The organism is Allobosea sp. P1_A7, from assembly GCF_056406775.1.
Map to the genome: position 1 here is coordinate 57,672 of NZ_JBFTZN010000014.1, position 51,123 is coordinate 108,794.

48 protein-coding genes, 1 tRNA gene and 2 pseudogenes are annotated in these 51,123 nt (G+C 65.1%); 22 read left to right on the forward strand and 29 right to left on the reverse strand.

The features are described 5' to 3' along the window. Positions 1 to 203 precede the first annotated feature (203 nt). From AC1D34_RS03855 to AC1D34_RS03890, 8 genes are all read left to right on the forward strand, one after another. Entirely contained in the window at positions 204 to 707 is a 504-nt protein-coding gene (locus tag AC1D34_RS03855) for a Na+/H+ antiporter subunit E (protein WP_441490718.1), read from the forward strand. Beyond that, positions 700 to 990 (forward strand): monovalent cation/H+ antiporter complex subunit F, encoded by a 291-nt coding sequence (locus tag AC1D34_RS03860; protein ID WP_476823532.1) that lies wholly within the window; start codon positions 700 to 702, stop codon positions 988 to 990. The genes AC1D34_RS03855 and AC1D34_RS03860 overlap by 8 nt, the downstream gene beginning before the upstream one ends. Further along, positions 987 to 1,280, forward strand: coding sequence for a monovalent cation/H(+) antiporter subunit G (locus AC1D34_RS03865; protein ID WP_441490716.1), 294 nt, complete (start codon positions 987 to 989; stop codon positions 1,278 to 1,280). Before AC1D34_RS03860 ends, AC1D34_RS03865 begins: the two co-directional genes overlap by 4 nt. After that, the gene (locus AC1D34_RS03870; protein WP_441490715.1) at positions 1,277 to 2,209 is read left to right on the forward strand and encodes a hydrogenase subunit MbhD domain-containing protein; all 933 of its coding nucleotides are present in this window, start codon (positions 1,277 to 1,279) and stop codon (positions 2,207 to 2,209) included. The genes AC1D34_RS03865 and AC1D34_RS03870 overlap by 4 nt, the downstream gene beginning before the upstream one ends. After that, positions 2,206 to 2,556, forward strand: coding sequence for an NADH-quinone oxidoreductase subunit K (locus AC1D34_RS03875; RefSeq protein ID WP_476823533.1), 351 nt, complete (start codon positions 2,206 to 2,208; stop codon positions 2,554 to 2,556). The genes AC1D34_RS03870 and AC1D34_RS03875 overlap by 4 nt, the downstream gene beginning before the upstream one ends. Further along, positions 2,553 to 4,088 carry a complex I subunit 5 family protein gene (locus AC1D34_RS03880; RefSeq protein ID WP_476823534.1) on the forward strand — a complete coding sequence of 512 codons (1,536 nt, stop codon included), beginning with the start codon at positions 2,553 to 2,555 and terminating at the stop codon, positions 4,086 to 4,088. The genes AC1D34_RS03875 and AC1D34_RS03880 overlap by 4 nt, the downstream gene beginning before the upstream one ends. Further along, positions 4,085 to 5,713: a complex I subunit 5 family protein gene (locus tag AC1D34_RS03885; protein ID WP_476823535.1), complete on the forward strand. Its 1,629-nt coding sequence runs from the start codon at positions 4,085 to 4,087 to the stop codon at positions 5,711 to 5,713. Before AC1D34_RS03880 ends, AC1D34_RS03885 begins: the two co-directional genes overlap by 4 nt. A 183-nt stretch (positions 5,714 to 5,896) precedes the next feature. After that, positions 5,897 to 7,708, forward strand: a complete 1,812-nt coding sequence (locus AC1D34_RS03890; protein WP_476823536.1) for an SLC13 family permease — start codon at positions 5,897 to 5,899, stop codon at positions 7,706 to 7,708. A gap of 58 nt (positions 7,709 to 7,766) precedes the next feature. Here AC1D34_RS03890 and AC1D34_RS03895 read toward each other — a convergent pair whose 3' ends face one another. The 6 genes from AC1D34_RS03895 to AC1D34_RS03920 all read right to left on the reverse strand — a co-directional run bounded on the left by AC1D34_RS03895 (position 7,767) and on the right by AC1D34_RS03920 (position 14,078). Then, a complete protein-coding gene (locus tag AC1D34_RS03895; RefSeq protein WP_476823537.1) occupies positions 7,767 to 9,254 on the reverse strand; it encodes an alpha/beta hydrolase in 1,488 nt (495 codons plus the stop codon). 51 nt (positions 9,255 to 9,305) lie between these two features. After that, positions 9,306 to 9,863: an HdeD family acid-resistance protein gene (locus tag AC1D34_RS03900; RefSeq protein WP_441490709.1), complete on the reverse strand. Its 558-nt coding sequence runs from the start codon at positions 9,861 to 9,863 to the stop codon at positions 9,306 to 9,308. A gap of 259 nt (positions 9,864 to 10,122) precedes the next feature. Beyond that, a complete protein-coding gene (locus tag AC1D34_RS03905) occupies positions 10,123 to 10,938 on the reverse strand; it encodes an ABC transporter permease (RefSeq protein WP_441490708.1) in 816 nt (271 codons plus the stop codon). Further along, the gene (locus tag AC1D34_RS03910) at positions 10,935 to 11,765 is read right to left on the reverse strand and encodes an ABC transporter permease (RefSeq protein WP_441490707.1); all 831 of its coding nucleotides are present in this window, start codon (positions 11,763 to 11,765) and stop codon (positions 10,935 to 10,937) included. Before AC1D34_RS03910 ends, AC1D34_RS03905 begins: the two co-directional genes overlap by 4 nt. A 67-nt stretch (positions 11,766 to 11,832) precedes the next feature. Next, positions 11,833 to 12,963, reverse strand: coding sequence for an ABC transporter substrate-binding protein (locus tag AC1D34_RS03915; RefSeq protein ID WP_476767625.1), 1,131 nt, complete (start codon positions 12,961 to 12,963; stop codon positions 11,833 to 11,835). 14 nt (positions 12,964 to 12,977) lie between these two features. Then, positions 12,978 to 14,078 (reverse strand): ABC transporter ATP-binding protein, encoded by a 1,101-nt coding sequence (locus AC1D34_RS03920; RefSeq protein WP_476823538.1) that lies wholly within the window; start codon positions 14,076 to 14,078, stop codon positions 12,978 to 12,980. 135 nt (positions 14,079 to 14,213) lie between these two features. Between AC1D34_RS03920 and AC1D34_RS03925 the strand changes: the two genes are divergently transcribed. Then, on the forward strand, positions 14,214 to 14,735 hold the full coding sequence (locus AC1D34_RS03925; RefSeq protein ID WP_441490705.1) for a 2'-5' RNA ligase family protein: 522 nt from the start codon (positions 14,214 to 14,216) through the stop codon (positions 14,733 to 14,735). Between the two features lie 14 nt (positions 14,736 to 14,749). Here AC1D34_RS03925 and AC1D34_RS03930 read toward each other — a convergent pair whose 3' ends face one another. Further along, positions 14,750 to 16,120 (reverse strand): sensor histidine kinase, encoded by a 1,371-nt coding sequence (locus AC1D34_RS03930; RefSeq protein WP_441490704.1) that lies wholly within the window; start codon positions 16,118 to 16,120, stop codon positions 14,750 to 14,752. Next, positions 16,107 to 16,753: pseudogene (locus tag AC1D34_RS03935) on the reverse strand (response regulator transcription factor). The gene AC1D34_RS03930 and the pseudogene AC1D34_RS03935 overlap by 14 nt, the downstream one beginning before the upstream one ends. A 103-nt stretch (positions 16,754 to 16,856) precedes the next feature. On the opposite strand from AC1D34_RS03935, the gene AC1D34_RS03940 reads away from it, so the two are divergent. From AC1D34_RS03940 to AC1D34_RS03950, 3 genes are read left to right on the forward strand one after another with little or no spacing between them, the layout of a single operon-like run. Continuing rightward, positions 16,857 to 17,636: an ABC transporter ATP-binding protein gene (locus tag AC1D34_RS03940; RefSeq protein WP_441490703.1), complete on the forward strand. Its 780-nt coding sequence runs from the start codon at positions 16,857 to 16,859 to the stop codon at positions 17,634 to 17,636. Positions 17,637 to 17,652: 16 nt separating this feature from the next. Further along, the gene (locus tag AC1D34_RS03945) at positions 17,653 to 18,519 is read left to right on the forward strand and encodes an ABC transporter permease (protein ID WP_441504867.1); all 867 of its coding nucleotides are present in this window, start codon (positions 17,653 to 17,655) and stop codon (positions 18,517 to 18,519) included. Between the two features lie 49 nt (positions 18,520 to 18,568). Next, positions 18,569 to 19,588 (forward strand): ABC transporter substrate-binding protein, encoded by a 1,020-nt coding sequence (locus AC1D34_RS03950; RefSeq protein WP_441490701.1) that lies wholly within the window; start codon positions 18,569 to 18,571, stop codon positions 19,586 to 19,588. Between the two features lie 266 nt (positions 19,589 to 19,854). On the opposite strand, the gene AC1D34_RS03955 is transcribed toward AC1D34_RS03950, so the two are convergent. The 8 genes from AC1D34_RS03955 to AC1D34_RS03990 form a co-directional block, all read right to left on the reverse strand. Next, positions 19,855 to 20,640 (reverse strand): SDR family oxidoreductase, encoded by a 786-nt coding sequence (locus AC1D34_RS03955; RefSeq protein ID WP_441490700.1) that lies wholly within the window; start codon positions 20,638 to 20,640, stop codon positions 19,855 to 19,857. Further along, on the reverse strand, positions 20,640 to 21,572 hold the full coding sequence (locus AC1D34_RS03960) for a dihydrodipicolinate synthase family protein (protein WP_476823539.1): 933 nt from the start codon (positions 21,570 to 21,572) through the stop codon (positions 20,640 to 20,642). The genes AC1D34_RS03955 and AC1D34_RS03960 overlap by 1 nt, the downstream gene beginning before the upstream one ends. An 8-nt stretch (positions 21,573 to 21,580) precedes the next feature. Next, positions 21,581 to 23,005, reverse strand: coding sequence for an FAD-binding oxidoreductase (locus AC1D34_RS03965; RefSeq protein WP_441490698.1), 1,425 nt, complete (start codon positions 23,003 to 23,005; stop codon positions 21,581 to 21,583). Further along, the gene (locus tag AC1D34_RS03970) at positions 23,002 to 23,691 is read right to left on the reverse strand and encodes an aspartate/glutamate racemase family protein (RefSeq protein WP_441490697.1); all 690 of its coding nucleotides are present in this window, start codon (positions 23,689 to 23,691) and stop codon (positions 23,002 to 23,004) included. Before AC1D34_RS03970 ends, AC1D34_RS03965 begins: the two co-directional genes overlap by 4 nt. After that, positions 23,688 to 24,359, reverse strand: coding sequence for a flavin reductase family protein (locus AC1D34_RS03975; protein WP_441490696.1), 672 nt, complete (start codon positions 24,357 to 24,359; stop codon positions 23,688 to 23,690). Before AC1D34_RS03975 ends, AC1D34_RS03970 begins: the two co-directional genes overlap by 4 nt. 4 nt (positions 24,360 to 24,363) lie before the next feature. Continuing rightward, a complete protein-coding gene (locus AC1D34_RS03980; RefSeq protein ID WP_476823540.1) occupies positions 24,364 to 25,608 on the reverse strand; it encodes a hydantoinase/carbamoylase family amidase in 1,245 nt (414 codons plus the stop codon). An 11-nt stretch (positions 25,609 to 25,619) separates the two neighbouring features. After that, positions 25,620 to 26,969, reverse strand: a complete 1,350-nt coding sequence (locus AC1D34_RS03985; RefSeq protein WP_441490694.1) for a dihydroorotase — start codon at positions 26,967 to 26,969, stop codon at positions 25,620 to 25,622. A 150-nt stretch (positions 26,970 to 27,119) separates the two neighbouring features. Continuing rightward, a complete protein-coding gene (locus AC1D34_RS03990) occupies positions 27,120 to 28,208 on the reverse strand; it encodes a DUF917 domain-containing protein (RefSeq protein WP_441490693.1) in 1,089 nt (362 codons plus the stop codon). Positions 28,209 to 28,328: 120 nt separating this feature from the next. Between AC1D34_RS03990 and AC1D34_RS03995 the strand changes: the two genes are divergently transcribed. The 5 genes from AC1D34_RS03995 to AC1D34_RS04015 all read left to right on the forward strand — a co-directional run bounded on the left by AC1D34_RS03995 (position 28,329) and on the right by AC1D34_RS04015 (position 32,400). After that, positions 28,329 to 29,294 carry a LysR family transcriptional regulator gene (locus tag AC1D34_RS03995; protein WP_476823541.1) on the forward strand — a complete coding sequence of 322 codons (966 nt, stop codon included), beginning with the start codon at positions 28,329 to 28,331 and terminating at the stop codon, positions 29,292 to 29,294. Between the two features lie 108 nt (positions 29,295 to 29,402). After that, on the forward strand, positions 29,403 to 30,278 hold the full coding sequence (locus AC1D34_RS04000; protein WP_441504878.1) for a substrate-binding periplasmic protein: 876 nt from the start codon (positions 29,403 to 29,405) through the stop codon (positions 30,276 to 30,278). Beyond that, the gene (locus AC1D34_RS04005) at positions 30,275 to 31,042 is read left to right on the forward strand and encodes an amino acid ABC transporter ATP-binding protein (protein ID WP_441490689.1); all 768 of its coding nucleotides are present in this window, start codon (positions 30,275 to 30,277) and stop codon (positions 31,040 to 31,042) included. Before AC1D34_RS04000 ends, AC1D34_RS04005 begins: the two co-directional genes overlap by 4 nt. 9 nt (positions 31,043 to 31,051) lie before the next feature. Continuing rightward, on the forward strand, positions 31,052 to 31,726 hold the full coding sequence (locus tag AC1D34_RS04010) for an amino acid ABC transporter permease (RefSeq protein WP_441490688.1): 675 nt from the start codon (positions 31,052 to 31,054) through the stop codon (positions 31,724 to 31,726). Beyond that, positions 31,726 to 32,400 (forward strand): amino acid ABC transporter permease, encoded by a 675-nt coding sequence (locus AC1D34_RS04015; protein ID WP_441490687.1) that lies wholly within the window; start codon positions 31,726 to 31,728, stop codon positions 32,398 to 32,400. The genes AC1D34_RS04010 and AC1D34_RS04015 overlap by 1 nt, the downstream gene beginning before the upstream one ends. Before the next feature lie 89 nt (positions 32,401 to 32,489). On the opposite strand, the gene AC1D34_RS04020 is transcribed toward AC1D34_RS04015, so the two are convergent. After that, complete coding sequence (locus tag AC1D34_RS04020) at positions 32,490 to 33,410, reverse strand: NHL repeat-containing protein (protein WP_441490686.1); 921 nt, start codon at positions 33,408 to 33,410, stop codon at positions 32,490 to 32,492. Here AC1D34_RS04020 and hydA point away from each other — a divergent pair. Beyond that, a complete protein-coding gene (gene hydA / locus AC1D34_RS04025) occupies positions 33,410 to 34,852 on the forward strand; it encodes a dihydropyrimidinase (protein ID WP_441490685.1) in 1,443 nt (480 codons plus the stop codon). The two genes, AC1D34_RS04020 and hydA, sit on opposite strands and share 1 nt — an antisense overlap. A gap of 49 nt (positions 34,853 to 34,901) precedes the next feature. On the opposite strand, the gene AC1D34_RS04030 is transcribed toward hydA, so the two are convergent. The 3 genes from AC1D34_RS04030 to AC1D34_RS04040 all read right to left on the reverse strand — a co-directional run bounded on the left by AC1D34_RS04030 (position 34,902) and on the right by AC1D34_RS04040 (position 37,553). Further along, complete coding sequence (locus AC1D34_RS04030; RefSeq protein WP_476823542.1) at positions 34,902 to 36,338, reverse strand: patatin-like phospholipase family protein; 1,437 nt, start codon at positions 36,336 to 36,338, stop codon at positions 34,902 to 34,904. A 306-nt stretch (positions 36,339 to 36,644) separates the two neighbouring features. Then, positions 36,645 to 36,920 carry a YMGG-like glycine zipper-containing protein gene (locus AC1D34_RS04035; RefSeq protein WP_441490683.1) on the reverse strand — a complete coding sequence of 92 codons (276 nt, stop codon included), beginning with the start codon at positions 36,918 to 36,920 and terminating at the stop codon, positions 36,645 to 36,647. Between the two features lie 453 nt (positions 36,921 to 37,373). After that, positions 37,374 to 37,553, reverse strand: coding sequence for a hypothetical protein (locus tag AC1D34_RS04040; protein ID WP_441490682.1), 180 nt, complete (start codon positions 37,551 to 37,553; stop codon positions 37,374 to 37,376). Between the two features lie 214 nt (positions 37,554 to 37,767). Between AC1D34_RS04040 and AC1D34_RS04045 the strand changes: the two genes are divergently transcribed. Then, positions 37,768 to 38,460: a 3'-5' exonuclease gene (locus AC1D34_RS04045; protein WP_476823543.1), complete on the forward strand. Its 693-nt coding sequence runs from the start codon at positions 37,768 to 37,770 to the stop codon at positions 38,458 to 38,460. A gap of 366 nt (positions 38,461 to 38,826) precedes the next feature. Here AC1D34_RS04045 and AC1D34_RS04050 read toward each other — a convergent pair whose 3' ends face one another. Genes AC1D34_RS04050 through AC1D34_RS04080 form a run of 7 tightly spaced genes read right to left on the reverse strand, consistent with a single transcriptional unit; the run spans position 38,827 to position 45,728 of the window. Continuing rightward, the gene (locus tag AC1D34_RS04050; RefSeq protein ID WP_441490680.1) at positions 38,827 to 40,527 is read right to left on the reverse strand and encodes a GMC family oxidoreductase; all 1,701 of its coding nucleotides are present in this window, start codon (positions 40,525 to 40,527) and stop codon (positions 38,827 to 38,829) included. Between the two features lie 40 nt (positions 40,528 to 40,567). Further along, positions 40,568 to 40,999, reverse strand: coding sequence for a GlcG/HbpS family heme-binding protein (locus tag AC1D34_RS04055; protein ID WP_441490679.1), 432 nt, complete (start codon positions 40,997 to 40,999; stop codon positions 40,568 to 40,570). A gap of 3 nt (positions 41,000 to 41,002) precedes the next feature. After that, a complete protein-coding gene (locus tag AC1D34_RS04060) occupies positions 41,003 to 41,908 on the reverse strand; it encodes a carbohydrate ABC transporter permease (RefSeq protein ID WP_476823544.1) in 906 nt (301 codons plus the stop codon). Next, positions 41,908 to 42,771 carry a carbohydrate ABC transporter permease gene (locus AC1D34_RS04065; RefSeq protein WP_476823545.1) on the reverse strand — a complete coding sequence of 288 codons (864 nt, stop codon included), beginning with the start codon at positions 42,769 to 42,771 and terminating at the stop codon, positions 41,908 to 41,910. Before AC1D34_RS04065 ends, AC1D34_RS04060 begins: the two co-directional genes overlap by 1 nt. 54 nt (positions 42,772 to 42,825) lie before the next feature. Further along, on the reverse strand, positions 42,826 to 44,139 hold the full coding sequence (locus tag AC1D34_RS04070; protein ID WP_476823546.1) for an ABC transporter substrate-binding protein: 1,314 nt from the start codon (positions 44,137 to 44,139) through the stop codon (positions 42,826 to 42,828). A gap of 31 nt (positions 44,140 to 44,170) precedes the next feature. Continuing rightward, positions 44,171 to 44,920, reverse strand: a complete 750-nt coding sequence (locus tag AC1D34_RS04075; protein ID WP_441504887.1) for a GntR family transcriptional regulator — start codon at positions 44,918 to 44,920, stop codon at positions 44,171 to 44,173. After that, positions 44,898 to 45,728, reverse strand: coding sequence for a mandelate racemase/muconate lactonizing enzyme family protein (locus AC1D34_RS04080; protein WP_476823547.1), 831 nt, complete (start codon positions 45,726 to 45,728; stop codon positions 44,898 to 44,900). The genes AC1D34_RS04075 and AC1D34_RS04080 overlap by 23 nt, the downstream gene beginning before the upstream one ends. Before the next feature lie 35 nt (positions 45,729 to 45,763). On the opposite strand from AC1D34_RS04080, the gene AC1D34_RS04085 reads away from it, so the two are divergent. The 3 genes from AC1D34_RS04085 to AC1D34_RS04095 all read left to right on the forward strand — a co-directional run bounded on the left by AC1D34_RS04085 (position 45,764) and on the right by AC1D34_RS04095 (position 48,899). Continuing rightward, complete coding sequence (locus tag AC1D34_RS04085; RefSeq protein WP_476823548.1) at positions 45,764 to 46,090, forward strand: hypothetical protein; 327 nt, start codon at positions 45,764 to 45,766, stop codon at positions 46,088 to 46,090. A gap of 476 nt (positions 46,091 to 46,566) precedes the next feature. Next, a tRNA-Arg gene (locus AC1D34_RS04090) sits at positions 46,567 to 46,643 on the forward strand. A gap of 1,563 nt (positions 46,644 to 48,206) precedes the next feature. Continuing rightward, positions 48,207 to 48,899: a MarC family protein gene (locus AC1D34_RS04095; protein WP_441490657.1), complete on the forward strand. Its 693-nt coding sequence runs from the start codon at positions 48,207 to 48,209 to the stop codon at positions 48,897 to 48,899. A gap of 749 nt (positions 48,900 to 49,648) precedes the next feature. Here the strand turns inward: AC1D34_RS04095 and AC1D34_RS04100 are convergent. Both AC1D34_RS04100 and AC1D34_RS04105 read right to left on the reverse strand, forming a co-directional pair. Then, positions 49,649 to 50,923: a polysaccharide biosynthesis/export family protein gene (locus AC1D34_RS04100; RefSeq protein ID WP_476823549.1), complete on the reverse strand. Its 1,275-nt coding sequence runs from the start codon at positions 50,921 to 50,923 to the stop codon at positions 49,649 to 49,651. 1 nt (position 50,924) lies between these two features. Beyond that, positions 50,925 to 51,123: pseudogene (locus AC1D34_RS04105) on the reverse strand (hypothetical protein); the annotation flags it as partial.

A 51,123-nucleotide genomic window follows, 5' to 3' on the forward strand; every position in this document is an offset into this window, starting at 1 on the left:
GGCTGCTATGATATTGTATTACACGAGACACTGTCGCTTCGAAAAATAAAATCGCCATCTTCGATATTCGTCTTATCTAAGCTTCAGATCGAACAAAATACTTGCGCACGAGCACCGGCTCGAGGCCGCGACCGGCATGCGATCATCGGGCTGCCGGCCCCGTCCACCCCTGGCTCGCGCCAGCCGACCAAAGGGGCATGGTCATGACCACCGAAGCCGGCAGGGCGCCGCCCCTTGCCATGCTCACGCGCAGTCTCGGCTTTCTCGCGCTATGGCTGATCCTGATGGGCCCCGCCCTGAAGGATCTGCCCATCGGCCTGATCGCAGCAGCCGCAGCGACCTGGACGAGCACGGCGCTTTGGCCGGAAAGCGGAAAACTGTCCACGCGCGGCCTCTTGCGCTTCCTGATCCGCTTCATACCGCAATCAGCCGTGGCCGGCGTCGATGTCGCGCGCCGCGCCTTTGCCCCACAGCCGGCCCTGTCGCCAGGCTTTGTCACTTATCGCACCGTGCTGCCGCCCGGCATGGCCCGCAGCGCCTCATGTGCGGTCATGAGCCTCCAGCCCGGCAAGCTGCCCGTCGCGGCGGATGCGGATGGCACGCTTCATATCCATTGCCTCGATCTGCGCGAACCGGTGGCGGAACAGATCGCCGCTGATGAAGCAGCCTTCTGCGGCACTCTGGAGAATGGGGGCGATCATGGCTGACCTCTTCACGGGAGCGGCGCTCTTCGTCCTGACCGTCACGGCGCTTGGACTGTTCAAGGTGCTGCGCTCCGACATCGCCGTCGAACGCATGATGGCAGTTCAGTTGCTGGGCACGGGGGGCGCTGCCGCGGTGCTGCTGCTCGGCGCCGCTTCGCGCTCTGCCGCCATGACGGATGTCGCCTTGCTGCTGATGCTGCTGGCCGCCGTCTCCTGTGCTGYATTCACCTTCGGGCAGTCCGGCCTCGGCGCCGACGCATCCGAACAGGCGGAGGACGAGGCGTGACGTCCCTCGCCAATGCCTTCACGCTCATCGCCGTCGGCGGCGGCGCTCTTCTGTTTTTCGCCGGTACGCTCGGCCTGCTGCGCTTCCCCGACACGCTCAGCCGCCTTCACGCGTTGAGCAAAGCCGACAATCTGGGGCTCGGGTTGATCGTGCTTGGGCTCCTGCCGCAGGCCGAGAGTTTCGCGGGTGGCCTGAAGCTGGTCTGCGTCTGGCTGCTGGCCCAGATCTCGGCCGCAACGGCGAGCCAGTTGATCGCCGGGGTACTCTATCGGCGCAAGCCCCGCCCATGACCATGCTTCTCGATCTCGCGCTCGTCGCCTGGCTTCTCGCCCTGGCGATCCATGTCGCCAGGGCCAGGGATGATCAGGGCGCGATCATCGCCTTCATTGCCTTCGGTCTGCTGCTTGGACTCGGCTGGACGCGGCTCTCGGCGATCGACGTTGCCATGACGGAGGCCGCGATCGGCGGCGGTGTCACCGGCATGCTGCTGCTTCGGGCCGAAGCCCGGCTGCGCAAACGCTCATTCCAGCCCCGCCCCGCCAACAGAACCGCCAAGGCCGCCGCCGCCATAGCCTGCACGCTCGTAGCGGCTGGCCTCGCGCTCGCCGTGCTTTCCTTCCCCTCGCCCGCCCCGACACTCGCACCTGCCGCCGCCGCGGCGCTGGACGCGACCGGCCTCGGCAATCCCGTGACGGCCGTCCTGCTGGCTTACCGGGCGCTTGATACGCTGCTTGAGAAGGTCGTTCTGCTGCTCGCCCTCCTGGGGGTGTGGTCGCTGGCGCCCGATGAGCTCTGGGGTGGTGCACCAGAGCTGAGGCAAGCGCTTGCGCCGCCGCCCTTTGTCTACCTCGCCCGCGTCTTGCCGCCCTTTGGCGTGCTGATCGCCGTCTATATGTGCTGGGTGGGGGCCGACGCGCCGGGCGGGACGTTCCAGGCTGGCACCGTGCTTGCCGCGATGTGGCTGCTCGTCATGTTGGCAGGCCTGCGGCCCGCACCCGAAACGAGGCGGACGACGCTGCGGCTACTGCTGGTCGGGGGACCGGCCTTGTTCTTCGCGATCGGCTTCCTCGGCTTTGCGGTCGCTGGCGGCTTCCTCGCCTATCCGGAGGGCGCGGCCAAACCCATCATCGTCGGCATAGAGGCAGCGCTGACGATATCGATCGCCCTGACGCTCGGCCTGCTCGTGGCCGGCCCCGCCAGCAGGGCGCCGGCCCCATGAGCCTCGCATCCCTCGGCCCTGCCACATTGTTTGGCCTGTGCGGCGCGGCGCTGGCCGGTATCGGCCTGTTCATCGTGATCGCCCATGCCGGCCTCCTGCGCAGGATCGTCGGGTTCAACATTCTCGGCGCGGGCATCTTCCTGGTCTTTGGCGCGGCGGCACGGCGAGGAGCAGCCGCCGGATTTTCCGGCGACCCGGTTCCGCAGGCCATGGTGATTACCGGCATCGTCGTCGCATTCTCGGCAACCGCCCTTGCCGTCGCGCTGCTCCAACGGCTGTTCGATCTCACCGGCCGGGAAAGCCTGGACGCGCGAGCGGCCGGCGACAAGCAGCAGGCCGAGCCATGACCCCTCTCGCGCCCGCCTCCGTTCACCTTGCCACTCCCGGCGGCTATCTGCTGGTCCTTGCCGTGACCTTGCCCGTCCTCGGCGTGCTGGCCATGCTGATCCTCGCCCCGCGCCATGCCAGGCAGGTCGCGCTTGTCACCGTCGCCGCCGGTCTCGTCACCGCGATCGCTATCGTGGCCGAGTTGATCCGGACCGGCAGCGCGCTCACCTATGTCGTTGGCGGCTGGCAACCGCCGCTTGGAATCGCACTGCGCGCCGACGGGCTTTCCGCGACGATGATCGCGATGACGGCGGTGGTGCTCACGGCAACATGCCTGTTTGCGCGGGACCTCTATGCGCTGGCCCCGAAGACGCAGGACGGGAGGGCGCCGACGACCTTCTGGGGCTTGCTGCTGGCAACCTGGAGCGCGCTGAACGCGGTCTTCGTCGGCGAGGACCTGTTCAACCTCTATGTCGCCCTCGAGTTGCTGACATTCGCCGCAGTCCCGCTGGTCTGCCTCGATGGCCGCGCCGAGACCGTCGCCGCAGCGTTGCGCTACCTGATGTTCGCGCTGCTTGGGTCCCTGCTCTACCTGCTCGGCACGGGACTGCTCTATGGCAGTTACGGAACGCTCGATATCCAGATGCTGTCGCGCCTGAGTGAAGGCGGGCCGGCCCTCTCGGTGGCACTTGCCCTGATGATCGTAGGGCTTCTCGCCAAAGCAGCCCTGTTTCCGCTGCATCTCTGGTTGCCCCCGGCCCATGCCGGCGCGCCCGCAGCCGCGAGCGCGGTGCTCTCGGCTCTCGTCATCAAGGCGCCGGTCTTCCTGATCCTGCGTCTCGTGCTCGACATCGCCCCCCCGCAGGCAGCGATCCTGGCCGGTCAGATCCTGGCGGTTCTCGGCGCGTCCTCGATCCTGTTCTGCAGCGTCATGGCGCTTCGGCAGGCGCGGCTGAAGCTGATGATCGCCTATTCGACCGTGGCGCAGATCGGCTATCTCTTCATCGTCTTCCCGCTCGCAGCCGGAAATGAGGCGCAAGCTCCCTGGGAAACCATCGCCTGGACCGGAGGTGCCCTCCAGCTGGTTTCTCACGCGTTCGCCAAGGCCGCGATGTTCCTTGCGGCCGGCGTCATCGCCGAGGCCTTTGGCCATGACCGGATCGCCGATCTCGGCGGGTTCGGCCGCGWACTCCCGATCAGCGCGGCGGCCTTCGGCCTCGCCGGCCTGTCCCTGATGGGGATTCCACCGAGCGGAGGCTTCATTGCGAAGTGCCTCTTGCTGACGGCCGCGGTGCTGAACGGCCACCCATGGCTTGCCGCCACCATTCTGGCCGGAGGCCTGCTTGCAGCGGGCTATGTCTTTCGCGTCGTCGACCGCGCCCTGGCAACACCGGCCATCGCGCTCGTCGCACAGAAACCGATACCGCGGCGCCTCGAGCTCGTGGCCCTTGTTCTGGCGGTGGCGGCCGTGCTGCTTGGTTTCGTACCGCTCGAGCCCTTCGGCTTCCTGCGGCTGGGGCGCTCCGGTGTCATCGCAACGGTGGCGCCATGAACGCTTCCGGCCTGCTCCTTGCCTCTTCGTTGCTCCTCCCGCTCGCAATGGCGGCCTGCTGCATCTTCGGGCGCTTCCGGCCCCGTGCGCTGTCGCTGCTTGCTGTCGCGCCCCTGCCAGGCCTGCTCGCGGCGCTTCTGGTGCCGGACGGAACCTCGGTCTTCTTCCCGCCGCCATTCCGGATGTCGCTCCTCCTCGATCGGCCGGGTGCAATCCTGCTCGGCGGCGCCGCCCTGCTCTGGAGCGCAGCGGGCGCCTTCGCGTCCTCCTACATGGGCCGCGAGCCGGCCGCTGCCCGCTTCGCCGTCTGGTGGCTGCTGACGCTGACAGGCAGCCTCGGCCTCTTCATCGTGGGCGATATCGCGAATTTCTACCTGCTCTTCACGCTGGCGAGCCTCGCCGCCTATGGGCTGATCGTGCATGAGCAGACCGCACGCGCTCACAGAGCCGGCGTCGTCTATGTCGTGCTGGCACTGCTCGCAGAGGCGTTTCTGCTGCTGGCCTTCGTGATGCTCGCGGCCGGCCACCCCGACGCCAATCCTGCGATCCGGGACGTGGTCGCATCCCTGCCAACATCCCCGATGCGCGACAGCATCGTTGCCCTGCTCATCCTCGGCTTTGCCTTGAAGATGGGCCTCGTGCCGTTGCATGTCTGGCTGCCGCTCGCCCACCCCGCCGCGCCGATGCCCGCTTCCGCCGTGCTCAGCGGGGTGGTCGTCAAGGCGGGCGTGATCGGCTTGATCCGCTTTTTGCCCTTCGAGGCCGGCCTGCCATTCTGGGGCAACGTGCTGATCGCGGCCGGCATCGTCACCGCGTATTTCGGCGTCATCGTCGGTGTGACCCAGACCCGCGCCAAGACCATCCTGGCCTATTCCACGGTCAGCCAGATGGGTCTGCTCGCCGTCCTTCTCGGTGTCGGGCTCGAGAATGCCGATACCGGGGCGACGAGCCTCGTTGCCTACTACGCGGTGCATCATACGCTGGTGAAGGGGGCCCTCTTCCTGGCGGTCGGCATTCTGGCTGCGACCGGGCAGGCACGGTTGCGGCCTGTCCTGCTGCTCACCGGCCTCCTGGCGCTCAGTCTCGGCGGCATGCCCCTGACCAGTGGCGCGCTTGCCAAACTCGCGACCAAGCCGATGCTGGGCTATGGCTATGTCAGCCACGCCATGGCGCTGGCCGGCGCCGGCAGTACGCTGTTGATGCTGCATTTCCTCTCGGTCGTGGCGCGCGACGCACGGGAGAACTTCCCGTCCTCCGCTCCTCCCGGACAGTTCCTCCCCTGGCTCATCGTCGCGGCCGCCTCGCTGGTGATCCCATGGTCGCTCTATCCCGCAATTGCGGGCGAAGGCATCGCCAGCCTGCTGCAGCCCGACGCGCTCTGGAAGGTGGTCTGGCCCATGCTGCTGGGCGCGCTTGCCATGCTGCTGGTTCGTCGCATCACGGCATTGCCTGGCTCCATCCCCGAGGGTGACATCGTCGTGCTGGCAGAGGCCGGTACCTCCGTCATTCAGCGCCTCGCTGCCGGCATCGAGCAGGTGGACGCCGTGCTGCGCCGCTGGTCGGTGGCCGGGCTGTCGCTCATCATCGTTGCCGTTCTGCTGGGAGCACTGATGTTTCGAGCCTGAACGCGAGCGGGTCTGTGCTCTCTGGCTCTCTGGCTCTCTGGCGCCCCGGCCATGGTCGGATACAGTGCCCGCATTCGCCCTTCTGCAGCGGAGCACATGACCCGGCTTCGGTGAACGACCAGGACAGCGGAGGCCTCGTGCCGTGGCCGCTTTGACACGCATCATCACAGGACTGGACCAGACTTGAGCCCGATCGAGAGTACCGCCGTCGTCACCGTGATCACGATTGCCCTGTTCGCCTGGAACAGGCTGCCGGTCATCGTCGTGGCCATTGGAGCAGCGCTCTCGCTCTGGGCGACCGGTGCCGTCACGCTCGAACAGGCTCTCGCCGGATTTGGCGATCGCGCGGTGCTGTTCATCGCCAGTCTCTTCATCGTCAGTGCCGCGCTCGAGAAGACGGGCGTGACCGCCTGGGCCGGACAGCTCCTGATCGCCAAGGCGGGCGAGAACAGGCGGACCCGCCTGCTGATCATCATCATGACGGCCGTCGGCTGCCTGAGTGCCCTGATCAGCGGCGGCGGCGCGGTGGCAGCCCTGATGCCGGTCGTGGTGATGGCCGCGATCCGGCTGCGGCAATCCCCGTCGCAGCTCCTGATGCCGCTGGCCTTTGCGGCCCATGCCGGCTCGAACCTGCTGCTCACCGGTGCCCCGAAGAACATCCTGGTCTCGGAAGCGCTGGAAGATGCCGGGTTGCAGGGCTTCGCCTTTGCCGAGTTCGCTCTCGTCGGCATTCCCCTGCTCGCCGGCACGATGGCGATCATCCTGCTGCTCGGGAAGCGCCTGTTGCCCGAGCAGAGCAGCGCGCGCTTGCCCGCCGACTTCAGCYGCCACGCCCAGACGCTGGTCGAGCACTACGGACTGAGCGACGGCGTCTTCCGGCTGCGCGTGCGCGCCACCTCGTCCTATATCGGGAGTGCGCCCGCAGCCCTGGACTTCGCCGGCGATCAGCGTCTCACCTTGATGGCCGTTCAGGCCGGAAATTCCGGCACGCCATTGCGCGCGCCGGCGATCTCGGAGGGCGACTACCTGCTGGTGAAGGGCGATGCGGCAGCCGTCGCCGATCTCGCAGCGGAGAAGCACCTCGCCTTGCGCGAGGACGGAGGTGACGACGAGGCCGGGCCGAGCCTGTTCAACCGCCGCTCCGGCCTCGCGGAAGTCGTCATCCCGCCGCGCTCGGCCCTGATCGGGCGCGCGATGTTCCCGGGCATGATCACCGATAGCGGCGATCTCGTGGTGCTCGCGGTGCAGCGGGCGGGCGTCGATCTCGAATCCGGCGATGCTCTCCAGGCTGGCGATACGATCCTGCTGGAAGGCAGCTGGAAAGCACTCGACCTGCAGCTCACGGACCCCGACATCCTGGTCGTCAACTCGCCCGATCTCGTCAGGCGCCAGGCGGTGCCGATGGGCGCCGGAGCCGGCGTCGCCGTCGCAGTGCTGGCCTGCCTCGTCGTGCTGCTCGCCACGGGCATCGTCCCGCCGGCGGTGGCCGGGCTCGTCTCGGCCTGCCTGCTGATCCTCACAGGCATCGTCACGGTCGAGCAATCCTATCGCGCCATCAACTGGACGACGGTGATCCTCGTCGGGGCGATGATGCCGCTCTCCACCGCCATGGTGCAATCGGGCGCGGCACAGCTCGTGGCCAATTACCTCGTTGCGCTCACCGGCGATGCCGGACCGGTCGTCTTTCTCGCGGGCCTTTTCGTGCTGACCGCAAGCCTCGGCCAGATCATGAGCAATACGGCCACCACGATGCTGGTCATCCCCATTGCCATGGCGGCGGCCACCGGCATGGGGGTTTCGCCCCGCCCGATCCTGATGAGCCTGTGTATCGCGGGTGCAGCGTCCTTCATGACGCCGATCGCGACCTCGACGAACATGATGGTGATGGGCCCCGGCGGCTACAGCTTCAACAGCTACTGGAAGCTCGGGACGCCGCTGATGATCTGGTTCTTCATCATGGCGGTGTTCTACGTACCGCTGATCTGGCGGTTCTGAACTCTCCGGCGGTCCGGACTCGAACCGCCGCCTGGCGCGGAACCGGCTCCGCCGCCGCCTATCGCGTGGCGGGCACGGCAGGAGATGCGGACGCCGCGCCACGCAGCGGTTCGTCGATCCGGTCGATCAGATAGGGAAAGAACGGGTTCGACGACATGCGCAGCAGCGAATCCAGATTCACGATCAGGGTGCCGCGCTCACCGCGGGCGGCGACCGCCCCGAGCTTGATGCCGAAATCCTCCGCCGGATCGGGCTTGAGGCCGTAGAGGCCATCGGTGACTGGGAATGGCAGGGCGACATGCGACAGTGAAAACACGTCGAAGGGATAGGACAGCCCGAGGTCTCGCACGGTCTCGGCCGATGCGCCGGCCTCGGTCACCCGTTCGACGACATCGCTGGAATCCTCGCTGGCATTGGTGATGATCGACACCCGGAAATTCCGCGGCGGTGCCGGCAGCATGCGGCTTAACAGCGTGTCGGAGGCCGAACTCAGCAGCGGCCCGAACTTGGTCGAACGGTTCAGGTCGAACAGGACGAGCTCGCTGCCATTCGCCGGCAGATGGGCATAGAGCGAGGTGATGATCGCCCGCGTGCTCACGGTGAAATCCATCACCGACTGGAAGCTGATGAGCGGCGCCAGGTCCTTCAACCGGTTTTCCCGCGCCAGCCGCAGGATCTTCTGCTGCAGGGCGCTGGTCAGCAGATGCGACTGGCGCGCGCCGTTGACCGGGAAGGAATTGTACTTGAACGGGTTGAACTCGGGCAGGACGCTGAGCCAGGCCGCCTTGGCGAAAGCCGGCAGGATGGCCGGCAGGCCGGCAAGCCCGGCGAAGCGTGCGAAGGCCGTGATCCCGATCATCGGCGAGATCAGGACAAGGCGGTCCGGCCGCGCCAGTTCCTTGTTCTCGAGCGCTTCGAGCGCATACATCAGCGCAAGTGCGCCGCCATTCGAGAACCCGACGATATGCAGTGGCGCGGCGGGCTCGACCCGCTTTCTCGCCTCCCTGACCGCGAGGCGCGTCGCAGCCAACCAATCCTCCCATTCGATCTCGGTCAGCCCGGCCGGCACTGTGCCGTGTCCTGGCAGACGGATCGCGATGGCGACGAAACCACGGTCACGATATTGCCGTGCGACGTGGCGCAGGCTGTAGGGCGAATCCGTCAGCCCGTGCAGGAACACGGCCACGCCGACCGGCTTGCCCTCCGGCTCCATGACATAGGAGCGGTTCCAATCCTGCTTGAAATGCTCGGGATGAATCGCGCTGCCGTCGAAATAGCGATTGACCGGAACACGCTCCTCAGGGGCGAGCTTTTGCGTGACCTCCGCCCGCACGCCCGCGAAAGCTGCCGCCTCCGCCTTGAGATAGTCGTCCCAGCTGCCGCGATCGAGCTCCTTGATCGAGAGTTCATGCGGCACATAAGTGTGCCAGGGTTCAAGCGGCGCGCCGCGCTGGGTGTCGTAGATGCGCAGTCCGAGCAGGGACAGCGCGACGATCGCGAGGACGGCGCCCCCGCGTTTCAGCGTCTTGCCGATGAAACCGCGCATACCTGGAACCTTCGAGAATCTGCTCTGCCGATGATACGCCGGACCGGGAGGTCAGGCAGCAGCCTTCCGGGCGGCGAGCGCGATCGCGATATAAGCCCAGCCGGCGAAGAGCAGCGAGACGCCCACCAGCGTGCCGGGCGCATAGATGCCGCCATAGGGGAGCCGCATCGCCAGCGCGACGCCAACGACGATCGTGATGATGCTGGACAGGAACATCCAGCCCACGCCGCTCTGCGCCCGCATCTTGATGGCAAGCCCGAGCTGGGCGAGGCCTTCCGCGATCAGCACGAGCGCGATCACCAGGGTGATGGCAATCGCCCCCTTCATCGGGTTGAAATACACCAGAATGCCGCCCAACAGCTCGATCATCCCGACCAGCAACTGCCAGACGAAGCCGCTCCACTCCTTGACCATGAAGGACTGGACCACCTTGAATGCGCCAGCGACAGCCAGGATCAGGCCAAGGAACAAGGTCACCGCCATGGTCGAGATGGCAGGGCTTGCAATCGCGATGATCCCGCAAATGACCAGGGCGATCCCGAGTGCGATGATCTTGCCCGACATCAGCCGAACGAGGCTGTGATCGGACCTGCTTGAATTCTGGGCCATGAGTTGCGCAATCCGTCGCTGTAGAAGCAAGCGATGGCATTGCCGCCGAGGCCGCCCGCCGCACCGGCAGACAGTCGCAATCGGGCAATGCCGTCATGAGCAGTTATGCCGCGCCTGGTCTCGGGACGGATCAGCAGGGAATCCCAAAGCTAGTCAGGGAATCCCGTTTTCGTGGATTTGGGCGGGCAGCGGCCCCGGGAGTGCTGACGCAGTGATGCGACAGACGCCCCGGACCGCGATCGGGCGCGGACCGGAGGCCTCACGCACCGACCTTCGCCAGGACGTCGGCTCGGAGGAAGCGCTCGATGAACAGCATGAACAGCACGGACGGGACGAGCAGGATCAAAGCCGTGATCGACGCGACCTGGTAGTTGCCGCCCATCGCCGCGTTGTAGAGCAGCAGCGGCAATGTCGTGACCTGCGGCACACCGACGAAGAAGGTGCCGGTGAATTCGTCGAGCGATTCCAGGAACACGAAGATGCCGCTGGCGATGATGCCAGGTGCAGCCAGCGGCAATGTCACGGTGGCGAAGGTGCGCAGGGGTGACGCGCCGATATTGCGGGCCGCCAGCTCCAGGTCCTTGTCGACTGCGGCAAAGGCCGCCGCCGCGATCCAGACGGAATAGACAAGACCGTGAGCGGCGTGGACGAGGACCACGGCAAAGACCGTGCCGTTGATGCCGATCTGGTAGAAGACGCGTGCGACGTTGATGTAGATCGCGACGGACGGGAATGCCTGCGGCAGCAGGAACATCACCATAAACAGCGCCCGCACCGGCAGCTTCAGCCGCGCCAGCGCATAGCCGGCCGGGATCGAGAGCGCGAGCGCGACAATGACCGTCAGCACCGCGATCCATACGCTGGTACCGAGCGAGGCCATGGCGTCGCCGGTCGGGCGAAAGACCTGCTCCCAATAGCGGGTGCCATAGGTCACCGGCAGCTTGTAGGGCGTGTACCAGCGCTCGGCGACGGACCACAGCGCAAGGTTCGCAAGCGGACCGATGAGGACGAAGGCGAAAGCGGTGAGAAGGGCGGCAGCCAGCGCCGCCTTCGCCGTGGAGGCGAGCCGGATCATGGTGCGGCCTCCTTCGACATGCCGCGTTTCAGGTAGAGGATCGCGGCACCGGCACTGATCAGATAGGTGATGACGCCGAGCGCATTGGCAGTGGCGTAGTCGCCGTAGGCGTTGATGCGGAAGGCCATGTCGACAGTCAGCATGGTCGGCTGCGAACCCGACACCATCATCGGCACGGAGAGCACCGAGAGCATCGTCACGAAGGACAGGACCAGCGCGACGAGGAGCGTCGGCATCACCTGCGGCAGCGCCAGTTCCACCAGCACCCGCAGGCGCGAAGCGCCGAGATTGCGGCCRGCTTCGAGCGTCGCCCGGTCGATCGACGCCAATGCGCCGGCCAGCAGCAGGGCCACGAACGGCGTCTGTTTCCACACGAAGGTCGCGATGATGCCGCGCCAGTCGAGAAAGCTGGTCGCGCTCAATGGGTCCATCAGGCCAAGCGAGACGAAGGTGTTGTTCATCAGCCCGTTCTTGGCGAGGAAGGTCCGCATGCACTGCGCCGCGACGATGAAGGGGATGAAGAGCGGCCAGCGATAGAGCGCCTTCAGCGTGCCCACGACCCATCTGTTTTCGCCGAGCGTCAGCGTTCCCGCGATGGCGATCGCAGCCAGTGCCGTCAGCAGGCAGGAGGACAGCACGATGATCACCGTGAAGACGATATCGCCGGAGTAAAGCTCAAACGCCTTGGCGAACCATTCCAGCGTCAGGGAGCCGTCCGGGCGCGTGAAGGCCGAGACCAGCGAAAAGCCGAGCGGATAGAGAAACAGAGCCGCGACGAGGAGCAGGCCCGGCGCAATCAGGATCAGCGCCAGCTGGCGTTGGGACATGGGCAGATATGCCGATCGAGAGGAAAGGTGGCCCGACTTGCGTCGGGCCAGGAGGTGGTGGAACGTCTCAGTTCGCGACCTTCTTCTCGTAGCCTTCGAGAATGTCGTTGAAATAGGGCGCGATCGGGAACGCCTTGGCGTTCTTGGACAGGTCGGTCGGAGTGATGTCGGTGAAGAGCTTGTTCCAGGCCGCCTGATCGAGCTTGCCTTCAAGGTTCTTGGCGTCGATGCCCGGATACCAGTTGAACTTCTTCACGATGCCGTCCGCCTGCACCTGCGGGCTGGTCGCGAGCGCGATGAACTCCTCGGCGAGCTTCCGGTGCGCGGTCTTCTCCGGCACGGCGTAGTACATCGGCTGGCCCGGCATGCCGGGGGCCGCGAGCTTCAGCTTCATGTTCGGCGGCAGCTTGCCGTCAGCCTGCCAGGAATAGAACATGTCGACCCAGACCGGCCCGATGGCGATCTCGCCGCGGTTCAGCATGTCGAGCGTGCCGGCATTGCCGGGGGTGATCACGACGCTCTTGTTGAAGTCCTTCAGATCGGCAAGCGCGCCATCCCAGGTTGCCTTCACCGCCGGATCGTACGGTCCCTTGATCAGCTTGTCGGCGTCGCCGCCGAAGGCGTAGACCCAGCCCGCCACGAAGGCGACGCCGGACATGCCGCCCTTGATGCCGTTATAGCCGAACTGCTTGGGGTTCTTCTTGGCCCAGTCCTTCAGCTCCGCATAGGTCGCCGGAGGCGATTTCAGCATGTCGGCATTATAGGCGAGCGCAGTCTGCGACTGGAACATCGGGATCACGAAGCCGGAAACATCGGCGCCGAGCGAGTTCTTCGCGGTCTCGCTGGAGACGAGCTTCGCGGTCTCGACCTTGTCGGTATATTTGGCGAGGAGACCTTCCTTCACCATCGTGCCGGCGGCCTTCTGGTGGATGACGACAACATCGAAATCCGAAGCGCCGGCGCTCTTCTGGGCGTCGAGCTTCTCGAAGATCTTCTGCGATCCGGAGTCGCCGGCGCCGGTTCCGACGGAGACAACCTTCACGCCGGGATGCGACTTCTCAAACATCGGCCCGAGATAGTCCTTGACGTAGTCGACCATGTTCTGGTCGCCGGCGGTGGCGACGTTCAGGGTCTGAGCGGACAGCGGCGTCGCCACCATCAGCGCTGCAATCGAGCAGGCAACTGTAAGAATGCGCATGAGCTGACTCCCTGTCAGGCGGCGATCCCGGCCTCGGATGCCGGGAAGATGTGGAGGCGCTGCAGCGGAATGCGCAGGCCGACTTTCGTTCCGAGTTCGTGACGGGCAGCGTCGTCGACCGTGATCTGGCGGCCGGCGGCTTCGACCCGGTAGCGGTAGACTCCGCCGGGATAGGCGCGAGCCGCAATGCGTCCGGGCACCAGCAGGTCGTCGGAGGCTGGGGCGTCGGCCGCATCGAGGCGCGCGACATCGTCGCGGAAATAGGCGACGGCATCTCCGACAGGCAAAGCATCGAACGCCTCGGCCGCGATCTGGGCCGTGGCGTCCCCTGCCCTCAGCGAGGCGCCGCGCTCGGAGCGCTCGACATGAAGGGGAAGGACATTCTCCGCCCCCATGAAATTGGCGACGAAGGCGGTCGCCGGGCGATCATAGACCTCTTCCGGCGTGCCGACCTGCGCAATCCGCCCCGCCTGCATGATGACGAGCCGGTCGGCCATGGTCATGGCCTCCTCGCGGTCATGCGTGACATGGACGGCGGTCAGGCCAAGACGCTGCTGGATCGCGCGGATCTCATGGCGCATCGTCATGCGGATCTTGGCGTCGAGATTGGAGAGCGGCTCGTCGAGCAGCAGGATGCCCGGATCGATCGCCAGCGCCCTGCCAAGCGCAACGCGCTGACGCTGCCCGCCCGAGAGCGCCGTGACCTTGCGGCCCTCATATCCGGTCAGGCCGAGGAACTCGAGCATGGACGCGACCTTGGCGGCGATCTCGGCCTTGGACGCACCACGCAGCTTCAGCCCGTAGCCGATATTCTGCAGCACCGTCATATGCGGCCAAAGCGCATAGGACTGGAACACCATCGCCATCCCGCGCTTCTCCGGCGGGAGTGACGCGACATCATTGCCGCCGACGATGATCGAACCGGATTGCACCGGCACGAAGCCGCTGAGCGAGCGCAGCAGGGTGGTCTTGCCGCAGCCGGACGAACCGAGCAGCGCCGTGAAGCTGCCGGGCGTGAAATCGAGGCTGACGCCGTGCAGCACCTGCGTGCCGCCATAGGCGACATGCAGGTCACGCACGCTGATGGCCGCGCCGCTGCGCGCCCTGTCCGGCACTCCCACTTGCAAACGCTTTCTCCCTTGTCGCGACCTTTTTTCCAGCTCTATGGAATATCTCTTCCATTTTCTGGACCGCTTGGAATAAACATAACGAACACTCGCGCCGATGTGCAACAGGTTTATGAAGGCTTGATGTCACCCCAAATTCATTCGATCTGGCTGATGCCGAGCGCCGAGGACGGCGCATTCCTCTCCAGCCTGGTTGCGGATCTCTCGGGCCGCTTTGGCACGCCGCTGTTCACGCCACATCTGACGGTCAAGGGTGACACGGATCTGCCCATGGCCGCGCTCGCAGGCGGGATCGCGGAGGCCGCAGCCGCAGTCCCGGCCTTCCGGGAGGCGGTCGCCGCGATCGAAACCAGCGACGCCTATTTCCGGTCATTCTACGCGCGTTTTCGCATCAGCGCGCCGCTGGCGCAGCTCAAGCAGCGACTGGACAGCGACATGGCAGACAGCTTCATGCCGCATGTCTCGTTGCTCTATGGCCCCGTCGCGCCCGCCCCGAAGGCCTCGGCCGCGGCCGAGTTTCAGCGCATGCTGGCCGGGAGAGCCATCGTCTTTGACCGGCTCTGCGTGGTTCGGTCAGGCCAGGACATCCCCATTTCCGAATGGGCGGTGATCGAGACGGTCGAGCTTGGCAAGAACGGAACCTAGACGAGCCCATCGGCTCAGTTCGGCCGGAAAAACGACATCCGGACAAGCGTCAGGCCGCTGCCTCTCGCGAAGGTGAGTTCGCCGTCATGGGCGCGTGCGACTTCCGCGGCGATCGATAGGCCGAGCCCGGAGCCTCTGGAGTGCCCGCCCTTCTCGAAGGGCCTGGTCATTGTTTCCGCCAGCTCGATCGGGAAGCCGTCGCCATCGTCACCAACCTCGATCCAGGCGCTTCCCGTGTCCGCCGAGACCGTCACGGACAGCCTCGTATGCGCTCCATGGACGAGTGCGTTGTCGATGAGGTTGGCAAGCGCCTCGCGCAGACTCACCGCGTCGCCGTCGATCACCGGAGCCGAAGGCGCCGGCGTGAAGGAAATATCGACCTCGCGCGGCAACGAGAGCGGCACGGCCTTGGCGAGAACCGATTTTGCCAATTCGTTGAGATCGACGGGCGCGGCGCGTGCCGCGTCGGCGCGGTGGATGACCATGGCGTGGTCGAGCAATTGACTGGTCAGACGCGCCAACTCGGTGGTGCGCTCACGAACGCGGGCGATATGTTCGGCGCGGCGTTTCAAGGGGCTCGCGCTCGACAGGATCTCGACCTGGGCGTCGAGTGCGGCGAGCGGCGTGCGAATCTGATGGGCCGCGTCGGCAATGAATCGTTGCATCACGGCCATGCGATCGGAAAGCCTGCGCATGAAATCGTCGATGGCGTGGACGAGGTTGCGGATCTCGACAGGCGGCTCTGTCTGGATCGGGCGCAGATCGTCGGGGCGCCGTCCTGCGATTTCCAGCTCGATCCGCGTCAACGGCTTCAGGGCGAGGCGCACCGCAAAGCCTGTCGCCAGCAAGGCGAGCACGCTCATCGCAGCGATGACACCCAGTGCCTTGAGAGTGAGATCGCGCGCAAGCGCCGTGCGAGCATCGGTCGTCTGGGCCACCACGATGGTTGCCCAGCCGCCGAGCATGGCATCGTCGATCTGGCGGGCGACCGTCGCAATGCGCACGCCCTGTCCCTGAAAGGAGCCGTCCTCGAGCACGACGCCGCTGCGCGCGGCTGCCGGTTCCGCCCCCGAGGCGAGATCCTCATAGCCTGCAACCACCACCCCGCGCGGATCGACCACCTTGTAGAAGACCAGATCATAGGCGGCGAGTGTCGCGATCGCGGCGACGGGGGGATCAAGCGCGACGACCCCGCCCTGGACATAGACATTCTCCGCGATCTGGATCGTGCCGCCGCTGAGCAGCCGATCATAGGCCTGCTGTGCCGCGATCGTCGCCGAGTGCCAGGCGGCGACGCCGAGCACGACCGCGCCGAGCCCCAGCACCGCCGACAGAACGACGATGATGCGGACCCGCAGCGAGAGGAGCAGGTCATGTCGTTGCAAGCTGATAGCCCAGGCCGCGCATGGTTCTGATCTCGATGGGGGCATCTGCGAGCTTGCGCCGCAAGCGCGCCACGAACTGCTCGACGGCGTTCGGACTCGGTTCCTGATCGAAGTTGAAGAGCTGCTCGATCAGTTCCTCCTTGGGCACGATCCTGTCCGGCCTGGCCGCCAGGATCTCGAGCACCGTCAGCTCGCGGCGCGTCAGGTTGAGCGTCCTGTCGCCGATGCTCGCGACCCGGCCCGCTCGATCGATCACGAGCTGTCCGAAAGCCCGGCGCTGCGCCGCAAGAGGGCGCGAGCACGTGCTTCAAGTTCGCGGTAGTCGAATGGCTTGGTCAGGTAATCGTCCGCGCCGAGATCGAGCGCGCTGATCCGCTCGTCGACAGCCGAACGCGCGGTGATGACCAGGACCGGTGTCTTCAGCCGTCTCGCGCGCAGGCTCTTGAGCAGCGTGAGCCCGTCCTCGCCCGGCAAGGTCAGATCAAGAATCACGAGATCATAGGCCTGGACCTGAAGCAGCTCGGCAGCTGTGCGCCCGTTCGATTCCCAATCGACGGCGTGACCGATCTTCTCGAACCGCATCACGACGGCCTCGGCGATATCGGCGGTGTCTTCGACGACGRGAACGCGCACGGCCAAAACATCCTTCGTCGGAGTCAGGTCGGAGTCAGGTTCGCAGGTTACTAGCATGGCAAGCGCCGCAAGTGCGCAGGGAAACGAAAGCAAGGGAGGGCCGATGCACGCCCCATTCACCACCAGCGCCGCCGCGCCGCTTCTCTCCGTCGAGGGCGTCACGCTGCAATACAAGACGCCGGATGTGGTCGTCACGGCGACGCGCCGCGTCTCCTTCGACGTCTATCCGTCCGATCGTTTCGTCCTGCTTGGCCCCTCCGGCTGTGGCAAGTCGACCCTGCTCAAGGCGATCGGCGGCTATCTGAGCCCGGTCGAGGGGCGCATCCGCCTCAAGGGACACGAGATCACCGGGCCAGGACCGGACCGGATGATGGTCTTTCAGGAATTCGACCAGCTTCTGCCCTGGAAGACGGTGCGCGAGAATGTCGTTTTCGCCCTGACCTCGAGCGGCCGCGCCGGAGCGCCGGAGGCCGAAGAGCGTGCGAAATCCTATATCGACAAGGTCGGCCTGACGAAATTCACCGACAGCTATCCGCACATGCTTTCCGGCGGCATGAAGCAGCGCGTCGCGATCGCGCGCGGCATGGCAATGGAGCCCGACGTCCTGCTGATGGATGAGCCCTTCGCCGCGCTGGACGCGCTGACGCGCCGCAAGATGCAGGACGAGTTGCTGCGGCTCTGGGACGACACCCATTTCACCGTGCTGTTTGTGACGCACTCGATCGAGGAGGCGATCCGTATCGGCACCCGCATCCTGCTGCTGTCGCCCCATCCGGGCGAGGTCAAGGCCGAGCTCAACAGCGTGCCCCCCGAGGAGATGGGCACCGGCACGCAGGCCGCGCTCGAAACCCGCATCAACGACATGCTCTTCGCGGCGCATTGAGACGGAGTCGACAGACATGACCGACCTCCTGACCTTCCGCCCGGAAATCATCCGCGACGTCAATTCGAGCGATGCGCCGGTCGTGGCCAAGTCGCTGAGCCTCATCGAACGGACCTACCGCCTCGGCTTCGTGCGCAAGGGGCTGATCCTCGCGGTGCTCGCCATTGCCTGGGAGGCCTATGGCCGCTGGCTTGGTAACCCGCTGCTGTTCCCGACCTTCGGCGAGACGGTCGATGCCTTCGTCAGCAATATCGCGAGCGGCGTCATTCCGCAGCGCATGCTGGTCTCGCTGCAGACCCTGATCATCGGCTACGGCATCGGCATCGCGCTCGCCGCGCTCCTGACGACCTTGGCCATCGGCTCGCGCATCGGGGCGGACCTGCTCGAGACATTGACCTCGATGTTCAATCCCTTGCCGGCGATCGCACTCTTGCCGCTGGCATTGATCTGGTTCGGCCTCGGCTCGGGCAGCGTGATCTTCGTGCTCGTGCATTCAGTGCTCTGGGCAATCGCTCTGAACACCCATGCCGGCTTTCGGTCGGTCTCGAATACGTTGCGCATGGTCGGTCAGAACTACGGCTTGCGTGGGTTGAAGCTCGTTCGCCTCATCCTGATCCCCGCCGCCTTCCCGGCCATCCTCACCGGCCTCAAGGTCGGGTGGGCCTTTGCCTGGCGGACGCTRATCGCTGCGGAACTCGTCTTCGGCGTATCGTCCGGCTCGGGTGGCCTCGGCTGGTTCATCTATGAGAACCGCAATCAACTCGAGACGGCCAATGTCTTCGCCGGCCTCTTCACCGTGATCCTGATCGGCCTCTTCGTCGAGAACGTCATCTTCGCCACGATCGAGCGCAGGACGATCCGCCGCTGGGGCATGCAGCACTGAAACATCCAGTCACCAAGGCCGAATGGCCGCATCAAAGGGAGGACGACAGATGAAACACACAAACTGGTTCAAGGGGGCGCTTGCCGCAGCCGTGATCGGGACTGCCTTCTGCGCCGGTGCGGCGCGGGCCGAGGTCAGCGAGGTCCGCGTCTCCAAGGGCTTCGGCATCCTCTACCTGCCGCTGATCGTGATGCAGGACCAGCAGTTCCTCGAGAAGCGCGCGAAGGCGGCCGGACTTGGCGACGTCAAGGTGACGTGGCTGATGCTTGATGGCGGCAATGTCATCAACGACGCGATGATGGCCGGCACGCTCGACTTTGCGGGAACCGGCGCACCCGGCTTCGTCACGCTCTGGGCAAAGGCCAAGGGGATTCCCAATGTCGAGGTCGTCGGCGTCTCCGGCATGAGCTCGACCTCGCTCTGGTTGAACGCCAACAAGCCCGAGCTGAAGTCGCTCAAGGATTTCACGGGCAGCGACAAGATCGCGCTGCCCGGCATCAAGACTTCACTTGCGGCCGTCGTTCTGCAGATGATCGCGGCCAAGGAGTTCGGCCCCGAGAACTACGCCAAGATGGACCCGATGACGGTGAGCTTGCCGCATCCCGAGGCGCTGGCCGCGCTCATCGGCGGCAAGACCGAGATCAAGGCACATTTCACCTCGCCGCCCTTCCAGTACATCGAAGCCAAGGCACCGGGCGTGCACCGCGTCCTGAACTCGGTCGATTATCTCGGCAACATCACGCTCGACGTCACCTTTGCGCCGAAGAAATTCGTGGATGCCAACCCAAAGATGACGCAGGCCTTCATCGAAGCGATGGATGACGCCAACGCGCTGATCGCCAAAGACCAGAAGCTCGCGGCCGAGATCTACGCCAAGAGTTCCAAGGTGAAGGTCGACGCCGCCGAGATCCAGGCGATGATCGAAGATCCCGACGCCCGTTTCTCGACGACTCCGAGCGGCGTGATGCAGTTCGCCGAATTCATGCACCGTGCAGGTACGATCAAGATCAAGCCGGCCAAGTGGAGCGACATGTTCGTCCCGCAGTTGACGGGTCGCTCCGGCAGCTAGCCCCCAATGGCTCATCGCCGGCGGCATAATGCCGGGCGATGAGCCCGGAATATCGCGATCTGAGCGCCGGCAATGCTACGGGCCCGCTGCGATCGCGGGCAGGACGAGGATCCCACCAGGCGGGCAGGCTCTGATTGCTCCGCCGAGGCACTCGCTACCGGGCCGGCCGGCGTGCCATTCTGCCGCGAACCAATTGGCGCGCGGTTGATCGGCTCACGCAGATCATACCAACGCGCCCAGGCCCCATCCACCGGGGGACGCAGCCGTCAGATCCCTCGGATCAGGCCGCCATCAACCCGAATCTTGGCGCCCGTGACATAGGACGCCCGCTCGCTGGCAAGGAACGCAACGACATCGGCGAATTCCTGTGGCTTGCCGTAGCGGCCGGCCGGAATCGTCGCGATCGAGGCCTTCGTGATCGCGTCTTTCGTCGCGCCGGCCCGCGTCGCAGCTGCGTCGTCGAGTTGATCGACGCGCTCGGTGTGGATGCGACCGGGCAGCACGACATTCACCGTCACCCCCTGCCCCGCAACCTCGGAGGCCAGCGTCTTCGACCAGCCGACGACTGCGGCACGCACGCCATTGGAGAGCGCGAGACGCGGAATCGGCTGCTCGACGCCGGAGGAGACGATGGTGACGATCCGGCCCCAACCCCGCTCGGTCATGCCAGGCAGCAGACGCTGCGCGACATGAAACAGGTTGGCCGCCATGGCCTCGAAATGCATCAGCCAGTCCAGGCGCTTCGCGTCGCGGGCCTCGCCCGGCGGAGGCCCGCCGGAATTGCCGATCAGGATGTCGACGCCGCCCTCGGCAATCAGCTTGTCGGCCAGCGCATCGATCGAGGCGATATCCGCAAGGTCGAGCGTGGCGGCGACCACGCGGCCGCGCTGCTCAGCCGGCAGCTCGCCGATCCAGGCGGCGAGCGCGTCTTGATTGCGCGCCGCCGCGATCACCGTCGCACCTTCGGCGGCGAGCGTGCGTGCGATCGTCGCGCCGAGGCCGCGGCTGGCGCCGAGCACCAATGCGCGCTTTCCGTTGAGGCCCAGATCCATCAGTTGATCTCCTTGAGGCGCCGCGCCTGACGGGCGACGAGACGTTCGATGTCGGCGATGTCGGCCGCCGAAAGGGCTGACCCGGGGCTGCGTACCATGCCCGACGCGATCGCGCCGCGCTTGGCGAGCAGATATTTGCGAATGGCGAGCCCGTGACCAGGCTGCTGCTCATAGCGCGCCAGCGGCAGATAGGCGTCGAACAGGTCATGGGCGCGTTCGACGTCCCCGGCGGCATGGGCCTTCCAGACATCGACCATCATCTCGGGATAGGCAAATCCGGTCATGGCGCCATCGGCCCCGCGCGACAGTTCCTCGGGCAGGAACATCGCGCCGTTCCCGACCAGGATCGATATGCGCCGCCCGCCGTTCTTGTCGCTGGCCGCACGCAGGGCCGAGATCTTGGCAAGCCCCGGCCAGTCCTCGTGCTTCAGCATCACGCAGCTCGGCTGCGCCGCGACGATGCGCAGGATCACCGAGGAGGCGATCTGGACATTGGTGACCAGTGGGAAATCCTGCAGCACGAAGGGGGTCTTCGGTCCGAGCGTCTTTGCGACCATGTCGTAATAGGAGACGATCTGGTCGTCCGTCCGCAAACTTGCGGGCGGCGCCACCATCACGCCCGCGGCTCCGTCAGCCATGACGCTGTCGCTCAGCTCCCGCATCGCGGCAAAGCCCGGCGCCGAGACGCCGACCACGACCGGAACACGCCCMTGCACCCGCGCCAGGACCCGCCGCACGAATATCCGCGATTCCTCTGCCGTCAGTTTCGGCGCCTCGCCCATCATGCCGAGCACGGTCAGGCCGGTGGCGCCCTTCTCGAGGTAGAAATCGACCATGCGGTCGGTGCTCGGCAGGTCGAGCGCGCCGTCCTCCGTGAACGGAGTGACCGCGATTACATAGACGCCCTTCGCGCCTTCATCCAACAACGCCATGATGATCCTCAGTTCTCGACGGGGTCGGGCAGCAACTTGCCCGGATTGAGCAGATTGTGGGGGTCGAACAGGGTCTTGAGCGAGCGCATCAGGTCCAGCTCGATCGGCGCCTTGCAGCGCGGCATCTCCGCGACCCGAAGCTGACCGATGCCATGCTCGGCGCTGATCGATCCGCGGCGCTTGCACGTCTCGTCATGAACGATGCGGGTGAGTTCCGGTGCGAGGGCGGCGAAGTCCGCATCGCTCTGTCCCATACGCGGCAGCAGATTGTAGTGCAGGTTGCCGTCGCCGAGATGGCCGAACACGATGGGGCGCACCCCGGGAGCAGCAGCGATGACAGCCGCATCGGTGGCTGCGACGAAATCGGCCATGGCCGCGACCGGCACCGAGACATCGTGCTTGGCAGCCTTGCCTTCGCGCACCAGCGCTTCCGAGACGCCTTCGCGGATGCGCCAGAACGCCTTGGCCTGCACACCATCCTGGGCGATGGCGGCGTCGAGAACGATCTCCGTCTCGACGGCTTCTGCCAGCGCGCCTTCGAGCCGCTCGGTCAGCGCCAACTCGTCATCCGCATCGGACAATTCGATCAGCACCGCCGCAGGCGGAACGGCGCCAAGCGGCAACCGCGCCTCGGCGCTGTGCTTCAGGATGAGCGAGAGGCAATCGCCGGTCATGAATTCGAAGGCGGTCAGGCGATCGCCACAGCGCGCACGCACCGAAGACAGCAAGGACAGGGCAGCGTTCGCGTCGCGCAAGGCGACGAAAGCGGTCGCGCGCGCCAAGGGTTGAGGAAACAGTTTCAGGACCGCGCCGGTGATGACGCCCAGCGTCCCTTCCGATCCGATGAACAGATCCCGCAAGGCGTAACCGGTATTATCCTTGCGCAGCGCGGTGAGGCCATCCCAGATCCTTCCGTCCGGCAGAACGACCTCGAGCCCGAGCGTCAGTTCACGCATGGTGCCGTAGCGCAGCACGGCGACGCCGCCGGCATTGGCCGCAAGATTCCCGCCGATCGTGCAGCTCCCCTCGGCTCCAAGGCTGAGCGGGAAGAAGCGTCCAGCCGCTTTCGCGGCCTCCTGGACCTTGGCGAGCACTGTGCCGGCATCGACCGTCATCGTGTTGCCGATCGGATCGACCGCGCGGATGCGGTTCATGCGCGTCAGCGACACGACGATGGCGCGCCCCGACATATCCGGCGTCGCGCCGCCCGACATGCTGGTGTTGCCGCCCTGGGGCACGACCGGAATCCTCCGCGCCGTGCAAAGCGCCATCACGGCCGCGACCTCCTCGGTCGAGCCGGGCCGGACGATGGCGGCAGCAGCCCCCCTGTATTTTCCGAGCCAATCCGTCAGGAACGGCGCCTGCGCTTCGGCATCGACAAGCACATGCCTCTCACCGACGATGTCGGCGAGGCGCGCAACTAGATCCGTCACGCGGCATGTCCCCGAAGCGGGCGGCCGCCCCAGCCGAGCCGGGCGCGGCCGATCGCCATGGTCACCGCAGCCTGCGTCGGCTCGACCACGGGTACGCCGAGCGCCTGCTCGAGCGGGTCCCGGAAACGCGCCATGCCGGCGCAGCCCATCACCAGCACATCGGCGTGATGGGTATCGCGCAAGGTGCGCCCGACATCGGTCATCCGTCCCATGGTCCGCGCGTCATCGGCAAGCTCGGCGACCGTCAGGCCGATCGAAAGATCGCCGGCCAGGCGGTCCGTCACACCCATCGCGCCGAAATAGCGCAAGTGACGCGGGATCGAGGCCGGCAGAATGGCGATCACGCCGAAGCGCTGGCCCAGCGTCAAAGCGGTCAGGACCCCGCACTCGGCAATGCCCAGCACCGGCTTCTCGCTCTGCTCGCGCAGCGCGTACATGCCCGGGTCGGAGAAGCAGGCGATCACGAAGGCCGAAGCCTCGTTCTCCAGCGCGGCGGCCCGCCTCAGCATGGGCTGTATCAGGCCGTCGATATCGCGCTGGGACTGGATGCCAGCAGGCCCCTCGGCCAGGGTCAGGCACTCGATCGGCGGACCATCGACCGAGCGCAGCGGCGCCACCGCGGTATCGATGCCGGCGGTCACTGCCCCGTTCGAATTGGGGTTGATGACAAAGATCGTGCCGCTCACGGGGCCTCTCCTTCGGGCTTCGCACGCAGCGCGCTCTGTTGCGCGCGCCAGGTGTCGAGCGTCTGGCGCGGCGCCTGGAAGCGGTCGCGCATCGTGACATACCAGTCGGAACCATGCAGGCGGCCGACCAGGTCGAGCTTGTCGATGTCGACATGCAGCCGCTCATCGACCGCGCCATCCCGAATATGGATGTGCTGGATTTCGCCGACGACGAGGTTGCGATGGCGTGTGCCCAGCGACAGCGACACCGTCTCGCGGCATTCGAGCTGGACCGGTGACGCTGCGAGGCGTGGCGCGGCGACCTTGCGGCCGGGCGCTGTTTCAAGCCCGGCGGCTGCGATCTCGTCGACATCGCCGGGAAAATCGATCGCGCAGACCTGCATCGCGTCGACGAGCGCCCGGTCGACGAGGTTGACGACGAAACTCCCCGTCGCGCGGATGTTGCGCATCGTATCCTTCAGCGGGGCATCCCCCAGATCGCGGCCTTCGATGCCAAGCACGACGAGCGGCGGTGCGTGGCTGAAGACGTTGAAGAAGCTGAAGGGCGCAGCATTGGCGTGCCCCTGCGCATTCACGGTGGTGACGAGCGCGATCGGCCGCGGCAACACGGTGTTGACGAGCAGCTTGTAGAGATCGCGCTCGGCCAGATCGGTGACGGACCACTCCATCGCGTCAACCCAGGGTCGCGTCGAGCAGGCGCACCGTTTCACCGAGGACGCGTGCGCCATCCCCGGCCTGTTGTGGCTCGATCGACTCTTCCGGGGCGTGGCTGCGGCCATCGAGACAGGGCACGAAGATCATGCCGATCGGACCGGTGCGGGCGACGAACACGCCATCATGCCCGGCACCACTCGGCAGGTCCCGCGTCGACAGACCGAGCGAGGCCGCGGCAGCGGCGATCGCCGAGCGCACGGCCGGCGCGCAGGCCGTCGGCGGCACATGGCTGATCGGTTCCGACCGCACAGTGAGACGCAGCGCCGCCAGTGCCGGCTTCAGATCGCTGACCAGTTCCTCGCCGAACGCCTTGACCGCCGCCTCGTCGCCCGAACGCACCTCGAGCGTCAGAACCGCCTCACCAGGCACGGCATTGGCGGCATTGGGGCTGATCTCGATGCGACCAAAGGTGGCGACCAGGGGTTGGGGATCGTTCGATCGCGCGCCGGCACGTTCGTAAGCGGCCTCGATCAGCTTGGCCGCGCCGACGAGCGCATCGGCGCGCAAGGGCATCGGCGTCGCACCCGCGTGGTCGGCCCGCCCGGACACGATGATGCGCTCGCGCCGAATGCCGACGATGTCTGTAACGACACCGATCGCCGTGCCCTCGCTCTCCAGCACGCGCCCCTGCTCGATATGCACCTCGACATAGGCCGCGACGCTCTCGGCGGTACGCCGCACCGAGGCGATCTCGTCGGGCCGGCCGCCGACGAAGCCGATACCCTCGCGCAGCGTCATGCCGTCGGGGCGCGTCATCGCCAGCATCTCGTCGGAGAGCGCACCGGCAAGCGCACGGCTGCCGATGCAGGAGAGGCCGAACTCGCTCGGCTCCTCGGCCAGGAAATCGTAAACCTCGAGCGAATGCCGCAGCCGGTCGCCGCGCTCGATGAAGCTTTGCGCGACTTCCAGTCCCGCCAGCACGCCGAGAAGCCCGTCATAGCGTCCGCCCGAGKGCACCGTGTCGGAATGCGAGCCGATGATGATCGGCTTCAACGAGGGATCGGCGCCCGCAAGGCGGCCGACGAGATTGCCGCCTGCGTCGATCGTCGTCTCCAGACCGGCAGCGCGGAACTCGGCCGCCAGCCATTTGCGTCCTTCGAGGAAGCGCGGCGTAAAGGAGCGCCGCGTCCAGGGACGATCGGGATCGGTGATCTTGGACAGCGCCTCGATACGCCGCCACAAACGCTCTGCGTCGATCGACATCGTTCGCCGCTTTACGCCGCAGGCCGCAGGAAGCGGCCGTCGCCCGCTTCGTTGCAGATCTTCGCGCCATCCCAGGCAAGAGCGCCACGGACATAGGTCGCAGCCACCCGCACGCGGAATTCGCGGCCCTCGAACGAGCTCCACTTCACCGCCGCAAGGCTCTTGCTCGGATCATGGATGAAGCGGCCGGGCTCGAGCACGACGATGTCGGCATCCGAGCCTGGCGCGAGACGGCCCTTGTCGGCGAGCAGGAACGCCTTCGCCGGGCCTTCGCAAAGCTGCTTCACCGCCATGGTCGGGGAGATGCCGCGCTCCTCGCAGCCGGTCCACAGCGCCGGCAGCAGGGTCTCGATGCCGGGACCGCCGGAGGTGTTCTTGAAGATGTTGGGGTCGCCCTTCTTCTCCAGCCCCCAGGAGACGTGGTCGGAGGAGATGAAGTCGCAATGACCGGCGGCGAGGTGGCTCCAGAGCAGCTCGCTCTCCGCCTTCGGCCGGATCGGCGGGTAGTGCTTGATCTTGGCACCGAAGCGAGGCGCGTGCTCCTCGGCGTTGAGCATGAAGTACTGCACGCAGCTCTCGACCGTCGCCCTGTAGCCGGCGCGCTTGTAGAGGTTGCAGATCTCGAAGCCGCGCGAGGTCGAGACATGGACGGCATGGGCGCGGGCGCCGGTCTCGGCGCCGATCTCGTAGATCCGCGCCGTGGCGAGGTTCTCAACCAGCGGGGTATGGGCGCGCAGGAAGGCGTCGGAGCCGGTATCGCCGGCCTCGATCAGGCGCGCGATGTTCCGGCGCGTCATCTCCTGGTCCTGGTTGTGGACACCGCAAAGGAGCCCCGTCGGCTCGATCAGCTTGAACGCCTCGTAGAGCGTGTCGTCGCCGATGCGCGGGAAGCGCGTCGGGTTCGCCTCGAAGGTCGAGAACTTGAAGGCGCAGGCGCCGGCATCGACGAGGCCCGGAATGGCATGCAGGCCGTTTTCGATGGTGATCGTGGCATAGAGCGCGACATCGACATGTGCGTCGCGTTCGACGATCGCGACCTTCTCGTTGAAAAGCCTGGCGTTGGTGACCGGCTCGGGCTCGTCATAGGGCATGTCGACCATGACGGTGACGCCACCGGCGGCGGCCGCGCGCGAGCACATGCCGATGCCCTCGTGGTTGGCCTGGCTCCCGGAATGGACCTGGCCGTCGATCACGCCCGGGATGATCCACTGACCGCGGAAATCCTGCGTCTCGCGCGCCGAAGGCGGTGTACCCGCACCGACAGCGCCGACCTTGCCACCAGTGACGGCGACATAGCCATCCTCGATGATCTGGTCGGACAGAACGACATTGCCGCGAAGAACGAGATCGAAATCACTCATGGTCAGATGCCCGGTTGATGCTGTCTGGCCCGCAGGCCATGCGTGTCACGATAGCTGCTCGGCCTCAGAGCCAAACATACCAATTTCGCCGTCGCCCATAATCGGTCGTTATCGCGACAGCGGAAGCAGTGCATGTGCGCGTCAGGCGGATCACCCGAGCGCATAGCCCGTGAAATCCATCCCGAGCGCCTTCTCTACGATCGGGTAGACACTCGGATCCGTCACGCTGGAGCTCAGCGGGATGCGATCCTTGGCAATGCGCAGGATCGAGAGCTCCATGCCCTCAGTGACATGGCCGACGCTGATGGGCCGGCCATCCGAACCGAGCGTGGTGATGACATCGGGATAGCTCGCCAGGCGCGCGCCATCGAGATCGGTCACCGCCATGTACTCATTCATGACATGGAGAATCCGTGCCGCGGCGCCGGAGCCGACCTGGATGGTTCCGATATCAAAGGCTTCGCTGGTGTACTGCACCGCCTTGCGGACAACAGTCCCACGCCCGATAATCGATCCACCGGCCTGGTCGCAGATTGCGTCGATGACCGCGGGCCCGCCCTTGGGCGTGGCGGCCAGGATGCGCTCCCCGAGCGCCAGCGCCATGGAAATACCGCCGAGCGCCGCGTGCTTGCGCACATAGGACGCCGGAACCGGGTTTCGGCAGGACGCGATGAACCCGCCCGACATGTCCGAGGCCGTGCGCAGGATCGGCGAGACCTTCCCCGTCGCGCCGCGCGTCACGAGCTCGATATAGGAATTCTTGGCGCGATTGCCGCCGACAGCCGTCTGGATCGTCGCCTCGGGGCTGTTGGCAAGGCCGATCGACCCCATGTCGCCGGTGGGATGGGCGCGGATATCACCAACGGCATCGATCACCTTCACGCCGAGGAGGGCGCTCGGGAGCCAGGCATTGAGCGTGCTCGACATGCCGTTCTGGCCGATGATCAGGCCATAGACTGGCTTGCCCAGCGCATCCTGCAGCAGCTGGACGGCCCGGACGTAGTCGACGCCCTGCATCTCCCAGTCCGTCGTGCCGGCAGGAGCGCCGATTGCAGCCGCGGTCGCGATGATCGCGTCGTCCGGCGCCTCTTCGATCGAGACCAACTCCGGCCGGCCGGCCATCACCGCTGCAGTCCCCAGCATGCGCCCGTGCTCGGCCCAGCCACCGCCGCCCGCAGCAAAGATCGAGCCGCCTGCAATAGCCGCCTCGACATCCCCAATCGTCAGAAAACGTCCCATCGGTCAGCCTCGAATCAATCTGGCATGCCGGCATCCCGCCGAGCCCGGACGAACTTAGATGGCGGCACGTCCAAGCAAACAWGCTAATTCGGCTGGAGGTCATAACTGAATGTTATTCGCATGCGATTGAACCTGCGGCAGCTGGAAGTTTTCCGCGCGATCATGATCACCGGATCGATCAGCGGCGCGGCGCGCCTGCTCTCGGTCTCGCAGCCAGCCATCAGCCGGCTCCTGGCCTATACGGAGGACCGGCTGGAGTTGCGCCTGTTCGAGCGCGTCCGCGGTCGGATCCAGCCGACGCCGGAAGCGCGGCGCCTCTTCACCGAGGTCGACCAGGTCCACCAGGGCGTGCTGCGCGTCAACGAACTCGCCGAGGAACTGCGCGAGCGCGGGACCGGCACGGTCCGCATCGTCGCCAGCCCGAGCGTCGGCCAGACCATGGTTCCCGACGCGATCGCGCGGCTGCGCGGGCGCTTTTCCGATCTGCGCGTGGAGTTCGAGATCCTGACGCTGCTCGAAGTGATCGCCAAGATCACCAGTGCGCGGGCCGATCTCGGTGTTTCCGTGCTGCCGGTGGACGAGCCGACCATTCAATCGGAGGTGGTCACGGAGGGGCGCCTGATGGCGATCATGCCGCGCGACCACCCGCTGACCCGATTGCGCGTCGTCCGGCCAGCCGATATCGCCCCCTATCCGCTGATCGGTTTCGGGCCGCAGACGCCCTACGGAGACATTGTCCAAAGGGCACTGGCTTGCGGCCCCGAGCCCCTTCGCATCAGCACCGTCGTTCGCTTCACCCCCGTCGCCTGCGCGATGGTCAGAGCCGGAGCGGGGGTTGCCGTTGTCGACGAATTCGTCCTGCGCGGCCGGACATGGCCCGAACTGGTCTCACGTCCGCTCGCGCCCAAGACGCGTGTGCGCGCGCATCTGCTGACACTTCGCTACGAACCCCTGTCACGCACGGCACGCGCCTTCGTCGACATCCTGCGCGATCTTGTCCCGCCTCCGCCTGGCGGACATGGCGAGGAGGCCGACGCCGGGGACTTAACACAAGGTTATGGCAACCCGACAACAAGTGATTGGTAAGGCATGAATTCGCACTGTTAGAGTTTTGCCTCTGGGCGGCCGGATCGTTGCAAGCGACAGGCGCGGCGATCGCGGCCCCCGGGGACAACATCTAACGGGAGCAGGATGATGAGGTTTTTGTCGGTCAAAGCGGCGCGCACGGCCGTTCAGGGATTCGCCGTGGCGGCGCTCCTTGTCACCCCTGTGCTGGCCCAGGACGCCGATCATCCAGCCAATGAGAAGCTGAAAGTGGCTTGCGACCTCGGCTTTGCCCCATTCTGCTTCAAGACGGCGGCCGGCGAGACCACCGGGTTCACCTATGACATGTCGCTGGCGCTGGCGCAGAAGCTGGGCCGCCCGGGCGTCGACGTAACCGACTCGAACTTCTCGGCGATCTTCGCCGGCCTCTTCTCCAAGCGCTATGAGATGATCCCGGCGCCGACCAACATCACGCCGGAGCGCGCCCAGCAGATGCTGTTCAGCGAGCCCTACATGCCGACCGGCCTCGGCTTCCTCGTCAAGAAAGGCGGCAAGATCGCCAATCTCGAGGAGCTGAAGGGCAAGGCGCTGACCGTGAACAATGGTAGCATTTCCGACAAGTGGCTGACCGACAACGAAGCCAAGTACGGCTATACGATCCAGCGCTACAACAAGAATGCCGACGCGGTGCAGGCCGTGATGATCGGCCGTGCCTTCGCCAACGTCGCCGATGCACCGGTCTCGCGCTATGTTTCGACGCAGACGCCCGCTGCCGAGGTTGCGTTCGTGCTCGACAGCGGTCGCAATTTCGGCATCGCCTTCCGCAAGGAGGACGCAGCGTTTCGCGCCAAGGTCGAGGAAGCCCTCGAATGCATCAAGACGGACGGAACGCTCGCCAAGATCCATGAGAAATGGTTCGGCGTGAAGCCGGACGCCTCGTCCTCCTCGGCGAAGATCTATCCGGGCATCGGTGCCCCGGACTTCGAGGGCTATGACGCGACCGAGCACAAGGCCGTCTGTAAGTGAGGTCGGCGACCGCAATCACGCCTGCATCCGCAGACCCGATCGTCGCCATAGACGGTCTGCGGAAGAGCTTCGGCAATGTCGAGGTCCTGCGCGGCGTCGATCTCAGGGTCGCCAAGGGCGAGGCCGTCGTGATCGTCGGCTCGTCCGGCTCGGGCAAGAGCACCTGCCTGCGCTGCATCAACCGGCTGGAGGAACCGACGGCAGGGACCATCCGCGTCGGCGGCGAGGAAGTGACCGGCGCCAAGGTCGATCTCAACCTGCTGCGCCGGCGCATCGGCATGGTCTTCCAGGGCATCAACCTCTATCCGCACAAGACCGCCCTGGGAAACGTGACCCTGGCACTGCGCAAGGTGGCAGGCCTCGGAAAGGCCGAGGCCGAGCAGAAGGCGCGCCAGCATCTCGAACTGGTCGGGCTCGCGCACAAGGCCGACTCCTATCCGGCGCAACTATCGGGCGGTCAGCAGCAGCGCGTCGGCATTGCCCGCGCCATGGCGCTGGAGCCTCAGGTGATGCTTTTCGACGAGCCGACCTCGGCGCTGGACCCTGAGCTCGTGGGCGAGGTCCTGAACGTCATGGTCCGCACCAAGGAGATGGGCATGACCATGATCGTCGTGACGCATGAGATGCATTTCGCGCGCGACGTGGCCGACCGCGTCGTGTTCATGGATCATGGTGCCGTGCTGGCGGAAGGCACCCCGGAAGACATTCTGGTCTCGCCGCAACACCAGCGCATCCGCGACTTCGTCACGCGCTCCAGGGCCTGACAGCACGTCATGGACCAGATCGTCCGCTATTTCTTCGACTTCTCGCTGATGTCCGCCTATTGGCCGGATATCCTGCGCGGCTTCCTCATCACCATCGAAATGTCGATCCTGACGGTGCTGATCGGCGTGCCGCTCGGCCTCGCCATCGCGATCCTGCGGCTTTACGGCTTCAGGCCGCTGAACGCGCTGATCATCCTCTATATCGATTTCTTTCGCTCGATCCCGCAGCTCGTGCTGATCATGCTGGCCTATTTCGCGCTGCCCTCCTTCGGGTTGATGCTGGGGCCGTTCACCGCCACCGTCCTGGCGCTGGCGATCGTGCTCTCGGCCTTCTCCGAAGAGATCTTCTGGGCCGGCATCAATGCGGTTGCCAAGGGCCAATGGGAAGCCGGGCGCTCGACGGGCCTCGGCTTCAACCAGACGCTGGTCCATATCATCCTGCCGCAGGTCGTGCGGATCTCGATCCCGCCCCTGACCAACCGCGCGATCGGTATCAGCAAGGGCACGACGCTCGGCTCGGTCGTCGCGGTCCCCGAACTGCTCAATGTGACATCGAGCATTCAGTCGAACGTCGCCAATCCGACAGCCCTCACCGTTGGCGCGCTGCTGTTCCTCGCCCTGTTCCTGCCATTCGTGCGCTTCACGCGCTGGCTCGAACGCGCTTACGCTCATCCGAGGTCGTGATGGACGAACTCGTCACGACATTTCTCAATATCGACGTCCTCCGGGAAGTCTGGCCACTGCTCCTGCAGGGCTTCTGGATGACGCTGGCGCTTGCGGCGGTCGCCGTGCCGCTATCCGTCGCCTGTGGTGTCGCCATCGCGATGGCGCAGGATTCGCCCAGCAGGCTGCTGCGGATGCTGCTGGTCGCCTATGTCGACGTCATGCGGGCGATCCCGCCGCTGGTGCTGCTGATCTTCATTTTCTTCGGCCTGCCCTTCCTCGGGCTGAAGCTGAACGAGTTCACCGCCGCCGTGCTCGCACTGACCCTCAACGGGTCCAGCTACTTTGCCGAGATCTTCCGTGCCGGCATCGAGTCCGTGCCGAAGGGTCAGCGCGAAGCGGCGCGCTCCACCGGGCTGACCTGGCGCCAGAGCATGACCTATGTCGTGGTGCCGCAAGGCGCCCGCAATGTGCTGCCCGACCTGATCAGCAACACGGTCGAGCTGGTCAAACAGACCTCGATCGCCTCAGCCGTCGCCCTGCAGGAACTGCTGCGTTCCGCGCAGCTCGCCCAGGGCCTTCTGTACAACCCGACGCCGCTGGTTGCGGTCGCGATCGTCTATTTCCTGATGTTCTGGCCGTTCGTCCGGATGGTGTCGCGCCTGCAGCACAGGGCCGTCGCGCAGGCCGGATGAGTGCCGGCCCGCGTCCGGACCAGCGGCGAGGTCATCCGTGTTCGCATCGGCTGTCCCGAACACCGCAATCCAACGTTCGGGCCGATGCCTTAGACCGGGAACAGCCGCGTCAGGCGGTTGGGGCTGGTCTCCGCAAGGAGTATGTCGCCGTTCGGCGCGAGCCACATGCCATGCGCACCGTTCAGCACAGGACGACAGCGGCCGAGCAGGCTCCCATCAGGGGCGAGCAGGCTGAGCGTGGGAATCGAATCGCAGACATGGATGCGATCGGCGGCATCGGCGACGACATCCTGCGGCCGCAGAAACCCATCCCAGATGGCGAGCAGATCGCCGGTGGCTGTGAAGGCCTGCACGCGGCTGTTCTCGCGATCGGCGACGATCACGCGGCCATCGCTGAGAACGCAGATGCCATGTGGCGTCAGGAACGCGCCCGGCGCCGTGCCGACGGAGCCCCAGCTCGACAGATGCCGCCCGGCGCGGTCGAAACGATGCACGAGCGCGTGGCCATAGCCATCCGCCACATAGAATCCTCCGTCCGGGGCAAAGGCGATATCGCTGGGATGACTGAACGGCGCGCCCGGCTGATGCGTCTCGCCGATCTGGCTCCGCACCGCGCCATCCCGGTCGCAGAACAGGATGCGGTGAGCATCACGATCGACAATGGCGATCACGCCATCGGGGCCTGCCGCAATCTTGTGCGCATCGACGCAGAGACCTTCGCCCCAGCTCGCGATCCGGCATCCCTCACGGTCGAGAACCACGACGCAGGGGCCGGGAGCGTCGACCGCGACGTCGGAGCGCAGCAGCACATAGGCGCGACCTTCGGCATCGTTCGTGACGTCGGTGATCTTTCCCGACGTTTGGGACAAATCGCCCCAAGGCCGCTCGACGCCAAAGCTCCGCTCGCCCAACCGGACGCGCAATTCCGTCTTCATCATCCCCTCGAGACTGCGGCGCAGCCGCGCCGGCTTGTGAATGGCGAGCCAGCCGCCAGAACCGGAGAACTGCAATGAGCGATTTCGATCTCGTCATTCGTGGCGGAACGACGGTGACCGCGTCCGACATCTCTGTTTGCGATGTCGGCGTCAAGGATGGGTTGATTGCCGCGATCGGCGCCGGTCTGCCTCGAGGCGACACCGATATCGATGCGAAGGGATTGCTGGTCCTTCCGGGCGGGGTCGACACGCATGTGCATCTCGACCAGCCCTTCTCGTCCGGCGCCGACATCGCCGAYGATTTTGCGAGCGGGACAGCGTCAGCTGCGGCGGGCGGCACGACAACGATCGTCTGCCACGCGCCTCAGACGCGCGGCGGGTCGCTTGCCGAGGCGGTTGCGGCCTATGGCGCGAAAGCGAAGCAGGCGCGCATCGATCACGGTTTTCACCTGCTGATCAACGACCCGACGCCCGAGGTGATCGAGCGAGAACTRCCGGCGCTGGTTGCAGCGGGGCATCGCTCCGTGAAGGTCTTCATGACCTATGAGAGCAATCGCCTCGCCGATGCGCAGATCCTGCAGACGCTCGCGGCGGCGCGACGTGCCGGAGCACTCGTCTGCGTGCATGCCGAACATCACGAACTGATCGGCTGGCTGACGCAGGCGCTGCTGGCGGCAGGGCTGAGCGCACCAAAGCATCTTGCCTGGGCGAAACCCATGGTGGTCGAACGCGAAGCGACCCACCGCATTCTGGCGCTGGCGGAGGCGCTCGACACCCCGGTCCAGGTCTTCCACGTCTCGGGCGCACAGTCCGGGGAGGAGGTGGCGCGGGCCCAGGCCCGCGGCCAGAAGGCCTGGGCGGAGACCTGCACGCAGTATCTCGTGCTCGGCGAATCCGACATGGACCGGCCGGGCTTCGAAGGCGCCAAGTTCATGATCTCGCCGGCGCTGCGGCCGCCATCCGATCGCGAGGCGCTCTGGCAGCTCATCCGAGACGGCGTCATCGATATCGTCTCGTCCGATCACTCGCCGCTGCGTTTCGACGATCCGCGCGGCAAGAAGCAGCACGGCGAAACGGCCCCCTTCAACAAGATCCCGAACGGCGTTCCCGGCCTCGCAGCGCGCTTGCCGATTCTCTATTCCGAGGGGGTCGCCAAGGGGCGCATCGATCTGCGCACGTTCGTCTCGCTCGTTGCGACCAATCCGGCGCGCCGTTTCGGGCTTGCCCCGCGCAAGGGTTCCATCGCGATCGGCGCCGATGCCGATATCGTCGTCTTCGATCCGACCAAGCGCATGCGCCTGACCAACGCGCTGCAGCACCATGGCAGCGACTACACGCCCTATGAGGGGCTCGAGGTGCTCGGCTACCCCACTGCGACCTACCAGCGCGGCCAGTTGATCTTCGACGGCACCAATGTGCTTGCGCAGCCCGGAGCCGGACAGCTGATTGCGCGATCGGCCTATGCGGAAATCGCTCCCACCGGACGTTTCCCGACGCCGTTCAATCCATTTGGTTAGGCCGGGTTCTGGCAGACGCGCCGTTGTCTGAACGACAGGGGCCTCGCGATCAATTTCCCCCGCTGACGCCCGCAGCGCGGCGGACATCGTCGACCGCCTGCTTCACGGCCGCGCTCCGGTGAACAACCGTCCTTCCGGCCTCGATGAGCAGCTCGACCTGCTCGCGCGGCAGCGAGAGCCGCGTTTCGACGCGGTTCAGGTGGGACGCGACGTTCTGTTCCAGATCAGCGAATTCAAGGTGTTCGACCTTGAAATCCACCTTACGGCAGTCCCAGCCGTCAGCGCTGCCCCGGATCCGGCGCACGGTTTCCAACGGCAACCCGCAACGATAGCGGACCACCCGCTCCTTCCACCTTTCGACGGCAAAGTTCAAAGCGTCGAGACCATGGCGAGACGATGAGGTCATGCCGGTATCGATTGCCGCTTCGACCAGCGGCGCCAGCCAGGGGCCATTCATCGAAGCCCCCCAATCATCCGTTTGCCCGCGGCCAGCATCGGCAACGATGAACAGGAAATGGCGCAGCTTGACGGCCTGCTCCGCCGATAATGGTCCGTGCGGTGTCTTTGACGCGCTTCTTTCGAGGACGAAACCCGTTATGCCCAGATTGTCCGTCAGCCCGCCATCCATCAGCCGCACAAACTTGATGCCGTCTTCGGCATGATAGGAGTGCAATGCGTTGGCGTAGGCCGTCAGTCGCGTGGATGGGTTGGAGCCACTCAGCGCCTCCTTCAACCAGGCGGGGCGGCTATAGCCGCAATCCTGTTTGGTGGCAGCCAGCACGACGGGCGCAAAGACGACAGGCACGGCGGCGGAGGCTGCCACCGCATCCGAAATCTTCAGCTTGTCGAGATCACTGCAGAGCGCCGCAAAGGTATCGTAGCTAAATAGAAAAGGCGTCCGATTGTAGATATCCGAAGCGCTGATCCAGACGGACGGTGCGTTCGCCCATTTGAAACGGGTAAAATCTGCCCCATCGAACAGATTATCGTTCAACCAGCGTGCAAAGGTATTTCGGTCATTGACGCCGCCAGCCACTGCCCGGGACAGGCTGAAGGGTGACGCCAGCGATGTTTCCATGCTCGCTTCTGCGTGCTGGAACAAGAAGCGATCATCGAAATCACGGTAGTCGTCGCGGCCACGATAGCCGAAATAGGCCGCGGTAATGGCGCCGCCGGAGACCCCGGAAATCATCCGGACATTATCGACCATCGTACGTCGATAAGGCTTCTCGTCGACGACGATATCGTCAAGCGCACGCAGGACGCCGTAGGAAAAGGCTGAAGCGCGAACGCCACCTCCCGAGAAGGCGAGGCCAACGACCATCGAGCCGTCATCCCCGCGATCGGGGACGAATTCCGGCGACGGTGGCGGCGTCTTCTCCGCGTGACTATTGACGGGCCCGACATCCGCAGCCGAGCAGGCGCAGAGGATGAGCGTGGCCATCAGCCAGATGGCCTTCACGCCCTTCTCAGCAAGCAGCCTCATTCGCTCTCCGGCACCGTCGCACGATGGCTGGTTACGTAACTGACATTCCGGCACATAGCCGATTCGGTCCAACCGCTCGATCAAATTGCAACCGGCAATCAGGTCCTGGCTCGGAATCCCGCCATTGACTGCTTCGGCATCCGACGCAGTTTCGTTCACTCATGAAGGCYGGACCGTCGCCGGTGCGACGGGCCGCCCCGATAGGGTTGCGGTCTTGGCCCGACCACCCCATCGGAGCGGCCGTGTACAAGACCAGATGCTGCCAGGCGGCCGGCCCTTTGGCCCGCAGCTGCGCTCAGGCGCGCCTTATGGGCAGGGCCCCGTGAAACGGCGACCGCTCCTGTCCTGGAAGATGCAGTTGTTCGGGGTTGTCGCCCGGCCGACGACCGCACCGGTCACGCCACCAGCGAGGGCACCGATCGCGGCCCCCCGTCCGCCGCCCGCGATCCCACCAATGAGCGCACCGCCGCCAGCGCCAATTGCAGCGCCGCCAAGCGTGCGCTGCGACTGAGACTCAGGGTTGCAGCCTGCGAGGAAGAGGCCGAGGCCGATAAAGCCGGCGAATGTGATCGAACGGATCATTATGGGGCTCCTTGTTCAAGAGTGCGCGCGAATGCGAACGCATCAATCTAGGCCAAGCAGCCGAACCTGCCATCGCCCTGCGTCCCAATCTATGTGCATGGCGTTTCTTGCCGCTCTGAACCGAAGGCTGAAAACCGCCGCTTGGCACGCGCCCTCCGCGAGCCCGTTGCCCGCACTGGAGTGACGATCGATTGGCCACGGATCATCGAAACGGACCAATCGGTCGGCGGCGCTTCGGGGCGCGGCCGGCCGATAGGCGGATGCATCCGTCGTGAAGTGGGCATGGCCCCATCCGGCAAGCTGCCCCTGATGATCGCAACGAGACGCCGGTCCGCCACGGCTGCCAGCCCCGGAATATTAACTTCGACTTAATCGGCCCGCCCAACAGGATTTGAACCAGTGCCGTCTCCAGTTCGGCCTTCGATCAAACGCCTGTTGCCGAGCGTCCGGCAATCAGCGATCCACCATCCACGGATTGCGCCCGTAGCTCAGCTGGATAGAGCGTTGCCCTCCGAAGCTGGATTTGAGTTTGCCGAGCGCGAGATAAATCCCTTTAATTTCCAAAAGCTTCGCCTCAAAAATCCGACGCGAGTCGTGATCCCAATGAGCCACCAGAGACACCGTCTTCGTCATCGACGGAGCACTTCTAAAGCGATGATTGCTGCCGATGCCCCCCCGCTGTGCAGCGTCATCTCTCTAGTCCGCCTGCCGCAGATAAATGGTCAACGAGCCGCCCCATTCGGTTATATCCCCCCGCCCGAATGCCCGAGGACTTCAGGCGCGGCCGACCGTCCTTGAATGATATCCTGTCCTCGAATCAACGAAGCAGGCGCCAGGAGTCTCTACCTTGAACAGCATTCCCGGCGGACGCTTTGTCGTGCTCGACTTCGAGACGACCGGCCTCAGCCCTGCCTTGGGGGCTCGTGTGATTGAAGTATCAGCCCGCGAAGTGCTGGATGGTCGAGCGGGCCACGAGTTACTCACCTTTGTCGACCCAGGCGTTCGCGTGCCCCAGGAGATCACTCAGATCACCGGAATAACCACTGCGATGCTGAGCGGTGCACCGACCTCGGCTATAGCCATGCGTCAGCTGGCTTCCTTCATTGGATCGTCGCCCGTCGTTTGCCACAACGCGGGCTTCGACCGAAAATTCTACGAGCACGAGGCGAGTGAATTCCTTGAGGGGCAGCCCGTTCGCACTCTTTGCACTCTGCTGTTGGCTCGGCGCATGTTTCCGGGCCGGAAGAGTTATCGATTGGGCGGCCTCATCGAAGAGATGGGCATTTCGTTCCCTGGACGGCTCCATCGAGCGAGTGCAGATACTTTCGTGACCGCGCACCTATTCGATCGCATCTGCGCAGACGCACGCTCTCTTTGTCGCGCCGAGCATTTCGATGACGACGTGCTGCACCGGCTGCAGCGTGTCCCGGCTGCGCGAGCGCGTGACTGGCTGGCGGCGTTAGGTAGCCCTGACGCAAAATCGCACCGCAAATTTGGATTAGCCGGTGCTGTCGCGCAGAACATCAGCTCGGTGAACTAACCCAAAATGAGTTGTTGCTTCTGAACCATCGTCGGCTTCGATTCCGCATGGACAGAAAAGACGACATCCCCTGGTGCTGTCTGGGCCATTCAATCCGACGCAGGGGCCGGCACTCCTCGTCCGATCCACAGTTGGCGAGTTTTGACCAGGCGCCGGGGTTCATTGCGGCTTAGAGGGCGTGCTGCGAAATCTGCTTCGCCGCGCTCGACCAGCCCACGATCGTGCCCAACCTGACCAGTATTCGGCCGTAGATCGAGGCGCCTCGTCGTTGATCTCCGGCTGGGCGGTGGCGTTCAGCGTGCCGCTCGCTCGGTGATCGGCATGTTCGACGATGCTGCCACGTCCGTCCGCACTGGCAGGTATAGCCTAGGTTGGTCGGGCCGCGATCAGGTCTGCCATGCGCTCGGCCATCATGATCACCGGCAGGTTCAGGTTCGCGCGTGGCGCGGTGGGCATGATCGAGGCATCGACGACGCTGAGGCCGCCCACGCCATGCACCCGCCCCGTGGCGCCGTCCACGACCGCGTCGGGGTCGACCGCAGCGCCCATGCGGCAGGTTCCGCAGCAGTGCCATTGGCCGAAGGCATGTGCCTTGACGTAGGCCTCGAGGATGTCGGGCTCGTTCAGCAGCGATTGCAAGCTGATGCCGCTTGAGACGGCGCGCTGGAAGAACAGCTTTCGCAGCGGCGGCAGAGCATCGATGGCGAGCGCAATCGGCGCGGTGATCAGGTAGTTGCGCACGGTCTGGCGGCCCAGCGACTTGGCAAAGCCGCTATAGCTCGAGGCGCCCGGCATCTCGACGAGATCGGCAAGGGGCCGCGTGGCAAAGAGCCTTGCAATAAGGTGGACGGCCGCGCCCATGCGCTGGAGATCGCGATGGTCGGAGAGATAATTGAAGTCCGCTGTCGGCTCCTTGCGCGGATCCGACGATGCCAGCCGCACCTCGCCGCGCGAATGAGCCTTATTGATCCAGGAGATGATTGTGCCGATCCGCGGTCCCAGCGGATGCCAGGCGGATTTGGCGGCGACCATCAGGAACATGTCGGACGGCCCGCACTCCTCGACGCCGGAACTGTAGCGCATGCCGACATGGATATGGCGGCGCGTCGAGTTGCCGAGCCGCGCCGCTGGCTTGATGTAGCCCGAGAGCGAGATGCCGGGGTGCTCCTGCAGATTGGCGCCCACGCCCTGCAGATTGGCCCGGACCTCGATGCCGAGCGAGCGCAGATGCCCGCCTGGGCCGATGCCGGAGCGCATCAGCAGGGCCGGCGAGTGCATGCTGCCGGAGGACACCACGACCTCGCGGGCCGCCAGCCTTTCCTGGCCCTTGCCCCTTGCGATGTCGACGCCGACGACCTGATTGCCCTGCATCGCCAGAGTGAGCACCTGAGTGTTGGTCATGATCGTGAGATTGGGCCGTCGCCGGGTCGCGGCGTCGAGATAGGCCATGGCGGTCGACACGCGATGCTGCCCGTTGTTTGACAGCGTTATAGCAAAATGCCCGTCGCCGAAGGCACCGTTCTGGTCCTTGATGTCTGGTAAACCCTGCGCTTCCATGGCGGCCTCGGCGGCAATGGAGAAGGCAGGCCAGCGCTCATGCGGGATGCGGTGGATCGGGATCGGCCCGCTCTTGCCGTGCAGCGGTCCCGAATAGTCCAGATCCGTCTCAGCCTTGATGAAATAGGGTAGCACGGCGTCCCAGTCCCAGCCCTCGGCGCCGGCCTGACCCCATTCGTTGTAGTCGTCGGGCGTGCCGCGATTGGCGATCTGGCCGTTGATGCTGGAGCCACCGCCGATCAGCATCGGTTGCTCGTAGCGCTTTGCGGGCGGACGGTTGGCCACATTGTGAAGATGCGGCTGAGTCTGCACCAGCAGGTCCGGCCAGTGGTTCTGCGGGTCGAACGCGGCCTTGCCGGGATAAGTGTCGAGGATCGCCGCACCTTCCTCCCCGGGCTTGAGGTCGCGCCCGGCCTCGATCAGCAGGACCTTTCTCGATAGGTCGGCGGAGAGGCGATTGGCCAGGACGCAGCCGGCCGAACCGCCGCCCACGATGATGATATCCCACATGGTGAGGCTCACGATGCTTGCAGAGGCAGGGAAAGGCGGATCAGGCGGAGAGGCCGAGGGCAGCGAAGGCAGCCGCCCCGGCCTCGGCCACCTGCTGGTCCTGAGCGGTCGAGCCAGAGCTGACGCCGATCGCGCCGACCACCTGTGTCCCGGCTCTCAGCGGCATGCCGCCGGCGAGCGTGGTAAAGCGGCCGCCATGCATGTTCTGGATGCCGAAGCCGGGTTCACCCGGTAGGGTCTTGGGCCCGATCGCCCGGGTCTCGACCAGGGTGCCGGCCGCAGTGAAGGCCTTTGCCAGCGCGATCTCGATCGAGGTGAATTTCGCCCCGTCCATTCGGCGGAAGGCCACCAGGTGGCCAGCGGCATCGACGATCGCGATGTTCTGCGGCACGCCGATCTGCGCCGCTTCCCTGGCTGCGGCAGTGATGACGGCCTCAGCCTCGTCGCAGCCGATATTGGAGATGGTATGCATGTCTCAGCCCTTGACCGAACCCTTGGTCAGGCCGGACACGATGAGGCGGCTGAGCAAGGCGAATGCGATGAGGATGGGGAGAATGGCGAGCGTCGCGGAGGCTGTCAGAGGGCCCCATTCGCGCCCGAAATAGCCGATGAAATTGTAGATCGCCGGCTGGATCGGCCGCAGGTCCGGCGTGTCGATCATCACCGAGCCGGCCACGAATTCGTTCCAGCAGGCGACGAAGGTCAGCACCCCGGCCGCGCCCAGTGCGGGCCGCGTCAGGGGCAGCATCACGCGCGTCAGGATCTGGAAATGCGTGGCGCCGTCTATGATCGCGGCCTCATCGAGTTCGCGCGGGATGGCTTCCAGCGAGCCCTTGATGATCCAAATCGCCATCGGCAGCTGGTAGGCGGTGTAGATCACCGGCAGCGTGAACCAGGAATTGGTCAGGCCCAGCCGGGTGAAATACAGATAGTTCGGGATCAGCAGCGCGGCCGCGCCGAGCGACAGCGGAATGCTGGCGACGACGAGCATGAACAGCGCCCGGCGCAGTGGGAAATCGAAGCGGTCGAAGGCATAGGCGGCAGGCAGCGCGAGCAGCAGCACGCTCGCCACCGTGACCACGCAATAGAACACGCTCACACGCATATTGCCGAGAAAGCCGCTGTCGACGACGCGCTGGTAGTTCTCGGCCGTCGGTATGAAATCAAACAGCACCGGAGGCGTCCTGAACAGGGCCGGTTGCGACTTGAGCGAGGTGAGCACGCCCCAGAACAGGGGCAGCAAATTGAGGCCGGCCAGCACCAGGAAGAGGGCGGCGATGACGAAGCCGAGCGGGCCGGGCAGGATCGCGCGGGCTCCGACCGGCTGGGCATTCTGCGCTGGGACGGGCCTGGGATGAGCGGCGGAAGAGGCAGCGCTCATCACGTCTTCCACTTCGCGAGCCTGACATAGGCCAGGACGAGCAGGATATTGCCGGCAAACATCACCAGGGCGAGCGCCGTGGCCGAGCCGAGGTCAAAATTCACGAAGGCGCGGTCGAACACCTCGATCGGCAGGATTCGTGTCGCATCGCCCGGTCCGCCGCCGGTCAGGACGAGCGGTGTCTCGACGGTATTAAGGTTGGACAGGGTCAGCACGATCGTGACCAGCAACAGCGGAGTCTTCAAGAGCGGCAGCACGATCAGCCAGAAGATCTGCCAAGGATTGGCGCCATCGATCTTGGCGGCTTCCTCGTAATCGTCGGGAATGCCCTTGAGCCCCGCGAGCAGGATGATCACGGCATAGCCAACCCGCTTCCACACCGAGACGCCAATCAGCAAGGCCATGGCGCTGCCGGGGCTGTTGAGGAGCTGCACGTCGGGGATGCCCGCCATCMGGATCAGCGATCCCACCAGCCCGATATCGCTGACGAAGACCCAGCGGAACAGCAGCGTCGCCACCACCGTCGAGATGATCCAGGGCAGGATGACGATCATCTGGACGACGAAGCCGAGCCGCTGGCCGAGTCGGTTGATCCAGACGGCGAGAGCAAGCGCGATGACCAGTGTCAGCGCGACGGCGGCGCAGGTGAACAGCGCGCTGCGCTCGAACGTGGCGGCGAGCACTGGATCGTCGAGCAGCCGTGCATAGTTTTCCAGGCCCGCGAAATCCGTCGGCGCGCCATACTGGATGCGGAACAGGCTGAACCAGAAGCCGTAGAGGACCGGCGAGAACAGCACCAGCATGAGCAGGGCCATCGCAGGCAGCACGTAATTGACGCCGGCGAGGCGCGAATACATCGTCATCGAGAGCGATCCCTGATCGAAGGCGGAGCCGGATTCGACTCCGCCTGGCTCACGTCAGCGATTGTTCTGACGGTTGAAGCGGGTTTCTGCCTCTTCGAGGGCCGCCTTGACGGCGACGCCTTCGACGATGATGCGTTGCGTCGCCTTGTTCAGCGCCTGCCGGTAGCCGCCGACATTGAACTCAATCGGAGTGAGCCAGCCATATTTGCTCGCCCCCTCGGCGGCGACGCGGATATAGCCGTTGCCCGGCTGGTCGACGAAGGGGGCGACCGCCTTCGCCGTTGATCCCATCAGGGGCGACTGCCCGCCGATGGTGACCCAGATCTTCTCGGCTTCCGCGCCCAACAGGTAGTCTACGAACTTGCCGGCCTCCTCCTTCTGCGTGCCCTTTGACCAGACGCCGACGGCCCAACCGGCCATGACAGCCGGCGAATGGGCGGACTTGCCGTTGCCCGGCCAAAGCATCAGGCCGACATTCTCCTTGCCGAGCTTGGCCTGCAACGTCGAGACGCGCACGCTCGGGCCCTGGATCATGGCGACGCGGTCGGAGGAGAACTGTTCGAAGAGGTCGTCGACCGTCCAGGTCGCCGATTGGGGCGGCGAGACATTGTATTTCTTGACCAGGTCGGTCGCGAAGGTCATGGCGGCGACGCCCGCGGGGCTGGCGAAATTGGCTTTTCCGTCCGGCTTGAACAGCGTCTCGCCCTCTCCGAGAAGATAGGGGATCATCATGTGCGGGTCGGCCTGCTGCTCGCTGAAGCCCTGGGCATAGCCATAGCGCGTCACCTGGCCTCCGGCGTTCTTCACCGTCAGCTTCTCGGCGGCGGCGCGGAAGTCATCCCAGGTCTTGATCGAAGCCGGGTCAATGCCGGCAGCCTTCATCAGATCCGCGCGGTAGACGATCGAGATGTAGTTCGGCGAGGCGAACAAGGCATATTGTTTGTCGCCCTTCTTGGTCAGGTCCCAATAGGCGCTGGCATGGTCCTTGACCTGTTCTGCCGGCCATTTTTTGATGAACAGCTCGTTGAGGTCGGCCAGCGATCCGGAGCCGATCGCGTCGCCAAGGAAATCGGTCACCACCCAACTGATGTCGGGCGCGTTGCCGGCGCGATGGGCCGCCAGGAACTTCGGTGTCATCTGATCCCAGACCTGCGTCTCCACGACGATCTTCGTGCCGGGATTGGCGGCCTCGTAATTCTTGATGATCTGCGCCAGGGCCACCTCGCGCGGCGTCGTCCCTGTGGCGCTCAGGAACGTCCACATGCGGATCGTCTTGGTCTGCGCCAAGACCGGGGCCTGTGGAACAAGCGCGCCTGCAGCCACGAAACCGAGCGCCGCCAGGCCATTTAGAACGTGACGTCTCTTCATGTTCATTTCCTCCCCATGAAAAAGCGGCCGATTAGGTTCGGCTCTGTGCGAGTTCTTCGATCAGATTGCGGGCCTTGAGATCAGCCAGCGCGTCCTTGAGCGAGCGGCCCAGATGGGCGCGCACCGCCTTCGCGTAGTCGTTGGGATTGCGGTCGCGCAGCGCTTTGATGATGGCGCGGTGCTCGACGGCTTCCGAGGCATGGCGCGTGCGCCAGGATTCGATGCCGCGCTGGATCCAGGCGTTCAGCACCTGCATCTGGATTCCGCGATAGGTCGAGAGCAGCAGGTCGTTGCCGCTGAACTCGACGATCTTGTGATGGAAGCTCGCGTTCTGCTCATGTCGATTCTTGTGCGAGATCTCCTGCGGATCGACTTCGAGGCGGCGCTGGACCTCCTCGATCGCGTCGACAGCCGTGATGTCGAGGCTGCCTTCGTTCAGGCGTCCGATCATCAGTTCGCCGGCCATCAGCTCGATTGCGAGCCGCACCTGCCAGAGGTCGAGAACCTGCTTCGCGTCGGGGTCGCGGATATGATAGCCGCGCCGCTGGATGACCTCGATGAAGCCCTCCGCCGCCAGTCGCATCAGGGCCTCGCGCACCGGAGTCAGGCTGACGTTGAAATGCTCGGCGAGCTTTTCCGGATAGAGCCGCGTGCCCCGCTCGAAGTAGCCGAAGACGATCATGTCGAGCAGCGTGCGCCGCAAGGTCTCGGCGAGCGTCTCGCCGGGCTTGCCGACGAGTTCGCCCATGTCGCCGGGGCTACGCACTGATATGGATGACATCGCCCCGCTCCGCGTTGGTCTCGAGGCCGTTCACGACGTAACGGGCAAGGCGTGCTAGATCCGGCTCGCCCCCGTGACCCGGGAAATCCTGAGCGACGAGTTGCCCGGCTTCCGTGACGAGTGGGCGCACCGCCATGTTGTCGCGCAGCGGGTTCAGCAGCCGGTTTGCCTCATAGCCATGGACGGCTGGCGCCGCCCGGCAGGTATGCACTGCCGCCGAGACGGCGACGCAGCTGCCGACGCCATGCGGTGCCATCAGGATGCCGGAGCGCGCACAGAGCGCGCCGATCGCCATCAGACCCGACACGCCACCCGCGCGTGAAATATTTGGCTGCAGGAAATCGACCGCATCGGCAGCGACCAGTTTGGCGTGAGCGGCGAGCGTAAAATCGTTCTCGCCCGCTGCTACCGGCACGGGCGAAGCCCTGCGCACCTCGGCGAGGGCCTGGGGATCATCAGGCGGCACCGGCTCCTCGAACCAGCCGATATTGTAGGGAGCGAGCGCCTTGGCGACCGCGATCGCCGTAGGCACGTCATAGGCGCAATTCGCATCGAGATAGAGCGCCTTGTCAGAGCCCATTTCGCCGCGCACGGCAGCGATATGATCGATATCGATCGCGAGGCCGCGGCCGACCTTGAGCTTGATGGCGGTGTAGCCCTGATCGAGATAGGCCCGCGCGGCGCGCGCCGACTTGTCGGGATGATCCTGGAAGCCGACGGGGCTGACATAGGTCGCGACCGGGCCCGGCGAGCCGCCCAGCAGCGTCGCGAGCGGCAGGCCGGCGGCCCGCGCCTTGAGATCCCACAAGGGACACCGTTGATGATCGCAGTCGCCGCGCCGGCATGGGGCAAGCCAAAAGCCTCGCCATAGCCGATGGCGCCGTCATTGCTCTCGACGATGACCAGCGTCGAAACCTGGCCGGTGCGGGGAATCCGCCGAAAATGAGCGGCCGGAGCGAGCAGTTCTGCGGGCACCTTCTCGATGCCGCCGAACACATCCGCGAACCGTGCTTCGAGCTGGATCGCCCTGAGTCGAGAAATCTTCAACGTCGCGCCTCCGATATTATAAATTATAATTTATTTTTTTTGGCGCGCCGTCAAGATGGAGTGGCCGACAAGATCGTCGCCTGCGACATGAAGCTTGGCCAGGGAGCGTGCCCTCTCGTTTAGTGAGCGGCCGAGCGTATCGTCCATACGCTTCGCGCCTGGGCACTCCGGCCGATGAAGCGCATTTCGTTGGCGCTGATGAAAAGGGCTGATTTGGAGAGTGACTGGCACTCACGTCTTTTCGACAATCCGGGGAAGCAAGTCCAAAGCGCTCGCGGCCACGGCCGCTGGGCTGGCGCCATGCTCGATGCGCCGGATGACGGAATCATTCCAGCGGCGCCTAAGAGAGCATTGCCGACGCAGGGCAGCGGCAAGAGCTAGCCCATGGCCTTCTCCGCCGAGAAGGTGCGCCGCGCCTCTGCGCATGTCTGGCAACAGGCGATGAGCGGCGGCTTCGCGAGGGCGGCTTAAAATCCAGCCACAACCGCGGCCGCCCGACACGATACGAACCGGAGAGCTCTGCCAACTCGGCCTTCGCCGCCTCGTTCAAACGCCTGTTGCCGAGCGTCCGGCAATCAGCTATCCACCATCCACGGATTGCGCCCGTAGCTCAGCTGGATAGAGCGTTGCCCTCCGAAGGCAAAGGTCACACGTTCGAATCGTGTCGGGCGCGCCATTTTAAATAGCCTTTGTTCTCAAGGGCTTATGCTTTGGAATCCCCTCCTCAGAGACCATCAGAATCCCTGTCTGTCACAGCTGTCACAGGGTACTTATGGCTACGATCCGCAAGAGAGGTTCCAGTTGGCAAGCTCAGGTTAGGCGCGAGGGCAGCCCTCCCGTCTCCAAGAGTTTCCCCACGAAGGCTGCTGCGTCCGCATGGGCGAGAGGCCTTGAGGCTCAGATAGACACAGCCCACCTATCACCTTCGATCCGTGATCTCCGCACGAGGACCGTTGCGCACCTCCTTGAGCGATATGACGAGGAGGTCAGCCCTTCCAAGCGTGGTGCTCGCTACGAGAGGGCGCGTATCAAGTTCATGCTCACGCACAAGGTCGCTGAGGAGCGCCTAGGAGGACTCTCAGGGGCTTCCGTGGCCCGCTACAGGGATGACGCCTCAAGACGGTGAAGCCTGCCACCGTGCGCCGTGAGCTTGTCATTCTGCGGCATGTGTTCGAGTTCACCATCAAGGAGTGGAGCATTCCGCTCCCTAGCAATCCCGTGCGAGCCATCAAGATACCGAAGGACTCTGAGGCCAGAGACAGAAGGCTTCATGAGGGCGAACTGGCCAAGCTGTTCGGCGCGAGAGGCCCAAGGACCGCAGGTATCTAAAGCCCTTCATCGTCCTCGCCATCAAGACAGGCATGAGGCGCGGAGAGCTTGTGTCTCTCCAGTAGGCTCATGTGGACCTCAAGAAGCACACATTGGTGTAGCCATGATGCTCTTCATCACAGCGTCGGACTGGTCCGGCTTSATGAGAACGGTGACGATATAGTGAAAGATGAAGGAGCTAGCGAACGACGCGCCGCAGATCAAAATAGACTTGCCGATCTTCTGAAGGAGGCCGTCAGGACGGCTGCAATGAACGAATAGACCGGATGCTCAAGTCTCAGCAGGTTCGCGAGCGCAAAGGCGAGCGTGCCTGCGAGGACGGCTCGCAGGGCGAGCAGAATTCCGGCGAGCTCCGTTAGATGTTTCACGTCGCCTGAAACGCCTCATCTGGTCGGCAGACTAGCCGGCAGCACGCCGACACGCCGCGAGACCGCGGCCGATCGAGCCGATCGCCCCCCAGGGACCATCACCACAATCGAGGCGCGACCGTACCTGCCGTTTGACGGCTCGTTCCAAGCCAGGGTTTGACTGAACTGCAGGCTTTGACGTCCAGATGCAGCAAGGCGTACGGTGATGATCAATGGCCGAGACATGAACCGTGTCCACATCCGCCGCGCCAACCAGGCTTTACCAGTCGAGCAGCCGGGAGTCCGTCACAGTCCGGCTTGATGCGGTGCCCGTCCCATGGCTCCACTGGACGCGCAGCACAGCGGAGAACCTGAATTGGGTGCCATGACAATTTGAGGGCTCAGCAATGAAGGATGCGATGGGAGACGACGGTGAACGGCATCCCGTTCAGCCGGGTGGACAGGGCGACGATGCGTGCTTTGCTCCTTCCGGAGAACAGCCTCCCGCGGAGAAGCGCCCAAACCTGTGCATCGTCAGCCCCCACCATATCGGGCCGGCTTGAATGTCGGCGGCCATCAATACGTTCCTGGTCGTGCTCGCAGCCATCTTTCCCGTGGTCAATCCGCCAGGGTCAGCACTCGTTTTCCTGGGATTGACACGCGGCGCAGTGCCCGACACCCGGCGCATCCTCGCGCGGCGTATCGCGGTGAATTCGCTCTTCGTCCTGATGGGAGCGTTCCTTTTGGGCGCGCTCATCCTGCAGTTCTACGGAATTTCGATCCCCATCCTGCGCGTGGCGGGCGGGCTGATCGTGGCGGTATCCGGATGGAAGCTGCTCAACGAAGGCAGCCAGAAGGATTTCGACGCGCATGCGGACGATGTGTCGCGCGCCAACCTCCTGACGCAGGCCTTCTATCCGCTGACCCTGCCACTGACCACCGGCCCCGGCACGATCGCTGTCACGATCAGTATCGGCCTTTCACGCGCAACGTTCACGGCGTCCTCTGGCGCGGTCGCTTTCGTTCTCGCCAGCCTCCTTGCCATCGCCGTAATCGCCCTCAGCATCTGGCTCTGCTTTACCTATGCCGTCCGCGTGCAAAAGCTTCTCGGGCAAGGCGGCACCGAAATTGCGGTTCGCCTTTCGGCGTTCATTCTGTTCTGCCTGGGTGTACAGATCCTGTGGTCAGGAGCGAGCGAATTGCTGAGCTCTCTCCTGCATGGACCGGTCAGTGCAGCCTCAGCCATGGCGACCTGATTCCAGGAGATGCTGAGGCGAACGAACGGCATCTCCTCGCGCGCCGGCAGCAAGCCGTACCGGCGATGAATGGCACTTCCCTGTCACGAGCCTGAGGACCATCACTGGAAGCAGGGGGCCGGAGCGCAGTGTTCTCCCGCGCGGCCTCGGCGTTCAAGCTCCACGACCGCCGTTCTGACGTGATTGATGGATCAGGCCGTTGGAGATCGCCAACTTGCCGGTCCCGTGTTTTTCTCGGATACTATTATCCCATGAAATGAGTTGAAAGATCGCGCGATGAGAGCTGCTCTGGTTGTTTCCAGTCTTATTCTATTGACCAGTATTGCAGGCTGCACGCCGCGCGAGGAATTCGCCTCACCCTCCGTTGTATCCACCGCAGCGCCCCGTGCCTCGGCCGAGCGCAGCTATCTCGACGTGGGCCCCGCTCCCGGCCGAGGCGGCCCGGCCTATCTCCAGGCGAACACGGCAAGCGGTCCACGGCAAACGGACTTCTTTGGCAACGACGTGCTGCCCCGCGCACCATAGGTGCCTTGGAAATTTCAAACCCAGCCAGAGCCTTTGCCAAGGGCAGCTGCCTGGCCCGGCGACGTCGATTGCCCGGCCTGATCGCCAGCGCGTGCCGGCGGCCCAACGTAGCCCCAATGCCGGATGCGCGCGTCGAGACGCCGATGGGGAGGGCGCAGCGGACAGCTGGCTCGGCGTTTCCTGACGAATGCGCGGACGGCGTCGGGTCTCGATCCTGCTGACCGTTACTGGACGGYTGCAGCAGTGGCCCCCTCTCCGCGGAACACGGCCTCGATGACATCGCCCGGCTCGACCTCGGTGTCCTCGGTGGAGGGGAAGCGCTGCCATTGCTGGCCAGCTTTCCGGACGATGACGACCTCCGAGCGAAGGTCGTTGCCTGCAGCTGGCATGGAGCTCACATTGCCGAGGGGGCGGAGCTTTTCGCTGATCGCCTGAATTCTCACGCTGAGATCCGCCAAGCGTAGATTGGAGTCCCTCAGCTCGCGCAACAGAGTGATCCGCCGCTGATTGGCGACGCGCTCGAGTTGGCGACCATATTCTTCGACCTGAAGCCGCGTCCGCATCAACTGAGCGGTGGTTTCCAGGCGGCGCGATGACGATAGCAGCAGCGCGCGTCGGCTCTCGCTGATACGCTGGCTGACGAGGGCGCCGCTTCCAAACAGCTTATTGACCCGCTCAAGCTCCTGGGAATCGGCCTGCACTCCCTTTTCCTCTTCCTGCTCGCGCTGGATCAGCACCGTGACCTGTTCGCCTGCCTCCTTTACGGCGCGCTCCAGAAAACTCCGCTCGTCGCGGAAATCGGCCAGCGAGATCTTGAGCGATTCCGCCTCGCTCTGGGCAACGCCCGAGGCCACGATCGTGGGCAGGGGCGAACTCCTCGGCGGGCGCAGATCAAAGGTCTCCTGATCATCCAATTCAGCGCGCACGCGCAGCGCGTGGAAATATTCCTTCAGATACTCGGTCCAGAGCGAGTCGTGATCGCGCCTCATATCGACAGGATCCGGGCCGAGCTGCCCGGCGCGAGAGCGAAGCAGGCTGTATCCGCCGGCGACTGTAATGGCCTGCCGGACCGTCATGGTCGGCCGATAGGCCTGCTGGCCGGGGGTGAGCACGTCGCCGGCGACATAGATCGGCCGGTATTCGGCGACCCAGGTGGTCACGTCGCCCGGCCTGACGACCTGGACCTGTTCGCGGCCGTCTGGAGCGCGAAATCGGAAGACCTTGGTCGGCATCAAGGCCTCCATCCGGCTCTGGAACTCTGCCGGGGTGAGCCCTGCGACGACGACCGAGCCGACAGCCGGCAATGCGATCGTGCCGTCGAGTTGGACCGTCGCGCGCTGACGCTGATCCGGCAATCCGGCCAGGGCCATCTCGATGGTATCGCCGGGGGCAAGCCGGTACGGTGCTCCGGCATGGGCTCCGCCGCCCAGGCAGGCTGCCAGCAGGACACCGGATGCGAGCCTGCCGAGGCTGGAACGCTTGACTGCAAACAGGGTCATTTCACTGGCCTCTCGCGTGCTGCCCGGCAGGGGCGACCTCGTCGGGCCAATCCAGGCGCGAGACGAAATCGAAGACGGGGCCGCCTGCCTGCCCCCAGTTGCTCGACCAGATGATCTGCGACCCATCGGGCGACGGCGAAGCGTGCGTCTCGCTCCAGTAGTCATGGGGCGCATTTCTGGTCTGTGCGATCCGCCGGAAC

What these genes read in the sequence shown, in the direction of transcription:
- AC1D34_RS03855 (WP_441490718.1), top strand. Translation starts at nt 204, where the DNA reads ATGACCACCGAAGCCGGCAGGGCGCCGCCCCTTGCCATGCTCACGCGC.
- AC1D34_RS03870 (WP_441490715.1), top strand. Translation starts at nt 1,277, where the DNA reads ATGACCATGCTTCTCGATCTCGCGCTCGTCGCCTGGCTTCTCGCCCTG.
- AC1D34_RS03875 (WP_476823533.1), top strand. Translation starts at nt 2,206, where the DNA reads ATGAGCCTCGCATCCCTCGGCCCTGCCACATTGTTTGGCCTGTGCGGC.
- AC1D34_RS03885 (WP_476823535.1), top strand. Translation starts at nt 4,085, where the DNA reads ATGAACGCTTCCGGCCTGCTCCTTGCCTCTTCGTTGCTCCTCCCGCTC.
- AC1D34_RS03895 (WP_476823537.1), bottom strand. Translation starts at nt 9,254, where the DNA reads ATGCGCGGTTTCATCGGCAAGACGCTGAAACGCGGGGGCGCCGTCCTC.
- AC1D34_RS03900 (WP_441490709.1), bottom strand. Translation starts at nt 9,863, where the DNA reads ATGGCCCAGAATTCAAGCAGGTCCGATCACAGCCTCGTTCGGCTGATG.
- AC1D34_RS03905 (WP_441490708.1), bottom strand. Translation starts at nt 10,938, where the DNA reads ATGATCCGGCTCGCCTCCACGGCGAAGGCGGCGCTGGCTGCCGCCCTT.
- AC1D34_RS03915 (WP_476767625.1), bottom strand. Translation starts at nt 12,963, where the DNA reads ATGCGCATTCTTACAGTTGCCTGCTCGATTGCAGCGCTGATGGTGGCG.
- AC1D34_RS03925 (WP_441490705.1), top strand. Translation starts at nt 14,214, where the DNA reads ATGTCACCCCAAATTCATTCGATCTGGCTGATGCCGAGCGCCGAGGAC.
- AC1D34_RS03940 (WP_441490703.1), top strand. Translation starts at nt 16,857, where the DNA reads ATGCACGCCCCATTCACCACCAGCGCCGCCGCGCCGCTTCTCTCCGTC.
- AC1D34_RS03950 (WP_441490701.1), top strand. Translation starts at nt 18,569, where the DNA reads ATGAAACACACAAACTGGTTCAAGGGGGCGCTTGCCGCAGCCGTGATC.
- AC1D34_RS03955 (WP_441490700.1), bottom strand. Translation starts at nt 20,640, where the DNA reads ATGGATCTGGGCCTCAACGGAAAGCGCGCATTGGTGCTCGGCGCCAGC.
- AC1D34_RS03975 (WP_441490696.1), bottom strand. Translation starts at nt 24,359, where the DNA reads ATGGAGTGGTCCGTCACCGATCTGGCCGAGCGCGATCTCTACAAGCTG.
- AC1D34_RS03985 (WP_441490694.1), bottom strand. Translation starts at nt 26,969, where the DNA reads ATGAGTGATTTCGATCTCGTTCTTCGCGGCAATGTCGTTCTGTCCGAC.
- AC1D34_RS03990 (WP_441490693.1), bottom strand. Translation starts at nt 28,208, where the DNA reads ATGGGACGTTTTCTGACGATTGGGGATGTCGAGGCGGCTATTGCAGGC.
- AC1D34_RS03995 (WP_476823541.1), top strand. Translation starts at nt 28,329, where the DNA reads ATGCGATTGAACCTGCGGCAGCTGGAAGTTTTCCGCGCGATCATGATC.
- AC1D34_RS04000 (WP_441504878.1), top strand. Translation starts at nt 29,403, where the DNA reads ATGAGGTTTTTGTCGGTCAAAGCGGCGCGCACGGCCGTTCAGGGATTC.
- AC1D34_RS04010 (WP_441490688.1), top strand. Translation starts at nt 31,052, where the DNA reads ATGGACCAGATCGTCCGCTATTTCTTCGACTTCTCGCTGATGTCCGCC.
- AC1D34_RS04015 (WP_441490687.1), top strand. Translation starts at nt 31,726, where the DNA reads ATGGACGAACTCGTCACGACATTTCTCAATATCGACGTCCTCCGGGAA.
- AC1D34_RS04030 (WP_476823542.1), bottom strand. Translation starts at nt 36,338, where the DNA reads ATGAGGCTGCTTGCTGAGAAGGGCGTGAAGGCCATCTGGCTGATGGCC.
- AC1D34_RS04035 (WP_441490683.1), bottom strand. Translation starts at nt 36,920, where the DNA reads ATGATCCGTTCGATCACATTCGCCGGCTTTATCGGCCTCGGCCTCTTC.
- AC1D34_RS04040 (WP_441490682.1), bottom strand. Translation starts at nt 37,553, where the DNA reads ATGACGAAGACGGTGTCTCTGGTGGCTCATTGGGATCACGACTCGCGT.
- AC1D34_RS04050 (WP_441490680.1), bottom strand. Translation starts at nt 40,527, where the DNA reads ATGTGGGATATCATCATCGTGGGCGGCGGTTCGGCCGGCTGCGTCCTG.
- AC1D34_RS04055 (WP_441490679.1), bottom strand. Translation starts at nt 40,999, where the DNA reads ATGCATACCATCTCCAATATCGGCTGCGACGAGGCTGAGGCCGTCATC.
- AC1D34_RS04060 (WP_476823544.1), bottom strand. Translation starts at nt 41,908, where the DNA reads ATGAGCGCTGCCTCTTCCGCCGCTCATCCCAGGCCCGTCCCAGCGCAG.
- AC1D34_RS04070 (WP_476823546.1), bottom strand. Translation starts at nt 44,139, where the DNA reads ATGAAGAGACGTCACGTTCTAAATGGCCTGGCGGCGCTCGGTTTCGTG.
- AC1D34_RS04075 (WP_441504887.1), bottom strand. Translation starts at nt 44,920, where the DNA reads ATGTCATCCATATCAGTGCGTAGCCCCGGCGACATGGGCGAACTCGTC.
- AC1D34_RS04085 (WP_476823548.1), top strand. Translation starts at nt 45,764, where the DNA reads ATGGGGCAAGCCAAAAGCCTCGCCATAGCCGATGGCGCCGTCATTGCT.
- AC1D34_RS04095 (WP_441490657.1), top strand. Translation starts at nt 48,207, where the DNA reads ATGTCGGCGGCCATCAATACGTTCCTGGTCGTGCTCGCAGCCATCTTT.